Origin of the sequence: Neisseria sicca VK64 (assembly GCF_000260655.1) — a bacterium.
GTDB classification, from domain to species: Bacteria; Pseudomonadota; Gammaproteobacteria; order Burkholderiales; family Neisseriaceae; genus Neisseria; species Neisseria sicca_B.
On the sequence record NZ_AJMT01000136.1, the window covers coordinates 1 to 51,271 of the forward strand.

At 51.0% G+C, this 51,271-nt stretch carries 49 protein-coding genes; 35 read left to right on the forward strand and 14 right to left on the reverse strand.

The genetic code is table 11. From position 1 onward, the window contains the following. On the reverse strand, positions 1–339 hold a 339-nt coding region (locus HMPREF1051_RS07995), incomplete at its 3' end, for an ABC transporter permease (RefSeq protein WP_003767001.1). Between the two features lie 224 nt (positions 340–563). Between HMPREF1051_RS07995 and HMPREF1051_RS08000 the strand changes: the two genes are divergently transcribed. Continuing rightward, the gene (locus HMPREF1051_RS08000) at positions 564–851 is read left to right on the forward strand and encodes a hypothetical protein (RefSeq protein WP_003760695.1); all 288 of its coding nucleotides are present in this window, start codon (positions 564–566) and stop codon (positions 849–851) included. A gap of 55 nt (positions 852–906) precedes the next feature. Here the strand turns inward: HMPREF1051_RS08000 and recR are convergent, their stop codons facing one another. The 3 genes from recR to HMPREF1051_RS08015 form a co-directional block, all read right to left on the reverse strand. Continuing rightward, positions 907–1,512, reverse strand: coding sequence for a recombination mediator RecR (gene recR / locus HMPREF1051_RS08005; RefSeq protein ID WP_003760697.1), 606 nt, complete (start codon positions 1,510–1,512; stop codon positions 907–909). Positions 1,513–1,863: 351 nt separating this feature from the next. Next, positions 1,864–3,714 (reverse strand): SurA N-terminal domain-containing protein, encoded by a 1,851-nt coding sequence (locus HMPREF1051_RS08010; RefSeq protein ID WP_003766954.1) that lies wholly within the window; start codon positions 3,712–3,714, stop codon positions 1,864–1,866. Positions 3,715–3,839: 125 nt separating this feature from the next. Continuing rightward, positions 3,840–4,190 carry an ArsC family reductase gene (locus HMPREF1051_RS08015; RefSeq protein ID WP_003766906.1) on the reverse strand — a complete coding sequence of 117 codons (351 nt, stop codon included), beginning with the start codon at positions 4,188–4,190 and terminating at the stop codon, positions 3,840–3,842. A 196-nt stretch (positions 4,191–4,386) separates the two neighbouring features. Between HMPREF1051_RS08015 and HMPREF1051_RS08020 the strand changes: the two genes are divergently transcribed. After that, the gene (locus HMPREF1051_RS08020; protein ID WP_003766924.1) at positions 4,387–5,241 is read left to right on the forward strand and encodes a YgfZ/GcvT domain-containing protein; all 855 of its coding nucleotides are present in this window, start codon (positions 4,387–4,389) and stop codon (positions 5,239–5,241) included. A 203-nt stretch (positions 5,242–5,444) separates the two neighbouring features. Here HMPREF1051_RS08020 and HMPREF1051_RS08025 read toward each other — a convergent pair whose 3' ends face one another. The 3 genes from HMPREF1051_RS08025 to yddG all read right to left on the reverse strand — a co-directional run bounded on the left by HMPREF1051_RS08025 (position 5,445) and on the right by yddG (position 8,607). Beyond that, positions 5,445–6,788: an aldehyde dehydrogenase family protein gene (locus HMPREF1051_RS08025; protein WP_003766959.1), complete on the reverse strand. Its 1,344-nt coding sequence runs from the start codon at positions 6,786–6,788 to the stop codon at positions 5,445–5,447. Positions 6,789–7,087: 299 nt separating this feature from the next. Next, complete coding sequence (locus HMPREF1051_RS08030) at positions 7,088–7,561, reverse strand: hypothetical protein (RefSeq protein ID WP_036492552.1); 474 nt, start codon at positions 7,559–7,561, stop codon at positions 7,088–7,090. Positions 7,562–7,683: 122 nt separating this feature from the next. Beyond that, complete coding sequence (gene yddG / locus HMPREF1051_RS08035) at positions 7,684–8,607, reverse strand: aromatic amino acid DMT transporter YddG (RefSeq protein ID WP_036492555.1); 924 nt, start codon at positions 8,605–8,607, stop codon at positions 7,684–7,686. Between the two features lie 299 nt (positions 8,608–8,906). Here yddG and HMPREF1051_RS08040 point away from each other — a divergent pair, with 299 nt between their 5' ends. The 24 genes from HMPREF1051_RS08040 to ilvD all read left to right on the forward strand — a co-directional run bounded on the left by HMPREF1051_RS08040 (position 8,907) and on the right by ilvD (position 37,387). Next, positions 8,907–10,682, forward strand: a complete 1,776-nt coding sequence (locus HMPREF1051_RS08040) for an assimilatory sulfite reductase (NADPH) flavoprotein subunit (RefSeq protein WP_003766997.1) — start codon at positions 8,907–8,909, stop codon at positions 10,680–10,682. Positions 10,683–10,976: 294 nt separating this feature from the next. Continuing rightward, positions 10,977–11,798 carry a hypothetical protein gene (locus HMPREF1051_RS08045; RefSeq protein WP_231286294.1) on the forward strand — a complete coding sequence of 274 codons (822 nt, stop codon included), beginning with the start codon at positions 10,977–10,979 and terminating at the stop codon, positions 11,796–11,798. A gap of 51 nt (positions 11,799–11,849) precedes the next feature. Then, positions 11,850–12,620, forward strand: a complete 771-nt coding sequence (locus HMPREF1051_RS08050; RefSeq protein WP_003766956.1) for a hypothetical protein — start codon at positions 11,850–11,852, stop codon at positions 12,618–12,620. Positions 12,621–12,794: 174 nt separating this feature from the next. After that, positions 12,795–13,586, forward strand: a complete 792-nt coding sequence (nadE, locus tag HMPREF1051_RS08055; protein WP_003766987.1) for an NAD(+) synthase — start codon at positions 12,795–12,797, stop codon at positions 13,584–13,586. A 156-nt stretch (positions 13,587–13,742) separates the two neighbouring features. Then, positions 13,743–15,752: a site-specific recombinase gene (locus HMPREF1051_RS08060; protein WP_036492567.1), complete on the forward strand. Its 2,010-nt coding sequence runs from the start codon at positions 13,743–13,745 to the stop codon at positions 15,750–15,752. A gap of 55 nt (positions 15,753–15,807) precedes the next feature. Next, complete coding sequence (gene mnmC / locus HMPREF1051_RS08065) at positions 15,808–17,424, forward strand: FAD-dependent 5-carboxymethylaminomethyl-2-thiouridine(34) oxidoreductase MnmC (RefSeq protein ID WP_003766943.1); 1,617 nt, start codon at positions 15,808–15,810, stop codon at positions 17,422–17,424. A 312-nt stretch (positions 17,425–17,736) separates the two neighbouring features. After that, complete coding sequence (norM, locus tag HMPREF1051_RS08070; RefSeq protein WP_003766901.1) at positions 17,737–19,116, forward strand: multidrug efflux MATE transporter NorM; 1,380 nt, start codon at positions 17,737–17,739, stop codon at positions 19,114–19,116. Between the two features lie 63 nt (positions 19,117–19,179). Beyond that, positions 19,180–19,953, forward strand: coding sequence for an LEM-3-like GIY-YIG domain-containing protein (locus HMPREF1051_RS08075; RefSeq protein WP_003767002.1), 774 nt, complete (start codon positions 19,180–19,182; stop codon positions 19,951–19,953). Between the two features lie 49 nt (positions 19,954–20,002). Continuing rightward, complete coding sequence (murB, locus tag HMPREF1051_RS08080) at positions 20,003–21,043, forward strand: UDP-N-acetylmuramate dehydrogenase (protein ID WP_003766985.1); 1,041 nt, start codon at positions 20,003–20,005, stop codon at positions 21,041–21,043. An 11-nt stretch (positions 21,044–21,054) separates the two neighbouring features. Continuing rightward, positions 21,055–21,705, forward strand: coding sequence for a TetR/AcrR family transcriptional regulator (locus HMPREF1051_RS08085; RefSeq protein WP_003751497.1), 651 nt, complete (start codon positions 21,055–21,057; stop codon positions 21,703–21,705). 47 nt (positions 21,706–21,752) lie between these two features. Next, positions 21,753–22,562, forward strand: a complete 810-nt coding sequence (locus tag HMPREF1051_RS08090; RefSeq protein WP_003766899.1) for an SDR family oxidoreductase — start codon at positions 21,753–21,755, stop codon at positions 22,560–22,562. Between the two features lie 110 nt (positions 22,563–22,672). Then, on the forward strand, positions 22,673–23,245 hold the full coding sequence (locus HMPREF1051_RS08095) for a ubiquinone biosynthesis accessory factor UbiJ (protein WP_003766964.1): 573 nt from the start codon (positions 22,673–22,675) through the stop codon (positions 23,243–23,245). A 20-nt stretch (positions 23,246–23,265) separates the two neighbouring features. Further along, positions 23,266–24,156, forward strand: a complete 891-nt coding sequence (locus HMPREF1051_RS08100) for an NAD(+) kinase (RefSeq protein WP_003766908.1) — start codon at positions 23,266–23,268, stop codon at positions 24,154–24,156. A 145-nt stretch (positions 24,157–24,301) separates the two neighbouring features. Beyond that, on the forward strand, positions 24,302–24,532 hold the full coding sequence (locus tag HMPREF1051_RS08105) for an NGO_0222 family membrane protein (protein WP_003766981.1): 231 nt from the start codon (positions 24,302–24,304) through the stop codon (positions 24,530–24,532). A 9-nt stretch (positions 24,533–24,541) separates the two neighbouring features. Then, complete coding sequence (gene rdgB, locus HMPREF1051_RS08110; RefSeq protein WP_003766979.1) at positions 24,542–25,135, forward strand: RdgB/HAM1 family non-canonical purine NTP pyrophosphatase; 594 nt, start codon at positions 24,542–24,544, stop codon at positions 25,133–25,135. Between the two features lie 271 nt (positions 25,136–25,406). Then, positions 25,407–28,718 (forward strand): TonB-dependent receptor domain-containing protein, encoded by a 3,312-nt coding sequence (locus tag HMPREF1051_RS08115; RefSeq protein WP_003766952.1) that lies wholly within the window; start codon positions 25,407–25,409, stop codon positions 28,716–28,718. Between the two features lie 210 nt (positions 28,719–28,928). Then, a complete protein-coding gene (locus HMPREF1051_RS08120; RefSeq protein ID WP_003766992.1) occupies positions 28,929–30,122 on the forward strand; it encodes a DUF262 domain-containing protein in 1,194 nt (397 codons plus the stop codon). 12 nt (positions 30,123–30,134) lie between these two features. Beyond that, a complete protein-coding gene (locus tag HMPREF1051_RS08125) occupies positions 30,135–30,662 on the forward strand; it encodes a HEPN domain-containing protein (protein ID WP_003766999.1) in 528 nt (175 codons plus the stop codon). 33 nt (positions 30,663–30,695) lie between these two features. Beyond that, positions 30,696–31,862, forward strand: a complete 1,167-nt coding sequence (hemW, locus tag HMPREF1051_RS08130; RefSeq protein ID WP_231286295.1) for a radical SAM family heme chaperone HemW — start codon at positions 30,696–30,698, stop codon at positions 31,860–31,862. Positions 31,863–32,045: 183 nt separating this feature from the next. Then, positions 32,046–32,624, forward strand: coding sequence for an opacity family porin (locus HMPREF1051_RS08135; RefSeq protein ID WP_003766937.1), 579 nt, complete (start codon positions 32,046–32,048; stop codon positions 32,622–32,624). Between the two features lie 381 nt (positions 32,625–33,005). Continuing rightward, positions 33,006–33,395 carry a RidA family protein gene (locus tag HMPREF1051_RS08140; RefSeq protein WP_003766974.1) on the forward strand — a complete coding sequence of 130 codons (390 nt, stop codon included), beginning with the start codon at positions 33,006–33,008 and terminating at the stop codon, positions 33,393–33,395. A gap of 80 nt (positions 33,396–33,475) precedes the next feature. Then, positions 33,476–34,306, forward strand: a complete 831-nt coding sequence (locus tag HMPREF1051_RS08145; protein ID WP_003766903.1) for a symmetrical bis(5'-nucleosyl)-tetraphosphatase — start codon at positions 33,476–33,478, stop codon at positions 34,304–34,306. Between the two features lie 123 nt (positions 34,307–34,429). Next, positions 34,430–35,248 carry a YwqG family protein gene (locus HMPREF1051_RS08150; protein WP_003766930.1) on the forward strand — a complete coding sequence of 273 codons (819 nt, stop codon included), beginning with the start codon at positions 34,430–34,432 and terminating at the stop codon, positions 35,246–35,248. Positions 35,249–35,527: 279 nt separating this feature from the next. Continuing rightward, positions 35,528–37,387 (forward strand): dihydroxy-acid dehydratase, encoded by a 1,860-nt coding sequence (gene ilvD, locus HMPREF1051_RS08155; protein ID WP_003767004.1) that lies wholly within the window; start codon positions 35,528–35,530, stop codon positions 37,385–37,387. Here the strand turns inward: ilvD and HMPREF1051_RS14470 are convergent. Beyond that, a complete protein-coding gene (locus HMPREF1051_RS14470; protein WP_155815310.1) occupies positions 37,321–37,536 on the reverse strand; it encodes a hypothetical protein in 216 nt (71 codons plus the stop codon). The two genes, ilvD and HMPREF1051_RS14470, sit on opposite strands and share 67 nt — an antisense overlap. 35 nt (positions 37,537–37,571) lie before the next feature. On the opposite strand from HMPREF1051_RS14470, the gene HMPREF1051_RS08160 reads away from it, so the two are divergent. From HMPREF1051_RS08160 to HMPREF1051_RS08170, 3 genes are all read left to right on the forward strand, one after another. Then, positions 37,572–38,363, forward strand: a complete 792-nt coding sequence (locus tag HMPREF1051_RS08160) for a hypothetical protein (RefSeq protein WP_003766923.1) — start codon at positions 37,572–37,574, stop codon at positions 38,361–38,363. An 88-nt stretch (positions 38,364–38,451) separates the two neighbouring features. Next, positions 38,452–39,354, forward strand: a complete 903-nt coding sequence (locus tag HMPREF1051_RS08165; protein WP_003766929.1) for a DUF4299 family protein — start codon at positions 38,452–38,454, stop codon at positions 39,352–39,354. 39 nt (positions 39,355–39,393) lie between these two features. After that, the gene (locus HMPREF1051_RS08170; protein ID WP_003766994.1) at positions 39,394–40,287 is read left to right on the forward strand and encodes a hypothetical protein; all 894 of its coding nucleotides are present in this window, start codon (positions 39,394–39,396) and stop codon (positions 40,285–40,287) included. A gap of 115 nt (positions 40,288–40,402) precedes the next feature. On the opposite strand, the gene HMPREF1051_RS08175 is transcribed toward HMPREF1051_RS08170, so the two are convergent. After that, positions 40,403–40,882 (reverse strand): FKBP-type peptidyl-prolyl cis-trans isomerase, encoded by a 480-nt coding sequence (locus HMPREF1051_RS08175; RefSeq protein WP_003766910.1) that lies wholly within the window; start codon positions 40,880–40,882, stop codon positions 40,403–40,405. Positions 40,883–41,448: 566 nt separating this feature from the next. Here HMPREF1051_RS08175 and HMPREF1051_RS08180 point away from each other — a divergent pair. Together HMPREF1051_RS08180 and HMPREF1051_RS08185 are read left to right on the forward strand one after the other, a co-directional pair. Further along, positions 41,449–41,751: a hypothetical protein gene (locus HMPREF1051_RS08180; protein ID WP_049224223.1), complete on the forward strand. Its 303-nt coding sequence runs from the start codon at positions 41,449–41,451 to the stop codon at positions 41,749–41,751. 134 nt (positions 41,752–41,885) lie between these two features. Next, positions 41,886–43,253 (forward strand): FAD-binding oxidoreductase, encoded by a 1,368-nt coding sequence (locus HMPREF1051_RS08185; protein ID WP_003766984.1) that lies wholly within the window; start codon positions 41,886–41,888, stop codon positions 43,251–43,253. A 131-nt stretch (positions 43,254–43,384) separates the two neighbouring features. Here the strand turns inward: HMPREF1051_RS08185 and HMPREF1051_RS08190 are convergent, their stop codons facing one another. The 4 genes from HMPREF1051_RS08190 to HMPREF1051_RS08205 form a co-directional block, all read right to left on the reverse strand. After that, entirely contained in the window at positions 43,385–44,002 is a 618-nt protein-coding gene (locus HMPREF1051_RS08190) for a Smr/MutS family protein (protein ID WP_141745719.1), read from the reverse strand. Between the two features lie 83 nt (positions 44,003–44,085). Then, positions 44,086–44,568: a GNAT family N-acetyltransferase gene (locus HMPREF1051_RS08195; RefSeq protein ID WP_003756935.1), complete on the reverse strand. Its 483-nt coding sequence runs from the start codon at positions 44,566–44,568 to the stop codon at positions 44,086–44,088. Between the two features lie 106 nt (positions 44,569–44,674). After that, the gene (locus tag HMPREF1051_RS08200; protein ID WP_036492573.1) at positions 44,675–45,811 is read right to left on the reverse strand and encodes a 5-(carboxyamino)imidazole ribonucleotide synthase; all 1,137 of its coding nucleotides are present in this window, start codon (positions 45,809–45,811) and stop codon (positions 44,675–44,677) included. 248 nt (positions 45,812–46,059) lie between these two features. Next, the gene (locus HMPREF1051_RS08205) at positions 46,060–46,995 is read right to left on the reverse strand and encodes a dihydroorotate oxidase (protein WP_003766980.1); all 936 of its coding nucleotides are present in this window, start codon (positions 46,993–46,995) and stop codon (positions 46,060–46,062) included. 337 nt (positions 46,996–47,332) lie between these two features. Here HMPREF1051_RS08205 and crcB point away from each other — a divergent pair, with 337 nt between their 5' ends. Continuing rightward, a complete protein-coding gene (gene crcB / locus HMPREF1051_RS08210) occupies positions 47,333–47,695 on the forward strand; it encodes a fluoride efflux transporter CrcB (RefSeq protein WP_003766919.1) in 363 nt (120 codons plus the stop codon). A 31-nt stretch (positions 47,696–47,726) separates the two neighbouring features. On the opposite strand, the gene HMPREF1051_RS08215 is transcribed toward crcB, so the two are convergent. Next, positions 47,727–48,353, reverse strand: coding sequence for an NAD(P)H-hydrate epimerase (locus HMPREF1051_RS08215; protein ID WP_003766942.1), 627 nt, complete (start codon positions 48,351–48,353; stop codon positions 47,727–47,729). Positions 48,354–48,670: 317 nt separating this feature from the next. Here HMPREF1051_RS08215 and HMPREF1051_RS08220 point away from each other — a divergent pair, with 317 nt between their 5' ends. From HMPREF1051_RS08220 to HMPREF1051_RS13490, 3 genes are all read left to right on the forward strand, one after another. Then, positions 48,671–48,937: a FeoA family protein gene (locus tag HMPREF1051_RS08220; RefSeq protein WP_003742387.1), complete on the forward strand. Its 267-nt coding sequence runs from the start codon at positions 48,671–48,673 to the stop codon at positions 48,935–48,937. A gap of 171 nt (positions 48,938–49,108) precedes the next feature. After that, positions 49,109–50,977 carry a ferrous iron transporter B gene (gene feoB / locus HMPREF1051_RS08225; RefSeq protein WP_003756920.1) on the forward strand — a complete coding sequence of 623 codons (1,869 nt, stop codon included), beginning with the start codon at positions 49,109–49,111 and terminating at the stop codon, positions 50,975–50,977. Continuing rightward, positions 50,974–51,102: a FeoB-associated Cys-rich membrane protein gene (locus tag HMPREF1051_RS13490; RefSeq protein WP_003756918.1), complete on the forward strand. Its 129-nt coding sequence runs from the start codon at positions 50,974–50,976 to the stop codon at positions 51,100–51,102. Before feoB ends, HMPREF1051_RS13490 begins: the two co-directional genes overlap by 4 nt. Positions 51,103–51,271: the final 169 nt, after the last annotated feature.

The following is a 51,271-nucleotide window of genomic DNA, read 5'->3' on the forward strand; positions in this document are numbered from 1 at the left end:
AACACCTTGGACCTCACCCGCATTTGCCAGCAATGCCTGCCCCGAAACATAAGGTGCCGACTGAAGCACCTCTTTGCGTCCTTTAATAATCTCGCGCAGACTCTCCCAGCTTTTACCGTTACCGTTATCGTAATAACCCATTTCGGCATGAGGAGCCACTTTCAAAAGCTGCCCCCGTATGTCTCTCTGAAAGCCCGCCATGACAGACAATACGACAATCAAAGCCATCACACCGAGTGCAATACCCACAATAGAAATGACGGTGATAAACGACATGAAGCCATTGCGTTTTTTTGCCCGCAAATAGCGCAGTCCTATCCAAGTCTCTAAAGAAGCCATTTATATGCCTCATCCGTTTGTCAAAAAACGCCTATTGTACCGTAAAACCGACAGGTCGTCTGAATACGCCGAAACGACCGAGAATAGAGACATCGCAATTTGTAAACCAAAGTCTTCTTATTCAGGGCTACCGTAAAATCGGTCGAAAAACTTGCACAATCATCTATTCGGCCTTATTCTGAAATCGCGGTAAAGTTTACCGCCATCAAAAAGGAAAACCATTAATGAACATCACAAAATTCTTAGCATTATCCGTTGCCGCTGCCGGATTGGCATTCAGTGCAAATGCGTATGCGGCTAAGGAGATTAAAATCAGTTCAAACAATACGTCCTATTCCGCTGCCGACGTGCAAAAACTTGCCGCAACCGCAGTCGGCATGGGTGTTAAAGAACCGGTCAGCCTGACCGCAGGCAGCGGTGTCGTTACCGTGTCCGGCAGCAGCGCCACCAAATGTGCCTTTAAAGTAGGCAGCGGCGACACTCCGCAAATTCAAGGCGTAAGCTGCAAATAACCGGCTTTGTTTGAAATAAGGTCGTCTGAAACGCGTTTTCAGACGACCTTATTGTTTATTCCTTGATTGCGCGCCTTTCATAAACGGCCTGCGCCAAAGTTCCAGCATCGACATATTCCAGCTCCCCACCCAAAGGGATGCCTCTGGCAAGACGGCTGACTTTGTATGGAAGGTTTTTAAACAATTCTGCCAACACATACGCCGTCGCATCTCCTTCGGCAGTAAAGTTTGTTGCAATGATGATTTCTTCGACATCAGCGTTCTGCAACCTTGCCACCAGTTTGTCCAATGCGATGGCGCTCACATCCATCCCTTGCGCGGGACTGATTTGCCCCATCAGCACAAAATACAAACCGTCATGGCAATTGGCAGTTTCCATATTGGAAACATCTGCCGGCATATGGACGATCATCAGGCGGTGTTTGTCGCGCGATTCGTCAGAACAGATATCACACAAACTCCCTTCGCAAAATGTGTTGCACATCCTGCAATGCTGGACTTGCTTTAATGCGTATTGCAAAGCATCAACCAACTCCTGCGCCTGCTCCCGCTTGCTTTGCAGCAATTGATGCGCCATGCGCTGCGCGGATTTCGGACCGACATTGGGTAAAATTTTCAAGGCATTAATCAGCCGCGTAAAAGCATCGGGAGCTTTGCTCATGGTATTCAGACGACCTCTAACCGAAAAACAAGGAAAATCGGGATGTGTATAGTAGTGAAATCACTATATATAGTGGATTAACTAAATCAGGACAAGGCGACGAAGCCGCAGACAGTACAAATAGTACGGAACCGATTCACTTGGTGCTTCAGCACCTTAGAGAATCGTTCTCTTTGAGCTAAGGCGAGGCAACGCCGTACTGGTTTAAAGTTAATCCACTATATATTGATGGGGCAAGAAAGGCTGATTATATAATGAAAACGGTCGGATTTTCTCTGACCGTTTGATTCTGTTTAAGGCAGACGGGCAATCATGTTTGCCATCATTGCCGCCTACCTGTTCATCACCAGCTTACTCTGCTGAATTATCAACTTTTTGCGCACCTTGCTCGCGCTTGATTTCCTTGCTGAAATAACGCAGCAATGCGTCAAAAATGTTGGCAGACTGCTGTTGCGCCAGCATTTGTTTGGCAGCAGGCACTTGGGAAGCGATATTTTCCGGCGCGGCAATATTTTGTACTTCAACAATTACAGGAGCCGGCATGCCTTCCAGCAGCATGGCGTATGCAGGTTTGCCATTTTGCGGACGGGCTTTAATCAGTTCGTTATACGCTTCGGGTGCCATGGTCCGGCGTGCATCTTGCGCACTCAATTTCGATACTTCCGACCATTTCAAGTCAACTGCCTTGCCTGCCTTCAAAGCCTCGATGGCTTCTTTGGCTTTTTTATCGGCCAGTTTTGCGGCTTCACTGCGCAGATAAGCCAAACGCACTTCTTCTTGAACGTCAGCGAAAGGTGCGGTTTTTTCTTCCCTGACTTCTTTGACACGAATAACCCAAACCGTATCTTTGTCCATGGAAATCAAATCGGAATTGTGTTTTTTCTTCAACACATCTTCACTAAACGCAGCATTAATCAATGCATCGGGCAAACCTGCCGCTTTACCGTTGGCTTGAGTCAACCAATCTTGATCCAGGCTTTCCAGTTTCAGATTTGTTTTCTTGGCAACATCCGCCAGGGAAGTTGGCGTATTAAATGCTTCTTCAGAAAGCTTTTCTTTGGCCGAATTGAATTCGGAAGCAGCTTTTTTCAGCTTCAAATCGGCTTCGATACGGGCTTTTTCATGTTCTAAAGACACTTTGTCTTCGATATTCAAAACTTGGACGATATCGTAGCCGACCGGTGTTTGAACCACATCGCTGATTCCGCCTTTAGGCAGCGAGAACGCCACGTTTTCCAAATTCGTACCCAAGCCGCCGTCTTTAGACAGATAGCCTAAGTTGCCGCCTTTGGAAGCAGATGCGGTGTCTTTTGAATATTTCTTCGCCAGATCAGCAAAATCGGCCGGCTTGGCTTTCAGCTCTGCCGCAACTTTGTCTGCTTCGGCTTTGATTGCCGCGCGTACCGTTTCATCGGCATCTTGAGGCACCGGGAAGAAAATGTGGGCAATTTCACGGCGGGGCGAAAGATGGGGCGCCTGCTCGTCAAATGCTTTTTTCACTTCATCTTCGCTGACGGTCTGTTTGTCCGCCAAATCTTTGGCACTCAGGGCGATGTATTCCAATTTCACGCCTTGCGGAATCAGATAATCTTTTTTGTGCGCCTCATAATATGCCTTCAATGCGGCATCATCGACTTTTACTTGAGAAACAAAGGATTCAGGATTGAATGTTACCGAACGGATATCGCGGGTCGCCTGAGTCAGCTTAATCAGCTGCTCTGCTTGCGCATCGCTGATAATCGCACCGTTTTGCACCAAATTGATCAAACTTTGCAACGCATACCGTTCGCGGATGTCGGCGACAAACTGGTCTTCCGTCATATGGCGTTGGCTCAGGAAGTTTGAAAAGATCTGTTGGCTGAATTTACCGTTTTGGTCGTGAAAGTTAGGATCATCCACGATCAGTTGTTTAAGCTGCTCTTGGGAAACTTCCACACCCATCAGCTTGGCACCTTCCTTCAGATAGGCGCGTTGAACCAAAGATTGGAATACGGCTCCCCGCGACGGGCTTTGACCTTGAAGCTGCTCACCTTGCAACTCATTATTCAAAGAATACTCACTGATTTTTTCATCCCCTATTTTGACGATAAAATCAGAGCCGGGCGCAGCAACCGTGCTGACACCGAAGCCGACGAAGGTCAGCGCAATCAGACCCAACAAAATCTGGGCCGGAGTTTTATATTTTTCAACGGTATGGAACATATTATCTGAAGACGTAATGGTTAAAATAGCAAACGCGCATTGTAGCGCGTTTTGCCTTGTTATGCACTCTTGGCAGAACGCTGTCCCTACTTATTTTTCAGACGACCCCATCCTGCCGTATCGTGTTATTTTGAAAAAATTTCTTGGTAGTTTTCTTCGGAAAAGCCGACGAAAAACCGCCCTTCCTTTTCCAAAACCGGCCGCTTGATGATGCTGGGCTGTTCCGCCATCAATCGAATCGCGCCATCGGTAGTAGTCGCAGCTGCTTGGGCTTGCCCATCCAGCTTGCGCCACGTCGTACCGCGTTTGTTCAATAAAACCTCCAGCGGTATCTGCTCCAACCATTTGCTTATCGTGTCAACTTGCGGCGGGCTCTTTTTAAAATCCACAAATTGAAAATCAACACCATGTTCTTCCAACCATTTGCGGGCTTTTTTCACCGTATCGCAATTGGGAATGCCGTATAACTGAATCATCTTGAAATCACTCTCTATCCTAAAGAAAAAGCGCCGTCATTTTAGCCGATTTTCCTTTTAATCAGAACAAAATGGGTCGTCTGAAACCTTTTCAGACGACCTCTGTACGCTTTTCCTATACTCAACGGCTTTTTTCATCAAGCGTTTGTTCTTATAATATCGAACTATTCCATTGCTACCCGACAAAGGATTCCACATGCAAACCCGCCTGCCATTTTTTGGTGTCGTCCGAGTCAGCGGGGAGGACAGAGCCTCCTTTCTTCACGGCCAATTATCCAACGACATCAACCATCTGAACGAAAATACCGCATGTTATGCCACTTACAACACCCCGAAAGGACGCGTGCTGGCAAATATGATTGTCCTCAACCGAGGAGAAGACTTGCTGCTGATTATGGCGCAGGATTTGATCGAAGCCATTGTCAAACGGTTGCGCATGTTTGTCCTGAGAGCCAAAGTCATCTTTGAACCGCTGCCCGATTTTGCCGTCGCAGGCGAGCTGGACGAAACTGCCTCCCCCGCTCCCGCAGGCGAACCTGCCCTATCCTTTCCTGCCCAAGCAGACAATGGGGTATACACCATTACCCTGCCCCATTCAGGTCGTCTGAAAATCGGCGAAGCCGGGCTTCTGCCCGAATATGACGCGGCAGCCGAAAACGCTTGGAATCTGCACGAAATCCGCAGCGGCTACGCATGGATTTCGACGGCGACCAAAGAAACTGCCGTTGCCCAAATGCTCAACCAACACATCATCGGAGGCGTACATTTCAAAAAAGGCTGCTATCCGGGACAGGAAATCATCGCCCGTGCCCAATATCGCGGACAAGTCAAACGCGGACTGGCGGTTTTGCGGGGCGATTCGTTGGAAGCAGCAGGCGTTGCCGTTCAAAACGGAGGCGAAGAAGCTGGACAAATCATCAATACCGCGCTGACCGATACCGGCAGCCTGAGTCTTGCAGTTATCAAATTTTCCGCAGCACACGCCGATTTGACCGATGCCGACGGTAATGATTTAAAACAAGAAACCTTGTTCTTTACAGTGGATGCTTGACGCGCAGCGATCGGTCAATCCTCCATCTTATAGTGGATTAAATTTAAATCAGGACAAGGCGACGAAGCCGCAGACAGTACAGATAGTACGGCAAGGCGAGGCAACGCCGTACTGGTTTAAAGTTAATCCACTATAAAAAGGTCGTCTGAAAACGCAACATAGACAATCCCGGCGTTTTCAGACGACCTTTTTTCAATCCTTCCTTATTTCTGCCAATACGTTTTCACGTTCACAAATTCATACAACCCGAATTCAGACAATTCCCGTCCGTAACCGGAAGCCTTGACGCCGCCAAAGGGAAGGCGCAGGTCGCTGCTGGTGTGGCGGTTGATAAAGACCGAGCCTGCTTGGATTTTTTCGGCAAACGCCCAAGCGCGGCGGGTATCGGCGGTATAGATACTGGCGCCCAGTCCGTAGGGCGTATCGTTGGCAAGGGCAACGGCGTGTTCCTCGTCCTTCGCCCGCAAAATCATGGCAACCGGCCCGAAAACCTCTTCATTCCAAACGCGGCAGTCAGGATTCACTTTGTCCAATACGGTGGCGGGGTAAAACCAGCCCTTTCCTTCGGGAATGAAACCGCCCGTCAGAACCTGCGCACCGTGTGCGACTGCGTCCTGTACCTGAGCGTGTACGTTTGCGCGCAAGTCTTCGCGGTGCAGCGGGGCGAGTGTGGTCGCAGGGTCTTTGGGATCGCCTGTTTGCAATTTGGCGCATTCGGCAAGGAACAGGGGGATGAAGCGCTCGGCAACGGCTTCGGTTACGACGATTCGTTTGGCTGCGTTGCAAGACTGACCCGCGTCACGGAAACGCGAATAACAAGCTTCGACGGCGGCGCGTTCGAGATCCGCATCGGGCATGACAATGAAGGGGTTGCTGCCGCCGAGTTCGAGGACGGTTTTCTTGAGGTGCATTCCCGCATGGGCGGCGAGCAGGCGGCCGGTCTGTGTCGAGCCGGTAAACGCCATCGCATCAGTGTCTTCAATGGCTTTCAACGTATCGTCGTTGTCCAGCCACGCACCAATCAACGGGAGGTCGTCTGAAACCAGTTCCAACAGTGCAGCGCTGACCCTTGCAACGCTGGGTGCAGGTTTGACGGCACAAGCGTTTCCCGCGCACAGGGCAGGAATAGCAAAACGCAAAACCTGCCAGACAGGATAGTTCCACGGCATGACGGCAAGCACAACGCCCAACGGCTCAAAACGCACCTGACTGAGGCTCGCCTGCGTAGCAATGGTCTTATGCGCCAGCAATTCGGGGGCAAGGCGGACGTAATATCGGATGAGCTCGACGGATTTATCCAGTTCGGCACGGCATTCATGCAGGCAGCGTCCGACTTCTTCGCAAACCATTTCCGCAAGCCGCTCCTTGTTTTGCGCCAAACGCTCGGCAAAGGCTTGCAGCAAAGCAGTCCTCCCGGTAACGCCCAACCGCGCAAACGCCTGCTGGCGCAACTTCAACGCTGCCAATTCTTGTGCAAACTCTGCATAACCCTGCGCAGGACGGCGGCAAAGGGTTTCGCCGGTATAGGCGTTGATGCTGTGAAACATGGTTCGGCTCCTTTGTATGTCGGTTTTATTTTAGGTCGTCTGAAAATTAAGACGTTCTTTCAGACGATGTTTGTTCATCAAAGATGGCGCGATTATATAGCAAACTCGGATAAAACATCTCCACACAGTCCTTTCCGGACAGACAACCCAGACTAAAAGGAATTTATGTCATTCGCTAATAACGCTTAAATTTTGCCATTCCCATCCCCTGATTTTGTAGAAACTGCTGAATTTATCGAGGAATCAGCCGTCTTGTTCTGACCACCCAAATGCCGCACCTTCTGAATAACGCGCCTTGATTAAATCCTTTTAATGAAAAAGAAAAGAGAAAGTAATAAAAAGAATACTGCCAACTTTAAACAAAATACTGAGTTAGAAGCTAATATTGCAAGTAAATTCACATCCTTCGTTATTTTTTTGTTTGAATAAAATATATCATTTTTGTAATACGAAACTAAAACGCCATTTAAAAAGTTTGTTTCATTGGGGTTTAATAATAATATTTTTGCATTTGTTATAGGGAATCTTTTATTTATATTTTCCATTTTACATAAATCATCAAGTCCGTAACAAGATAGCCAGTATGATCTTAATCCTGTTTCAAGCTTAATCTTTCTTTCTCCTCTATTAGGGGAGGAAATCAGCATTGTTGCCTCATTGAAAGATTGCTCCTCACCTTTAAAATTCAAGCCATAGGGAGCAATAAAAATACCTGCCAAAAGAATGCAAAACAACGAGAAAAATAAAGAAATAATATAATATTTAAATTTCATGTTTAACCTATATATGAAAAGACATGGTAAATAAAATTTGGCTGAAAATACAATAAAAGGTCGTCTGAAAATATTCAGACGACCTTTTTGATATTTTCAAAAAACCTGATGTAAAGGCCAAACTATTCGACTCGTCTGAAACTGAAGTTCTGCGTCGCAAGCCAGCACACGCCTGAGCCGATGCAGACCATAATCGCGCCCTGCCAAAACTGTACAGACAGGGGCGCATTGAGCAGGACGGAGGAAATGAGAGCAGAAAAAATGGGAATGAAATAGGAAGCGCCTGCCAAAACGGTCATATTGCCGCATGAAATGCCGATGTTCCAAACCGCATAGCCCAATCCCATGCAGGCTGCGGCGGCAACGGCATAAAGTATGGCGCCGGTATCGAAATGAAGGCTGCCGTAGCCGCCTGCGAAATATTTTGCCCACAGGATGCAGGAGACGAGGAGGAAGAAAAAACCGACGGCATTGCCCTGCGCTTTGGTTCTGGCGGTCAGGGTGCAGTATGCCGCCCAAAACAGCGCGTCCAACAATGCCATGATGTAACTGAGCGGATTGGTTCGGACGTTGCCGATAATCTCGGGCAAAGAGAATCCGCTGTCACCGCCTAAAACGGTGGCGATGCCTATAAACGAAAGGGCAAAGCCTATGCCTATCCACCATTTTGCCGGCTGCTTGTTAAACCAAACCGCGCCGATGATGGTAAACGTCGGCCAAAGATAATTGACCATGCCGACTTCGACCGCTTGGCGTGCGTTGTCGGCAAAACCGATGGAAAGAGACAGGCACAATTCGCAGCCGACGAAAAAAATGCTTGCCCAAAAAAGGTAGCTGCGGCTGAACTGCCGCAGATTCGGCAATCCGAAAATAGCCAAGAGCAACAAAGTGGAAAGGCTGTACATCACCGCCGCACCGCCGACCGCCCCCATGTGCAGGCTCAAGGCGCGTATCAACCCGACGACGGAACTCCAAAAGGCCACGGCAAGCAGACCTATGGATGTGGCTTGATTGGGGGTAAATGCGTGTTGGAGCAGACGGTTCATGATGTGTTGTGTTGGAATTTGTTTTATTGTGTAATTTTTTGATATTTTACGCCTCCTGTTTGCATAATCAAGAGGAAAGGTCGTCTGAAAACACGACTCCGTCATCATTTCTTTCTCCCTCTCCCAATCCAGAATATAACGAAATCGCATTAAATTAAAACCAAGCATTCTTTCCGTTTTTCAGACGACCTGTTTACAGTATCGCCACTGTTTTCAGAAAAATCACCATTCAACCAAACAATTAAAGCCGCGCAGGCAAACATTCTGCCTCAAGCAGCCGTCCGCACAAAGGAACCGATATGACCCCAGCCAACCCGCTTCCCACCGAACTTTCCGCACAACTCGCCGCCCTCTCGCCTACACAGCTCGCTTGGCTTTCCGGCTACTGCTGGGCGCAAAGTCAAGGGGCGGCGGGCGGTTTGGGTGTTTCCGCAGCTCCCGCCGTTGCAGCCCCCGCGCGACGCGTGTTGGTCTTATCCGCCTCACAAACGGGCAATGCGCGCGGCGTGGCCGAATCTCTTCACGCCAAACTCAAAAACGTCGGCGTAGAAGCCGTATTGAGCAGCGCGGGGGACTTCAAAAGCAAAACCCTGCCCGATGAAGACATCGTGTTATTGGTAACATCCACGCAAGGCGAGGGCGAGCCGCCCGAAGAAGCCCTGCCGCTGTATAAATTCGTCTTCGGCAAAAAAGCCCCCGATTTGGGCAAACTCACTTTTGCCGTTTTAGGTTTGGGCGATTCTTCCTATCCCAATTTCTGCCAAGCGGGCAAAGACTTTGACGCCAAATTTGCCGAACTGGGCGCACGTCGTCTGAACGACTTGGGCATCTGCGATTTAGATTTCCAAAGCGCCGCTGACGCGTGGATAGAAGCCGTCGTCCCCCAAGTCGCCGAGCTTGCCGCGCAAACCGCCGCAGCATCCGTTGCAACCCCTGTCGCCCCTCAAACCGCAGGTACTGTCTATACCAAAGACAAACCCTATACCGCCACCCTGTCCGTCCGCCAAAAAATCACGTCCCGCTCCGCCGAGAAAGACGTAGAACACATCGAAATCGACCTGTCCGTCTCCGGACTGCACTATCAGGCAGGCGACGCATTAGGCGTACTCCCGCTCAACGCTCCCGCTTTGGTTCAAGAAATCCTTGATTTGCACCAATTAAGCGGCGAAGAAAAAATCCGCCTTTCAGACGACCTCGAAACCGACATCCGCACCGCCCTGACCGAGTCCGCCGACATCACGCAAAACACGCCGGCACTCGTGCAGCAATACGCCGAATTGTCCGGCAGCGAAGAACTCAAAACCACAGCCGCCGACAAAGCCCGATTGGACGCCTACCTCGCCGCCACCCCGCCCGTCGGCGTCTTCGCCGCCCATCCCCATCCGCTGGACGCGCAAACCCTGTTCCAACTGTTCCGCCCCCAAACCCCGCGCCTTTACTCTATCGCCTCCGCGCAAGACGAAGTCGGCGAAGAAGTCCACCTGACCGTCGGCGTCGTCCGCTTCGAACACCACGGCAACACCTACACCGGCGCAGCCTCAGGCTATCTGGGCGAACGTCTTGAAGAAGGCGGCGAAGTACGCGTCTTCGTCGAACCCAATCCCAATTTTCGACTGCCCGCCGACGGCAACACCCCCGTCATCATGATAGGCGCAGGCACAGGCATCGCCCCCTTCCGCGCCTTCATGCAGCAACGCGCCGCCAACGGCGACAACGGCAAAAACTGGCTCATCTTCGGTAACCAACGCCTCGCCGACGACTTCCTGTACCAGCTTGAATGGAGCGATTACCGCAAAGACGGCATCCTCACACGCGCCGACTTGGCATGGAGCAGACAAGGCGAACACAAAGTCTATGTCCAACACAAAATTGCCGAACACGCCGCCGAAGTCTGGAACTGGCTGCAACAAGGCGCACACCTCTACGTCTGTGGCGACGCCACCCGCATGGCACGCGACGTAGAAACCGCCCTGCTCGACGTCATCGAAACCCAAGGCAAACTCAGCCGCGACGATGCCGAAGACTATCTCAACGAAATGCGCGAAGACAAACGCTACCAACGCGACGTTTATTGATACCGCCCCAAACAAAAGGTCGTCTGAAAAGCTCAAATCGGGTTTTCAGACGACCTTTCGCATCATCAAGCCATTTATAGTGGATTAAATTTAAATCAGGACAAGGCGAGGTAACGCCGTCCTGGTTTAAAGTTACCACTATATCTCGCTAAACAAAGCAAACCATTCAGACACACCTTCCACCGCTTATCCCATTTTCTTTACCCATTATCTCAACCCAGCTAACATACAAAATTCATCGTCATTTCCACCCAACATAAAACCCGATTTATTTGTTACAAACCGCATCAGGAGATGATGAACATCGAAAAAGTACAAAGAAGATTATCAATAATGAAGACATTCAATAGAAAGCTGATTGTATTAGCGGGTTTGCTGGTTATAGCGGCATGTACAAATCAATCAAACTTAACCCTGAATGGAAAACAAAATGTCCAAACTGCTAAAACCAAGCAGAAAAATTCACCTCTCCTTCATTTTGAATGCCATCCCTCCGAATATAAATTTAATACACTCCCAGAAATCCCCCCACCTTTACCTAATGTTACAAGTATACCAATCAGTTTAGCGCAACAGAGAAAATCGACTTTTAGAGATGAAGCCAAACGTCTCTCTATCCCTATGAACAAAGAACTGATTGTTCCCAAATTGCAGAAGTTAGGCTTTATAGAAGACAGTAGTAACGAAATCTATGAAAAAAATTTCGGAAAGAAAAATATGTATGATACTGTTGACTATAATGAAAATATTTTTTCTATAACTATCACTTTAAAAGACATTGTCAATCAAGGGTGCCCATATGATATCGATATTTATCATATAAATAATGAGGTAAACGGCGTAGAAATATTGATTGGAAACGATGGATTCATCTTAAAAGACACCACCATTCCCGATTTCGTTATCTCTACCATTAATCATAAACACAAGCCTGAAAACCTGTTTAAAAACCTGTTGGACAAACATATCCAAAACATCGAAGCCTTTAAACAGAAACAGCCGCTTAATGGAGAGCTGATCAGTACGCGTACTGTATACGATGGCATTACCTATGAAATCAACTCATTTGGTGGAGGTAGGAGAACAATACTACAAATCTATCGATATAAAACCTGAAAGAAAGCCCATAACTGATTACAACAAAAACCAAATAAAGAAAGTGAAATCATGGAGATAGTCAATAAAAGGCTGATGGTATTGGCGGGTTTGCTGATTATGGCGGCATGTATCAATCAGCCGAATTTGACGCAAGATAGAATGCAAGATGCAGAAGCCGTTAAAACCGCAGCTACACCGCATTTTGAATGTCATCCTTCCGAGTATAAGTTTAATACGCCTCCTCGGCTCCCGCCTGCAGACCCTGCGGCATACCCGCGATATGAACCTACGCATTTCGAGGCAGTTAAACGCCTGTCTATCCCCATGAACAAAGAACTGATTGTCCCCAAATTGCAAGAGTTAGGCTTTATAGAAAACAGCAATAACGAAATCTTTAAAAGAAATTTCGGGAAGAAAAACATGTATAGCGCCGCTAACTACCTTGCCAATCTTTTTTCTGTAACAATAGTTTTAAAAGACTTTGCCAATCCGGAATGTCCGTATAGTGTCAACATATATCATGTCAATAACAAGGTAGACGGTGTGGATGCTGTGATTGGAAACGATGGACTTATCTTGAAAGACACCACTATCCCCGACTTAATCATTTCTACCATCGACCATAAAAACAAACCGGACAACCTGTTTAAAAACCTGTTGGACAAACATATCCAAAACATCGAAGCCTTTAAACAGAAACAGCCGCTGAATGAAGAGCTGATCAGTACACGCGCCGTGTATGATGGCATTACCTATGAAATCAATTCTTTCAAGGGCGGCAGGTCAACCAATCTGCAAATTTATCGATATAAAGACAAGTCAAACAAAAAATCTCATTAAAACACGGGAGCCAACCGCTCATGACACAGGTCGTCTGAAAACCTCAAACCGACAATATTGCAAACGCGGCAATCGGTTTCGCAATGCCAAAACTGTGTTTTCAGACGACCCGTCCATATGCCGCAGCCTCTCAAAATCGGGTATGATTCCCCCTTTCAAATCAGGAGCCTGACTATGCAGACGCAAGCCGTTATCCGCCATATTGCCGACTGGCTGCAAAACTATGCCGCCGCCGCACACGCCAAAGGGTTTGTCGTCGGCGTTTCCGGCGGTATCGATTCCGCAGTCGTTTCCGCCATCGCGGCACGGACGGGGCTGAAGGTTCTGCTGCTTGAAATGCCCATCCGCCAAAAAGCCGACCAAGTCAGCCGCGCGCAGGAACACATCCGCCGGTTGGAACAGGCGTTTTCCAACGTCAGCGGGATGCGTGTGGATTTGACGCCGACTTTCGATACTTTTGCCGCCGATGTCGAGGTCGATGAAACCGAGTTCCCCGCCAAACAGCTTGCGCTTGCCAACGCCCGCAGCCGCCTGCGGATGCTGACGCTTTATTATTACGGTCAGCTAAACGGTTTGCTGGTTACCGGTACGGGCAACAAAATCGAAGATTTCGGCGTGGGCTTCTTCACCAAATACGGCGACGGCGGCGTGGACATCAGCCCGATTGCCGATTTGACCAAAACGCAGATTTATCAAATTGCCGCCGAACTGGACATCGCCGAGTCCATCCAAAAAGCCGTGCCGACCGACGGGCTTTGGGATACCGAACGCACGGACGAAGAACAGATGGGCGCGAGCTATCCCGAACTCGAATGGGCGATGAGTGTTTACGGTACGCGCCGTCCCGAAGATTTTGAAGGCAGGCAGCGCGAAGTCTTGGAAATCTACACCCGCTTGCACAAAGCCATGCAACACAAAGTCAATCCGATTCCCGTCTGCAACATTCCCGAAGAGATGCTGAAATAAGCGAAAGGTCGTCTGAAAACGGTTTTCAGACGACCTTTTCAAAACAAAGAGGGTTGAAATCGTCAAACATTGCTCCAAAATATCAAATGTGCTTACAGCAGGTTGCATAAATTACCCGAACTTATCAAACCCGCCGTTTTGTGTAAAAATACCGCAATGGAAAAAATTACTCACCAAAATCTACATCCCTTACTTTCCAAAAGCCTGACCGACACCGATTTCGTCCTTATCCTCAACGCCTTAATCAAATTCCTGCGGCGCGGCGGCAAAAAACAGGCGGCAGAACGCTTCGACCTGATTATCGCCACGCTCAAACAAGACGAAGAACTCGGAAAAAACTTCAGTGGCCGCTTCTACCACTGGCTTTCGCAAGTCCACATCTATCCCGCGCTGATCAAACTCGGCATCTTCTCGCGCCACAGCTTTACCCGCGAGATGGGCATACGCATATACGAACGCTTCAGCCCGTCCTACAAAGACTTTGCCAACCTGCGCGAAGTGTTCCTCTACCTTTTCCACTCCGAAAACGACGACAAATGGCTGCAAACCCTCAGCATCCGCCAATGGTTGAGCCTGTACGACCTGATCCGCACCAGCGCCGATCCCGCCTTGCTGCAAAACGCCTGCCGCCAGTTGGTTGACGCCCGCCTGCGTGCCATCGAAATGCTGGCCATTTGGATTGCCTCCGAAGCCATCGAACCCGACCTCATCCGCATCGCCCCGCGCCTGCTCGAAGCCGATTCGCCCTTCGTCGCCCTTCAGCGCGAAACCGCCAAACTGGTCGAACACTACCGCAACGACACCACCCCTTACGACACCGCCCACCTTGAAGTCATGTTCGACCAATGTTGCAGCCAGATCGACTATTTGCGCCGAAAAGGGACGGGCGCAGGTTCAGGCTCGTCCGTCAAAGTCGCCCACCTGCTCGAACGGCTCCAGCAGACCGTAGATCGCCTGAAACTGCTCACCGACATCCAAACCGATGCCGGCAACCGCAACCGCCTGACCATAACCCTGATGAATTCCCTCATCTACGCCGCGGTCGAGCAATACAGTACCCGCCACCTGCGCCGCAGCAGCATACGCATGCTCGCCCGCAGCATTACCGAAAACAAAAGCCACCACGGCGAGCATTACATCACCCGCAACCGCAAAGAATATTTCAAAATGTTCTACTCCGCGGCGGGTGGCGGCGTCATCATCGCCCTGATGGCATTGCACAAAATCCACATCGGCACACTCGGCTTCAGCCCCTTCGTTACCTCCTTGCTGTCAGGGCTCAACTACGGCATAGGCTTCATGCTCATCCATATGCTGCACTGCACCGTCGCCACCAAACAGCCCGCCATGACCGCCGCCAGCTTCGCCGAACAAGTCGATCTCAACGAAGGCGGCAAGGCAGTGGACAACAAGCTCGCCAAGCTCCTCATCGACGTATGCCGCTCCCAAAGCGTCGCCGTCTTCGGCAACGTTTCCATCGCTATCCTTTTGGCGTGTGCCATATCGTTCGGCTATGCCCATCTGCACCAACAGCCCATACTCGATGCCCACACCACCGCCTACCAGTTCAAATCCATAGACATCATCAATCATCCGACCCTATGGTATGCCGCTATTGCAGGCTTGTGGCTGTTCTGTTCCGGCATCATCGCAGGTTTCTTCGACAACCGCGCCGACTACCTCAACCTGCGCCAACGCCTGCCCTTCAACCCCTTGCTGCGCAAAATCATGCGCCCCAAACCCCGCCGCGTCCTTGCCGCCTACATTCACAAACACTACGGCTCACTGGTCGGCAACTTCATCTTCGGGATGCTCTTGGGCATGACCGGCTACTTCGGACACCTCCTCGGCCTACCGCTGGACATCCGCCATGTCGCCTTCTCCTCCGCCAACCTCGGCTATGCCGCCATCAGTGGCAACATCGGCTTTGGCACATTCCTGCTCGGCATTTGCAGCGTCCTCGCCATCGGCTTGGTCAACCTCATCGTCAGCTTCACCCTCGCCCTCTTCGTCGCCCTGCGTTCGCGCGGCACGAAAATCGGCAGCGTCGGCAATTTGTGCAAAAGCTTCTGGCAGCAGATTAAAGCCAACCCGCTGATCTTGTTTTTCCCGGTTACGCCGGTTCAGACCAAAGAGCCGGTCAAAGAGCAGGGAGAAAAGCATTAAGGCAAGCCGACAGACGGCGCTTCAGTAATCAACCTCTTTTTCAGACGACCCCGCTATGCCCATCCTTGCTTGGAACACCCCGCCCGCCCCCTCCGAACTTGCCCGCGTGATCGAAACCCGTCCCACGCCACTGCATCTGGTTGCCTGTCTGAGCGAAAACCGCATGCCCGATTTTCCTTTGTCCGATGCCCCGACCGAGTTGGAAGATCGTCTGAAAACCCGCCTCGACCAAGCCGTGAAATGCCTTCAGTTCAACAGCGTCAACTTTCTGGAAAACCTGTTGCCCGACGTACATCTCTGGCTTGTCCCGCCACACTGCGCCGACAGCCTGCACGAACATTTCGACCGTATCGAATGGCAGACCGAAGTCGTACCGCAAGCCGCCCCCAAGCCTGTCAAACCTTGGTTCAGACGACCTCAAGCCACCACTCCGCCCGAACACGCGCTGATTATCGGCGCGGGCATAGCCGGCGCCGCGACCGCGCGCAAACTGGCGGAACACGGCGTGCGCGTTACCGTTTTGGAGGCGGGCAAAGCGGCGCAAGGCGGCAGCGGCAACCGCCAAGGGCTGCTCTACGCCAAAATCTCGCCGCACGACACCGAGCAGACCGAACTGCTGCTGGCGGGCTACGGCTACACCCGCCGCCTGCTGCAAGACCTGTTGCCCGATTCAGACGCATGGGGCGGCGACGGCGTGTTGCACCTCAATTTCGACGAAGCCGAACGCAAACGCAATCAGGCATTGGGTTTGCAACAGCATCACGCCCACCTTTACCGCAGCGTGTCCGCCGACGAAGCCGCGCAAATTGCAGGCATAGACGTATTTTCAGACGGCCTTTACTGGCCGCAGGGCGTATGGCTGAACCCGCCCGCCGTCGTCCGCGCCTTACTGGATCATCCGCTGATTGCATTGCACGAAGACACGCCCTTATCCTCCGCCGAATACGACGGCGCAAACTGGACGGCACACACGCCACACGGCAGCTTCAGCTCAACCCACATCATCTACTGCATGGGCGCGCACAGCCCGAACGCCGCCGATGCCAACGTCTCCGCCCTGCCGTTCCGCCAAATCCGCGGGCAAACCGGCGTAGCGGCGGCAAGCGGTTTTTCCACACGTCTGCGCTGCGCCTTATCCGGCGAAAGCTACATAAGCCCGAGCTGGCAAGGGCAACACTGTTACGGCGCAACCTTCGTCCTCAACAGCGACGACGACGCTTGGCACCCGCACGAAGAAGCCGCCAACCGCGCCGCCCTGCAACAGCTCAACCCGCCATTGGCGCAATCATTGTTTGAGCAAAACCCGCTTCTCTCGGTTTCAGACGACTCCTTTGCACAACCGCAAGGACACGCCGCCCTGCGCTGCGACAGCCCCGACCACCTACCCGTCGTCGGCGCGCTCGGCGACATCGCTGCCATACAGACCGCCTACGCCAAACTCGCGTTGGACAAAAATTACCGCCTCGACAACGTCCCCTGCCCCTACCTGCCGAACGCCTACATCAACACCGCCCACGGCACGCGCGGACTCGCCACCGCCCCTGTCTGCGCCGCCGCCATTGCCGCCGACATCCTCGGCATGCCCCAGCCGCTGTCCCAACGCCTGCGCACCGCCCTGCATCCAAACCGCACCATCATCCGCGCCATCATGCGGCAGCAGCCTTTGCTTTGATGCGTAGGAGGTCGTCTGAAAAGCTGCCGGAGCACGCTGTCAATCGACCTCCGTTTCCACTATAATGTCGCATCCCATGCCCATACGGAACAGGCCGTCTGTTTTCAGACGACCTGTTTCTTTTATAGTGGATTAAATTTAAATCAGGACAAGGCGACGAAGCCGCAGACAGTACAGATAGTACGGAACCGATTCACTTGGTGCTTCAGCACCTTAGAGAATCGTTCTCTTTGAGCTAAGGCAAGGCAACGCCGTACTGGTTTAAAGTTAATCCACTATATTTCCGCTTTTTTTAAATTCCTACAAACACTTATGCTGCTCGACCTCAACCGCTTTTCCTTTTCCGTCTTCCTGAAAGAAGTCCGCCTGCTGGCCGCCCTTGCCCTGCCCATGCTGCTGGCGCAGGTCGCGCAGGTGGGCATCGGTTTCGTCGATACCGTGATGGCGGGCGATGCGAGTACGGAGGACTTGGCGGCGGTGGCGTTGGGCAGCAGCGCGTTTGCCACGGTTTATATTACGTTTATGGGCATTATGGCGGCGCTGAACCCGATGATTGCCCAGCTTTACGGCGCGGGTAAAACCGACGAAGTAGGCGAAACGGGGCGGCAGGGGATTTGGTTCGGGCTGTTTTTGGGGATTTTCGGCATGGTATTGATGTGGACGGCGATTACGCCGTTCCGCAACTGGCTGACCTTGAGCGATTATGTGGAAGGCACGATGGCGCAGTATATGTTGTTCACCAGTCTGGCGATGCCGGCGGCAATGGTGCACCGCGCCTTACACGCCTACGCTTCCAGCCTGAACCGCCCGCGCCTGATTATGTTGGTCAGCTTCGCGGCGTTTGTGTTGAACGTGCCGCTGAACTATATTTTTGTTTACGGCAAATTCGGTATGCCCGCTTTGGGCGGCGCGGGCTGCGGGTTGGCAACGATGGCGGTGTTCTGGTTCAGCGCGCTGGCGTTGTGGATTTATATCGCTAAGGAAAAATTCTTCCGCCCATTCGGACTGACGGCAAAATTCGGCAAACCGGATTGGGCGGTGTTCAAACAGATTTGGAAAATCGGCGCGCCCATCGGGCTGTCTTATTTTTTGGAAGCCAGCGCGTTTTCGTTTATCGTATTTTTGATTGCGCCTTTCGGCGAGGCTTATGTGGCGGCGCAGCAGGTCGGCATCAGTTTGTCGGGGATTCTCTATATGATTCCGCAAAGCGTCGGCTCGGCGGGGACGGTGCGCATCGGTTTTTCTCTGGGGCGGCGCGAATTTTCGCGGGCGCGTTATATTTCGGGCGTATCGCTGGTGTCGGGCTGGGCGCTCGCCGTGATTACCGTGCTTTCCTTGGTATTATTCCGTTCCCCGCTGGCAAGCATGTACAACAAGGATCCGGCGGTTTTAAGCATCGCCGCCACCGTCCTGCTGTTCGCCGGCTTATTCCAACCGGCAGACTTCACTCAATGCATCGCGTCCTACGCCCTGCGCGGCTACAAAGTCACCAAGGTGCCGATGTTCATCCACGCTGCCGCCTTCTGGGGCTGCGGCCTGCTGCCGGGCTACCTGCTCGCCTACCGTTTCGATATGGGCATTTACGGCTTCTGGACGGCATTGATTGCCTCGCTCACCATCGCCGCCGTCGCCTTGGTGTGGTGCTTGGAATTGTGCAGCAGGGAGATGGTCAGATCGCATAAGGTCGTCTGAAATTTCTTTCAGACGACCTCCATTGATGTTTTATTTACGGCTTATTCACTTTTAAGGAAAAAAATGTTTTCAACTTCCATTATAGAAAAACTTGCTTACTATGTTTATTGCTTGATTGACCCTAGAGACGGCAATATTTTCTATGTAGGTAAAGGCGTGGGCAATCGCGTTTTCCATCATGCCTTAGGTTCATTACAAGAAACAGAAACGCCAAGTGATAAAATTGCCTTGATTAGGGAAATACATAAAAGCGGAAACCAGCCCGTGTATTACATTCTGCGGCACAACATCCAAACAGACAAACAGGCTTTTGAATATGAAGCGATGGCAATAGACCTACTCTCCCTAGTCAAGCCGAGCCAGCAGCCGCTGACTAATATTCAAGGGGGCACGCATTCTTCAGAAGTAGGATTAATGAGTTTGTCGGAATTAAAACGAAAGTATGATGCTCAAGAATTAAAAACTGATAAACCCATTGTTTTAATTACGATTAATAACGAATACGAGAAACTGAAAAAAGGTATTAGATCCGGGAATATTCCTGAAACCAATAGGGATAAGGAAATTTACGAACGCACACGGAAATATTGGAAAATCGGAAGCCGACGTGAAAAAGCAAAATATGCAGTTGCAGTCTATCGCGGCTGGACATTGGCAGTGTATGAAATCGAAAGATGGATTTCTGCCGACGATATTATTCAAGGCCGTTGGATGTTTGAAGGCAAGCCGTTACCAGATGACTCCGACATTTATAAAGAAATCGTGAATAAGCTGACCTATTCTTCCCAAGAAAACTATAAAGCGCCCCAAAACCCCATTACCTATCGTAATTGTTAAATAGTTAGTTTTCAGACGACCTGAATCCTCCATAAAATCACAAATCATCATGCAACCCATCCAATACCAAACCGACCTTACCCCCTACAACACCTTCGGCCTTCGCGCCCAAGCCCAAGCCTTTATCGCGCTCGAACACGCCGATGAATTGCGCGACATCGTCCGACTGCCCGAGTTCGACCGCGATACCGTTTTATGGCTCGGCAGCGGCAGCAATATCCTTTTGATGCAGGATTACGCCGGACTGGTCGTACATATGGAAAACAAAGGCATACGCGAGATTGCGCGTTCAGACGGCCTCGTTTACATCGAAGCGCAGGCGGGCGAAATCTGGCACGATTTTGTCCTGCACACCGTCGCGCTGGGTTTGAACGGTCTGGAAAACCTGAGCCTGATTCCGGGTACGGTCGGCGCGTCGCCCGTGCAGAACATCGGTGCATACGGCGTGGAAGCGAAAGATGTGATTCACAGCGTGCGCTGCTTCGATTTGGATACGGAAACCTTTGTCGAGCTTGCCAATGCCGATTGCCGCTTCGCCTACCGCGAAAGCCTGTTCAAGCAGGAAGGCAGAGGGCGTTATGTGATTGTTTCGGTCGTATTCGCCCTGAAAGAGCGTTTCGAGCCGAATTTGGGTTACGGCGATTTGGCGGCCGCCGTTGCCGAACGGAGCGCGGACAGGGCGCCGACGGCGAAAGACGTTTCCGATGCAGTGTGTGCAATCCGCAACAGTAAACTGCCTAATCCTAACGTACTTGGTAATGTCGGCAGTTTCTTTAAAAACCCCGTCGTCAGCGCGGAAAAAGCTGCGTCCCTGTTGCAACAGCATCCGGATATGCCGCGCTATCCGCAGCCCGACGGTTCGGTCAAACTCGCCGCCGGCTGGCTGATCGACCAATGCCGTCTGAAAGGCTTCCAAATCGGCGGCGCGGCGGTACACGACAGGCAGGCTTTGGTTTTGGTGAACAAAAACAATGCTTCTTCAGACGACGTCCGGCAACTGGCGCAACATGTCTGCGATACAGTATTTACTCGATTTCAGGTAGAATTACACGCCGAACCCAATTGGCTGCCCGCTTCGTTCAGCCTATAAATCCAAGGAGTATGCCCGTGACCCGCATTGCAAAAACCAATACTTACACCCGCATCATCGACGCCAGCCTGACGCTCTTCAACGAGGAAGGTGAGCGCAACATCAGTACCAACCATATTGCGGCGCATTTGGGCATCAGTCCGGGCAATCTCTATTACCACTTCCGCAACAAAGACGAAATCATCGTCCAACTATTCAAACGTTACAGCGAAGCCCTGCTGGCATACCTGAATGAAGCCGTGTTGCCGTCCGATGTGGAAGACTCCATCAACTATATGGCAGGTATTTACGACGTCATGTGGGAATACCGCTTCCTCTTCAGCGATGTGAACACCCTGCTTGCGCGCAGTGCTGAACTATTGGGCGAACACAATACCTTCACCCAAGCCAAAGTCTCCCCGCTCTTGGTCAACCTGCTCACCCAGCTCAACGGTCTGAACATCATCCAAGCCGACCAAACCGCCATGAACGACCTTGCCGTCAATATGTGGATGGTCACGAAATACTGGTTCGACTTCGACAGCTCCTTACGCGGGCGTACCAAGCTGACCGAAGACTCCAAAGCACGCGGCATCCGCCGTACCTTAAGCCTCCTGCGTCCCTACCTCTTGCCGGAACACCGCGAGGAATACGACCGGAAAATAGGCGGTGCGCAGTCATAATTTCCATGCCGTCTGAGCCTATTTCCAGACGGCATTCATCTATAAACATGATACATACCCCTCCTTCCGCCTCCCCCGACGCATCTATCTTAGGCCTAGGCTACCTCGGCCGTCCTTTGGCGCAGAAACTTTACGAAAACGGCAGCCGCGTTGCCGCTATCAAACGCAGCCTGACTTCGGACGATATTAATCTGCCCATACACCTCGACACCCTCGACCTCAATCAAGACAGCGTATTTCAAAGCGCGAACCTTGCCCGCGATACAAGCTTTTGGCGGCACCACGCCGACAAACCCGTTTGGTTCTGCCTATTGCCGCCATCCTCGCTGACGCATTACGCCGATACCGTCAAACAATGGGCAGAACTTGCCCGAGCGTGCAATGTGCAGCATCTGATTTTCACGAGCAGCACCAGCGTTTACGGCGATAAAGCGCGCGAATGCGACGAAACTGCCACACCCGACCCGCAAACCGAGTCTGCCCGTCAAATCCTCGCCGCCGAGCAATACCTGCTCGACAGCGGCGTGCCGAACATCGACATCCTGCGGCTGAGCGGGCTTTATTGCGCCGAACGCCACCCCGTCAGCCGCCTTGTTCAAAAGCAAAACATCCCCGGCGGCAACCGGCCCGTCAATATCGTCCACCGCGACATCGCCGTCGAAACCCTGTTTCAGACGACCCTCCATCCAAACGGCAAACGCATCCGCAACATCGTCGAACCGCGCCACCCGACCCGCCGCGATTTCTACACCGTAGAAGCCGCCAAACTCGGCCTCCCGCCGCCCGATTTCGCTCCCGACGGCACCGTCGGCGGCAAAATTGTAAATACCGTTTCCGCCGACGGATTAAGCCTGTAAAATTGGCGCTCCGCAACCGTTTCAGACGACCTTTCGGCAGCGGCAAAACCAAAACCAAAAAACACAGTCTTACTTAACAACCCCAAGCCCGAAAGTATCGAGAACACCCTATGTCCGCCCTATTTCCCGTTATCAACCACCTGATACAGCAAAATCCGGAACATCAACAAGACCTGTCCCGCCTGTCAGGCAAAACCCTGAGCCTCAACCTCGCCGGATTCGGACTGACCGGACGCATCAATCACGACGGCTTCCTCGAAACCGCCGACCAACCCGCCGACACCCTCATCACCTTCCACCAAAGCGCCATCCGCAAAATCCTGACCGGACAAGAACCTGGTGTCGGCGACATCAGCCTCGAAGGCGACCTCATGCTCGGCATGACCGTCCTGCCCATACTCGGCAGCCTGCGCTACTACGCATCAGACGACCTCGCCCGCATCTTCGGCGACTCACTCGCAGGCAGCATCAGCGAACGCGCCGCAAACATCGGGCAAACCGTCAAAAAAATCGGACAAAGCATAGCCGAGCAAATCAGCGATTTTTCCCGCGAACCCGAATCCCCCGTTATCGACGCTACCACCCTGTCCGCCTGGATGGAAGAAGTGGACAAACTGCGCGACGACGTCGCCCGCCTCAACGAACGCCTCGACCGGCTCGAACGCGACATCTGGATAGACTAATTTTCAGACGACCCATGCCTATGAACAGCCCGTTTCACAACATCGGTATCGTAACCCGCCCCAATACCCCCGAAATCCAAAACACCGCCCACACCCTCATCCACTTCCTGCAGGGACACGGCTTTACCGTCTATCTGGACGAAATCGGCATAGAAGAACGCTGCATCTATGTTCAAGATACCGTCGGCTGCCACATCGTCAGCAAATCCGACTTGGGCAAACACTGCGACCTCGTCATCGTCCTCGGCGGCGACGGCACATTCCTCTCCGTCGCCCGCGAAATCGCCCCCCGCGCCGTACCCGTTATCGGCATCAACCAAGGGCATTTAGGCTTCCTCACCCAAATCCCCCGCGAAAACATGACCGGAGAGCTGCTGCCCGTCCTCGAAGGCAAATACCTGCCCGAAGAGCGCATCCTCATCGAAGCCGCCCTCGTCCGCGACGGACAAACCTTTCACCGCGCCCTTGCCCTCAACGACGCCGTCCTCTCGCGCGGCGGTGCCGGACAAATGATAGAGTTCGAAGTCTTCATCAACCAAGAATTCGTCTATACCCAACGCTCCGACGGCCTCATCGTCTCCACCCCCACCGGCTCCACCGCCTACTCCCTTGCCGCCGGCGGCCCCATCATGCAGGCAGGATTGCACGCCTTCACCCTCGTGCCCATCTGCCCCCAATCCATGACCAACCGCCCCATCGCCATCCCCGACACCTCCGAAATCGAAATCCTCGTTACCCAAAGCGGCGACGCCCGCGTGCATTTCGACGGACAATCCTTCATCGACGTACAAAACCTCGACCGCATCATCATCCGCCGCTACCACAATCCCCTGCGCATCCTCCATCCCACCGACTACCAATACTTCCGAACCCTGCGTCAAAAACTGCATTGGGGCGAACAGCTCGTATAAACACAAAAGGTCGTCTGAAACCCGATTGCCCAGTTTTCAGACGACCTCATCCCTTCCCCCATTCCCAAACCAACGCCATCCCTATCTAACAACAAACAGACAACCCAAACCACGCATCCGCCCTTTATCACAAACGTCCCCAATCATGAACCGACAAAAAACCTACCTCCTGCTGACCGCCCTTTTCACCCTGATTTTCATCGCACTCATCATGCTCGGCGGCTACCTGCTTTCCATCCAAAGCAAACAATTCGCCGTCGCCGCCTTCCTGTTCGCCTTCGGCGCCGTCTTCGCCCAAATCGGCAGCCTCGCCCTCTACATCCGCCATAAGGCCCGCGCCCAAATTATGCGCGAGCAACAAACCGAATCCCGTTAAGGAAAACCCATGTTCGACAAAATCGTCCTCGCCAGCGGCAATGCAGGCAAACTCAAAGAATTTTCCCGCCTCTTCGCCGATTTGAACATCGAAATCCTGCCGCAATCGCAGTTCGACACACCCGAATGCCCCGAGCCGTACCACACCTTCGTCGAAAACGCGCTTGCCAAAGCCCGCCACGCCGCCAAACACAGCGGCTTGCCCGCCCTCGCCGACGACTCCGGCATCTGCACCTCCGCATTAAACGGCGCACCCGGCGTCCTCTCCGCCCGCTATGCCGGAGCAAACCCCAAATCCGATGCCGCCAACAACAAGCGCCTTTCAAACGACCTCGCTGACAAAGCCGACAAAAGCTGCTACTACGTCTGCGTCCTCGTCCTCGTCCGCCACGAAAACGACCCGCAGCCCATCATCGCCGAAGGCATCTGGCGCGGACAATGGCAGGCAGAAGCCGCAGGAACCCACGGTTTCGGCTATGACCCGCATTTCTACCTGCCCGAACACAACTGCACCGCCGCCGAGCTTGATCCCGAAATCAAAAACGCCGAAAGCCACAGGGGGCAGGCGTTGCGGGAATTGTTGAAAAAAATCGAAGCCCTCTAAACAACAAAAACGTCGTCTGAAAACCCACCATGCCGTTTTCAGACGACGTTTTCCATCCCGTTTATCCGTAAAACGCACCACCAAAGGAACAAAACTTATAAAATTTTTTCAAAAACTTATAATATCCAAAAAACAGCAAATATCCTTACTCAAAAATCCCCATCATAAAAACATAAAACACATTCTGCAAACCACTCCTTGAAGTATTGATTACTGTCCGCCTCTGATGGACAGCCTGTTAGTTATAAAGACAATACCCAGGAGTCATCACATGAGAAACTACCCCTTCAAAACCATCGTCGCCTGCCTCAGTATTTTGTGGCACAGCCCGCACCTGTGGGCAGCAGATGCGGTTACACCCGACACCGCCGTCCTCGACACTATCGAAGTCCACGGCAAACGCCTGACCAAAGACCAAAAAGGCGAAGCGCAGCAATACAGCAAAAACGTCTCCAACGCCTACCTCGGCAAAGAATACCTCGAACGCTACCGCCCCGATGCCGCCGGCGACATCCTCAAGGGGCTTAACGGCGTGTACAACATGAATACGCGCAATGCGGGCAGCGCGATTACACCCAGCATCCGCGGCATCGCAGGAAAAGGCCGTATCCCCGTTACCATTGACGGAACGGAGCAGACCGTCGACGTATGGATGAACAATTATGGCGTTGCTGACAGAAACTATGTCGATCCCGCCCTGTTCCGCAGTATTGCGGTAGAAAAAGGGCCGTCGATGACCCGAGGTGTCAAATCAGGGGTGGGCGGTTCGGTCGCCATTCAAACCATCGAACCTGAAGACATTGTTCCCGAAGGGAAAAAATGGGGTATTCAGATAAAAGGCAGTTTTTCGGGCAATACGGCCAAGCCCCGCGTTGATAATTTGCAATACCTCGGTGTGGAAGACTACCGCACCATTCCGGGCAGGCCGACGGCAGACGGGGCGGCGGGCGCGGTTGCCGGAACGTTGGAACCTTATCAGGCACTCGATTTCCAAGAGAAAAACCCGCCGCGCAGCCGCAGCAGCAAAATCGGCAATTTCAGAGACGACCGCTCAGGCATGGTTTCGGCGGCGTTTAAAACCGATATTTCAGACGGCCTGATTGCTTACAGTGACCGCAAAAAAGGCAATTACTTCAGCGGCAAACGCGGGGCGGGCGGCTATCTGAACAATCCGGAATACGACCCCGACAATGCGGATTTCGGCAATACGGGCGCGACCATGATACCGAACATGGCGAAGCTCTACCGCCCCGGCGAAGAAGTGTTCAATAGCAATGTGGCAAGCAAAAGCCTGCTGCTGAAAAACAACTGGTATCTGCCCAACAATCAGAAAATCAGCCTCGGCCATATGCGCACCCACGTCCGTTTCGGCGAAAACAACCCCTTTTACAACGCCATACTGCTGGGCTTCAGCAACGAGTTCAACTTCACCGGCAGGCCGCCGCTGGTCATACCTGCGCAAACACTCAATTCCACCATTGACACCAAAAGCCATAAAATCGGCTACGAATGGAAACCCGAAGGCAGCCGCTGGATAGACTTGCAGGCCAATATCTGGCGTACAAAAACCACCAGCTCACGCCACCAGAGCGGCGGGCCGGATTTGGCCGTTACCTACGGCGATCAGGAATACGACAAGTGGGCCAACTGCTTTGTCCACAATAAAATTCCCAACGAATTTATCGGCAGGCACATCAGCGAAGGCATAGGCTGCCGCGAGCTGGTTGCCGAAGGGTTGGTTCCTGCCGAAGAGCCGAAAGATCCGCCTCCTGTACCCGGTGCATACCGCGTCAAATCAGGCGTAGAACAACGTACCCGCGCCACCCGTACCGGCGCCGACATCAGCAACCGTATGCGCCTGACCGACAAGCTCGCCATGACCCTCTCCGCCAACGTCCAATATGAAAAACTGGACGAATCCAACCGAATCACCAACAACGACAAAGATATCTTCGACATCATCGGTGCCGCCACAGCCGCCACAGCCGTTGCCGGCCCGAGGGCGGGACGCCGCCACGAATGGGGCGCGGGAGTCGCTTTCGACTGGCAGGCAACCGACCGCCTGAACATTCAGGCAGGCATACGCTACGACAAATTCTGGGCTTACGACGATGCCTTGGCAAAAGCAAGGCGGGCGAGGAAAGATCCGTTTTATTCCGTCGATTTGCAAGGAGGGAAAAGCTCGGACGGCTATATACTCGGCAGCTATATCCCCTATTACGAACTGATTGCAAATAAAGAAGAAGCGGACGATGTGCGGAAAATCCTGAGAACAGAAGATGTTGACGAGTCAAATCGTCTGATAAACGAATTCCGCAACAAATACGGTTATGACTATAACGATAAAGGATATTCGATTAACGGAGAAAGGCAGACCGGCGAAGTCATCTATGCCAACGCAAACGGCGACAATCCACAGGTAGATAACCCGTCCTTCAACCACGACGAAGCCGTTTACCGGCAGAAAGAAGTCTATACGCCCTATATCGACGGCAAATATCAAGGGCCGGTTTTCGCACAAGGGCAATTTAACGAAAAAGTAAACAATCCGCAGGGATTGCAAGGCAGCTATTTCAAATATTTAACCAATGCAGCAATAGATGATGTTAAAACACCCTATCTGCAAAAAAAAGAGCGGGCGACTACGATGGGCAGTACCGGCGGCCACCGCCTCTATAAAAAACCCGCCAACGAAGACGAAGTATGGCCCATGCCCAAACACCTGAAAGCCAGCGCATGGTCGCCCGTTATCGCCGTCAGCTACGATTTGACCGACAACAGCCGCCTGTTCGCCCGTTTCGCGCAGGCGACCCGCTTCCCCAGCATTTACGAAGCAACCACCACCAACGTCAACCTGCTGGAAGCCTACAATACCGAATTCAATCTGAAGCCCGAACGCAGCACCAACTGGGAAGCAGGCTATTCCTTCAATTTCGCCCCCTACTGGCAACGGCTGAAACACGGCAACATCCGCCTGACCTACTACAACAACATCATCAAAAACGCCATCGACATTACCGAAAACAAAAACCTGACCCAATACGACAAGAAACAGACCAGCGGCATCGAGCTGCAAAGCCGTATCGACAGCGGCAAATGGTTTGCCTCGTTCGGCGCGAACTACCGCTTAAAGCAGCGCACCTGCGACAAATCGACCGCCTTCAACTACGATGTCTATAACAACCGTATCCCCGAATGTATCGACGGCGGCTTCGGCGCCACCCGTTTCTATCAAACCATGCAGCCGAAATACTCGCTCAACCTCGATGTTGGCACCCGCCGCTTCAACAACAGGCTGGAACTGGGTATGCGCGGCATCTACCACAGCACCGTCGATACCGGCCAGCAGGACGAACTGGCGCGTCAAGGTTTAGCGCGGATTATGCAGGCATCGGGCCGCCCCTACCACTGGCGTTCCGCCTTGGTATGGGACGCTTACGGACGCTACAACTTCAGCAAAAACCTGAGCATGAACTTCAGCGTCAGCAACCTCACCAACCGCTACTACCTCGACCCGATGTCCAACGTCCCCATCCCCGCACCGGGACGGGCGGTTACCGTTGGGTTTACAGGCAAATTCTGACGGGGCAATGCTTGAGAGGTCGTCTGAAAATTTCAGACGACCTCTCCGACAAAAGCTGTTATGATGCCTGCGTTCCCGCCTGCCACGTAAACGACCCGCAACCCATGATTGCCAAAAGCCTCAGGGGGCAGGCGTTACGGGAATTGTTGCAAAAAATAAATATTTCATAATAAAATCAGTTATATTTCTACATACTTTAAGGTTAGCAATATGGAAACTTATGAAAAAATTAACTCATTACAGATTGATGATTATGCAGAAAATGAATGTGAAAATTTAGATATAGATGAATATGATATTACAGCAACTCCCAATGATTTTAATGTTATGACATTAAATAGTTTTATTGAATCAGGAGCTGTCATCATACCTGGATTTCAAAGAAATTTTGTTTGGGATATCGGTAGGTCATCTAAATTAATTGAATCATTATTATTAGGCCTTCCAGTACCCCAATTATTTCTATATGAACAAGAAAGAAATAAATTTTTAGTTATCGATGGGCAACAACGATTAATGTCAATATATTACTTTATGAAAAAACGTTTTCCTAAAAAAGAAAAACGCTCTGCTTTACGTAATATTTTTGATAGAGAAGGAAAAATTCCTGAAGAAGTATTGCATGATGATGAATATTTTACTCCTTTCAACCTTAAATTACCTAGTCAACTATCTGACAAAAAAAATAAATTTCATGGAATGAACTACTCAACTCTTGGGGAATTTAAACTACAATTAGATTTACGACCAATCAGAAATATTATAGTAAAACAAAATGCGCCATCTAATGATAATTCTTCAATGTTTGAAGTTTTTAATAGATTGAATACTGGCGGAATGAATTTGAAAGCACAAGAAATCCGTACCAGTATGTATCACTCAGATTTTTACAAGATGCTTTTCAAGATAAATAACAATTCTAACTGGAGGAATTTATTGGGTTCACCAGAACCTGATTTACATATGAAAGATATAGAAATTCTTCTACGATCTTTTGCTATGCTTATTGATAGTGAAAACTATCGACCATCAATGACTAGGTTTTTAAACCAATTTTCGGAAAAATGTTCTAAATATTCAAATGAATATAATAAATACTTATTAGATTTATTTAACTCTTTTATAACCGCCTGCCGGGATCTCGACCCTAAGATTTTTAGAAGTAGATCAAGAGGAAATTTATTCAATGTCGGCATATTTGAGGCTGTTTTTTATGCCGTAGCTAAAAAGTTTTTCTCCCCTGATGAAAATAAATTAATTGAAGGCTTTATCGAAGAAAATAGTATCAAAAAATTAGCTGAGGATGAAGAATTCTCTGAGGCTCTACTAAAAGGTACTGCTCATGCTACCAAAGTAGCTAAAAGACTAGAAAAAGCTAAACAGATTATTTCATTAAAAGTATAGGAACCTTCTATCATGAAGGATATTATTGATAGAATATACGAAGATCACAAAGAACTCAAAAAATTTCTTGAAGACAATAAGGAAATATCTTTATCAGTTTCTACTGATGAAATCTATCGTAAAACCCTATTGCTGGCCATTTCAAGTTATTTTGAAGATCGAATTACCAATTGTGTTCTTGAATATGTACAAGAACAAACTCATGAAAAACATATCATTTCTGAGCTAGTAAGAAATAAATTTATTAGTAGACAGTATCATACATGGTTTAGGTGGGAAGAGAAAAATATCAATTCTTTTTTAAGAATCTTTGGAGAGTCTTTTAAAAAATATGCTACTGGAAAAATTAAAGATGAAGACCTAGAAGAATCAATAAAAAAATTTCTTGAACTTGGTTTAGATAGAAACCGCTTAGTTCATCAAAATTTTGCAGCATTTTCACTTGAAAAAACTTCAGATGAACTCTATTCTAGCTACAAAGAAGCAATTAAAATTATTGATAGACTACCTAAATTATTTAGAGAATTTAACCATATTTGAGAACACAAAAAATCTAACAACGTGAAACATAATATTACCTTTCGGCATCCCGGACAACTCACCGCCCTGCCGCCCCTGTCACTCTACATCCACATCCCGTGGTGCATCAAAAAATGCCCGTATTGCGACTTCAATTCCCACAGCCTGAAAAACGGATTGCCCGAAGCCGCCTATATCGACGCGCTGCTGACCGATTTGCAGCTCGAATTGCCCAATATTTGGGGCAGACCGGTGGAAACGATATTTTTCGGCGGCGGTACGCCCAGCCTGTTTCAGGCGGAATCGATTGACCGTTTGTTGAGCGGCGTGCGTTCGCTGTTGCGCTTGCAGCCGGAAGCGGAAATTACTTTGGAAGCCAATCCGGGTACGTTTGAAATCGAGAAGTTTCAAGGATTTAAAGACGCAGGCATTACGCGGCTTTCTATTGGCGTACAAAGTTTCAACGACGATATGCTTACACGACTTGGGCGCGTCCACAACGGCAAGGAAGCCTTAACCGCCATAGCTACTGCCTTGAAATTATTTGATAAAGTCAATATCGACTTGATGTACGCCCTGCCGAACCAGACCGTTCAGACGGCCTTAAACGACGTACAAACCGCCATCACTACGGGGGCGACCCACATCAGCGCATATCATCTGACGATGGAGCCGAACACGCCGTTCGGTCATACGCCGCCGAAAGGTTTGCCGCAAGACGAAGCCGCCCTCGACATCGAAGACGCGGTACACGGCGCGCTGGAAGGCGCGGGCTTTATCCACTACGAAACATCGGCTTTTGCGAAACCCGCCATGCAGTGCCGCCACAATTTGAACTACTGGCAGTTCGGCGATTATTTGGGCATAGGAGCGGGCGCGCACGGCAAAATCTCCTACCCAGACCGCATCGAGCGCACCGTCCGCCGCCGCCATCCCAACGACTACCTCGCCTTAATGCAAAGTCAGCCGAGTGAAGCTGTTGAACGCAAAACCGTCGCCGCCGAAGATTTGCCGTTCGAATTCATGATGAACGCCCTGCGCCTGACCGACGGCGTACCCGCCGCGATGTTGCAGGAGCGCACAGGCGTACCCGCCGCCAAAATCATGGCGCAAATCGAAACGGCAAGACAAAAAGGTTTGTTGGCAACCGATCCGACCGTGTTCCGCCCGACCGAACGGGGACGGTTGTTTTTAAACGATTTGTTGCAATGCTTTTTGTAGGATTGGATTTTTTCAGACGACCTTGATACGCCAAACCGTAACATCCGCAGGCTGCTGTCAAAAAGCATGACGGACAGTTTTCATGTTGTTTGTTTTATCATAATAAAATACAATTGGGATAACCGTCGGCCTTGAATAAATACTCGGCGGTGATACCCCTTATTCCGTTACAAGGAAACAAACATGAAAAAAATTCTGACTACCCTGATTGCCCTCTCCATCTCAACCGTTGCGCTGGCAGATGACAGCCGTGGTTTCTATATTCAAGGCGATCTTGGCCACTCAACCCTTAAAACCAACGATGAAGGTGGCAAGACCAGTAGCAAAGGCTTCAGCCCGCGCCTGTCTGCCGGATATGATTTCGGTGATTTCCGTGTCGCTGCCGATTACACCCACTATAAAACTTTAAAAGACCATGAACAGGGTCGGAATTACACACTCGACTCAAAAATCAAACTCCAAAGCGTTGGCGTTTCCGCCATTTATGATTTCAACTTAAATTCCCCGGTCAAACCTTATGTCGGTGCACGCGTAGGCATCAACCGCTTTTCTTATGACGACGATTACCGCAGTGTGAATTTCCATGAGACTGAATCCATTCGCAAAACTAAAACCGGCGTAGGCGTATTGGCAGGCGTAGGCTATGACATTACCGAAAACGTCGCTTTGGACGCCGGCTACCGCTACAACCACTTGGGCAAATTCGACGGCTTGAAAGTACACGCTCACGAATTTTCCACCGGTGTCCGCGTAAAATTCTAATTCCCGCACACCTCCATAACGAAACCGCCCGAAGCGTCCAAACTTCGGGCGGTTTTCGCAAACAATTGAAGTACATACGATATATAGTGGATTAACTAAATCAGGACAAGGCGACGAAGCCGCAGACAGTACAGATAGTACGGAACCGATTCACTTGGTGCTTCAGCACCTTAGAGAATCGTTCTCTTTGAGCTAAGGCGAGGCAACGCCGTACTGGTTTAAAGTTAATCCACTATAATTCTATTCTCATTCAAATTTATTTCACCAAAGGTCGTCTGAAAATATCCATACCCTACACAATCACTCGGTTTTATACGATAATCGACACCGTTTTCATCAAAGCTTCCATCTTTCAGACGACCCCGATAACAGGAGAAAATCATGTCCAAAACCATCATCCACACTGACAAAGCCCCCGCCGCCATCGGCGCATACAGCCAAGCCGTGCGCGCGGGCGACACCGTTTACATGAGCGGTCAAATCCCCCTCGATCCCGCCACCATGACCGTTGTCGGCAACGGCGACTTCCGCACCGAAGCCCGCCAAGTCTTTAAAAACCTGCAAGCCGTTGCCGAAGCCGCAGGCGGCACGCTGGGCGACATCGTCAAACTCAACGCCTACCTGACCGACCTCGCCAACTTCGCCGTCTTCAACGAAGTCATGGCAGAGTTCATCCAAGAACCCTTCCCCGCCCGCGCCGCCGTCGGTGTCGCCTCCCTGCCCAAAGGCGTGCAGGTCGAAGCCGAAGCCGTGCTGGTACTGAACGCATAAGACACGCAACCCGTTTTCAGACGACCTCCCACAAGCCAAAGGTCGTCTGAAACACCACACACTATCGGACAATAACAACAATGGCACACTACGCAATCGGCGATATTCAAGGCTGCTTCGACGAACTCACCCTTTTGCTCGACAAAATCAACTTCAACCACGGCACAGACACCCTCTGGCTCGTCGGCGACATCGTCAACCGCGGCCCCAAATCCCTCGAAGTCCTCCAATTCTGTATGGAACACGAAAGCAGCATCCGCATGGTTCTCGGCAACCACGACCTGCACCTGCTCGCCGTCGGCTACGGCGAAGGCACCGTCAAGCGCAGCGACACCATCACCCCCATCCTCCAACACCCCGACAGCAAAAAAATGCTCGATTGGCTGCGCTTCCAGCCCCTGCTGATCAAAGGCGTGCGCCATGTTATGGTTCACGCCGGCATCCTGCCCCAATGGACCATCGCCCGCGCCGAACTGCTCGCCAGCGAAACCGAAGCCGAGTTGCGCGGCAAAAAATACAAAAAGTTTTTCTCCAAAATGTACGGCAACAAACCCGCCGAATGGCGCGACGACCTGACCGGCTACGACCGCCTGCGCATGATTCTCAACGTCTTCACCCGAATGCGCGCGCTGACGCTGAAAAACGAACTCGACTACGACTACAAATCCACCCTCAAAAAAATGCCCCCGAACCTTCGCCCTTGGTTCAAAGCCCCCGACAGGCAAAACCTCAGCCACACCATCGTCTTCGGACACTGGTCTTCACTGGGCTTTATAAACACCGACAACATCCTCTCCCTCGACACCGGTGCGCTTTGGGGCGGCGAACTGACCGCCATCAACCTTGCCGACCACAGCATCACCCAAGTCCCATCCCTTGGCGGTTTGGACTGGAAAACGGCTTTGAAATGAGCCATGAAAACCAGAAAAGTATAATTTTTTAGGTCGTCTGAAAATTGATTTCGGTTTGACAATAATGTGGTTTCAGACAACCTTTATATCGTTAATTCACTGAAAAATTAAAAGGAAAATGAAATGATAAACTGGGAAAATCCGCTCATCGCCCCCTACCGGCAGCAGCTTTTGTCTACTGAAAAACCCGTTGTCCGCATCAAGCTGTCACCTGCAAACAAAAGCAGCCTGCGCCGCTGGGACAGCAAAGTCGGAGGCGCTCCCTATTTGCCGCTCGGTGCCGAATATCCACACACGGCAAATGGTGATCCGCTCACGCTGTTGGCACAAATCAACTTCGCCCAAACACCACCGCTGGAGAATTTTCCCCGACAAGGTCTGTTGCAGTTTTTCATCCACAGTGACGATTTATACGGCTGCGATCTGGATAATCTGCTCAACAATGACGGCTTCCGCGTAATTTATCATGCCGACGTAGTGGAAGACGACAGCCTCCAGCAGTCGGATTATCCGCATTACTACGGCGAAGAATTCGGCCTGCCGCATAATCCCGAACAGTCCTTTGCCATGTCGTTCGAACAGGGAACGCAGCTTGTCAGTTGCAGCGACTACCGTTTCGCACAAATTTTGGAAAGGTATGAAGGCGGTAAGAACGAAAATTTCTGGCAGATTCACAGCAATGAAGATTTGGAATATGAAGTCATGGAAAGCTTCAGTGGTGGCCACCAGATAGGCGGTTACCCTGATTTCACCCAAAATGACCCACGCGAAGAGCACGATGAATTGAAAGACTATATCCTGCTGTTCCAACTGCAAAGTGAATGGGAGGACGGGATAGAAATCATATGGGGAGACCTGGGTGTGGGCGGTTTCTTCATTCACCCCGACGATTTAGCCAAACTAGATTTTTCCAAAGTAGCATATAGCTGGGATTGTAGCTAGTTACCCGCTATCTCAAGCTGCGTAGGGATGAATTGTACGAACCGGATAAGTTCGATTAATAAATCCCCCCCCTACCATCAAGGTCGTCTGAAAAACAGTTTTCGCAAAGTCGAAACCTTGTTTCAGACGACCTTTCGTTTGCCTTAAAGCATTTCTTATTATGCGGTATTTCATATAAAATACCGGTCTAAAGGCCGTCTGAAACAAAGGTTGCTCATGTCGATACCTTTATTTCAGACGGCTCGTCTTTCAAAATACCACCCCTCTGAGGAATACCCCATGCCAGAATACCGCTCCAAAACCTCCACCCACGGCCGCAATATGGCGGGCGCACGCGCATTGTGGCGCGCCACCGGCGTGATGGAAACCGACTTCGGCAAGCCCATCATCGCCGTTGCCAACTCGTTCACCCAATTCGTGCCCGGCCATGTCCACCTGCACAACATGGGCCAACTGGTTGCCCGCGAAATCGAAAAAGCGGGCGCAATCGCTAAAGAATTCAACACCATCGCCATCGACGACGGCATCGCCATGGGACACAGCGGTATGCTGTACTCCCTGCCCAGCCGCGATCTGATTGCCGACTCCATCGAATACATGGTGAACGCCCACTGCGCCGACGCGCTGGTGTGCATTTCCAACTGCGACAAAATCACTCCGGGAATGCTGATTGCCGCCATGCGCCTGAACATCCCGACCATCTTCGTTTCCGGCGGCCCGATGGAAGCGGGCAAGGTCATCGGCGTGGCCAACATCCAACCCGAACGCCGCTTGGACTTGATTGACGCCATGATTGAATCGGCGGACGACAATGTCAGCAACCAACAGGTCGAAGAAGTCGAACAAAACGCCTGCCCGACCTGCGGCTCCTGCTCCGGCATGTTCACCGCCAACTCCATGAATTGCCTGACCGAAGCGCTCGGCCTATCCCTGCCCGGCAACGGCTCGTATCTCGCCACCCACGCCGGCCGCAAAGAATTGTTCCTCGAAGCCGGCCGCATGATTGTCGAAATCACCAAACGCTATTACGAGCAAAACGACGAAACCGTGCTGCCGCGCAGCATCGCCACCAAAAAAGCGTTTGAAAACGCCATGACCATGGACATCGCCATGGGCGGCTCCACCAACACCATCCTGCATTTGCTCGCCGTCGCCAACGAAGCGGGCGTGGATTTCAAAATGGCCGACATCGACCGCTTAAGCCGCGTTGTCCCCTGCATCTGCAAAACCGCGCCCAACAACCACGACTACTACATGGAAGACGTACACCGCGCCGGTGGCATCTTCGCCATCCTGAAAGAACTGGACAAAGCGGGCAAACTGCACACCGACGTGTACACCATCCACGCGCCGACGCTGAAAGACGCAATTGAACAATGGGACGTGACCAATCCTGAAAACACCCACGCCATCGAACGCTTCAAAGCCGCCCCCGGCGGCGTGCGCACCACCCAAGCGTTCTCGCAAAACCGCATGTGGAAAACCCTCGACCTCGACCGCGAAAAAGGCTGCATCCGCAACGTCGAACACGCCTATTCGCAAGACGGCGGTTTGGCGGTCTTGTTCGGCAACATTGCCGAACGTGGCTGCGTGGTAAAAACCGCAGGCGTGGACGAGAGCATCCTCAAATTTACCGGCCGCGCCCGCGTGTTTGAAAGCCAGGAAGCCGCCGTCGAAGGCATTTTGGGCAACCAAATCGTTGCCGGCGACATCGTCATCATCCGCTACGAAGGCCCGAAAGGCGGCCCGGGCATGCAGGAAATGCTGTATCCGACTTCCTACCTGAAATCCAAAGGCTTGGGCAAAGCCTGCGCCTTGCTGACCGACGGACGCTTCTCCGGCGGCACATCAGGTCTCTCCATCGGCCACGCTTCACCCGAAGCGGCGGAAGGCGGCGCTATCGGCTTGGTGCACGAAGGCGACACGATTGAAATCGACATCCCCAACCGCAGCATCAACCTGAAAGTATCCGACGAAGAACTCGCAAAACGCCGCGCCGAAATGGAAGCACGCGGCAGCAAAGCGTGGAAACCGGAAACCCGCGACCGCTACGTCTCCGCCGCCCTGCGCGCCTACGGCGCAATGGCGACTTCCGCCGACAAAGGCGCGGTGCGCGACGTATCGCAAATCGAGCGGTAAAACAGTACGGCAATAAAGGTTTCAGACGACCATACGGTATCGTAGGTCGTCTGAAAACCGAAAAGCAGCCTGCACACCGCCTTCCCGAATCCAATCCACGCAAATAAATATTCAGGCAGCTTTAAAACGCGGATTCTCTTAAACCCCAATACCCGATTTTTTACCTTGAAACGGAAACCGCCCCATGCACAAAACGATTTTACCTATCCTGTTGGCATTCTTCGAATTGGTGGCAAGCCGATTCGTGGTGGCCGACGTAAACATACTGCGCCAACAGCACGCACAGGAAATGAACCGTATAGGGTACTGCATGCAGGTATATGGCAACGCTACGTGTACCAACTATTTGCCAAGCAGCTCGTCATACGGTAGACCGTCATACGACAGCCCGTCAGACAGCAGCTCATACACACCCCTCTCACCCGAAGAACTCGCTAAAATCAACAACTGGCTTCGTTTGAACGAAGCACGGACCCCCAAACACTGCACCCCTGTTGCAGACCGCATGCAACGCTGCTGGGAAGGCAATTACCACCCGATGCCGACCGACTCGAAGCACCCCACGATCAGACCACTAGTCAAACTTTACACCCTTGATGCCAACGGCAACATACAGGGACACGAACTGGAATATTCCAGACAGACCAACAAACTGCTATGGACGACCTTTTATCGGGACGGCAAACCCAACCCCAAAGACTCGGCCGCATACAACTTCTACGACGCGCCCGTAGGCCAAGTCAGCATTACCAAAATAAGTCGCTCCGGCGGATGGTCGGGAAAGCAACGGATAACGGAAACGGCTGCGTCCCAAGTGCAAGGCCTAAGCGAACTCGGCCTGAAAAGCATGAACCTGCGCGATACGATGCACCCCGACGATTACAGACAGCTCCTCAAAGCGGAACAGCATATCCGGCAGTTGGAGGATGAATTTAAACGCAAAGGAATAGAGACATCCACTGATGAGTCCGTCTGAAAACTCAAAACAGCCTGAATCAATTTCATTGTGCAGGCTGCCTACAAATAACGGCTAAATACCGCCAAAATTTGGAAAGGATATTCCGATGAGCATTTCTTTCTACATCAAAAATCCCAAAAAGCTATTTAGCCGCTTGCCCGTATTAACAGTGCAGGAATGTTTCCAGCTTTCATCGCAGCCGCTAGCACAATTTTCATTTGATGAACACGATGAAGATTTTGATTTACAGCAATTTCAAGCCATGCCGTTATCCGACTTCGAATGTCTGCTGCTTGGTGTGAACGAAAAAAGCGGTAGGGGATTTGAATTATCCTTTGATGAAGACACACAGGAATACGCTGTGCGGCAATTCACGCCCAGCACTTTGGAAGACTGGCAAATCGCCCTGCAATATCTCGCCGATTTAGCCCGCGCGCTCAAACAACCGATTACCTGCGAAACCGGTGAAACCTTCACTGCCGACACCATCCAAACCTTCGATTTCAAACCAGACATACAGGCCGGTATATCCATGGTGCCTTTTGAAGATAAAGACGAAATACAAAACTATAAATTCTACGGTGTTACCCGCCCTGTGGCACTGAACAAAGCGATTCGCGACAAAATTCTAGCCGACAACGACCCACTCGCAGCCTTCAGCCGCCTGATGCGTGAAACCCAATGGCTGGATGCCTATTCCGCTCATCCAATGATTGGGAAAAATAGTGACACGGGAGAGCTCGTCGGCTTTTATGTCTTAAGCCCTGAACTGCCGACTATCCTGCCCTACCAACCCGAAATAGAATACGGCACGGATCTCGATATTTCCAACAACGATATCAGCAGCTGGAGATTGATTTTTACCAACGATGACGATTCACCTACCGAGCTGCCCTACGAAACCTTTATCGCACGGCTGCCTGAAGAAAAATACCGCTTTATTGACGCAGCGTATATTCTGCTGGAAGCATTCACGAAAGACGAATTGGCTCAGCTTGCCATCGAATAATGCTCAGACAGCCACCATTTATAAAATGAGGCAATCAAAATGACGGTCAACAAGTTTCAGATTATCCCTTTTAAAGGCGTGGATTTAGGCGACATATTTTTTGAGCTTGGTAACACCAATGAACAAATCATCGCCGAATTTGGAGAGGCCAGCGAAGTGGTGCAAGACAACCTTTTGAATATTACTACCGAATACAGATTTGCTTGTGAATTAAAATATAGAGCAGATAAACTTGTTGCCATCATTTGCAACAAACATACCAACCCCATGCTTGGCGGCGTAAACGTCTTTACAGCCGAAGACCTAGAAGAAATCAAGCAGCAGAATGATTTTATTGAAGAAAAATCGTATATTACCTTTCCTGAACTCGGTATCTGCATTGGTGGCATGAGTCAAAAACGCATACCGGAGGGCAAAGCCGTTATCGTTTTTTCCAAGGAAGAAACCAAGTTGATAGATTTTTGGCAAAATAAAGTCAAACAGAAACCTTCGGAAGCAGAACCTCATGAAGTAAAAATCTCATCCTTTGAAGGCGTAGAAACAAACGGTAAATTTTTCAAACTCGGCAATACCATGCAACAAATCATTGCCGAATTCGGCAAAGCAGAAAGAGTTTTGCAACACAATATTTTAGGGAGCATTTTTGAAACACGAGGTTCATGCGAATTGCACTATAAGGAAAACAGGCTGGTTGCCGTCACTTGCAATCAATACACATATCCTATTTTCAACGGCTTGAATCTCTTTGAAACTGAGAGCATAGAAAAACTAAAAAACGAACATCATTTTCTCGAAGGAAAACATTACCTCACCTTTCCAAGCCTAGGAATCTGCATCGGCGGCATGTCCCAAAAAAGAATACCTGAAGGTAAATTGGCTCTGGTTTTTACCCGGAGTGAAACCGACATATATGAATTTTATGCCGAAGATTAATCCATTAAGTGAAGCCATACCACAGCAATATTCTTAACAAAATACAAAAAGGTCGTCTGAAAACAGAAACCCAATCCTGTTTTCAGAAGACCTTTTGCATTGCAGACTAACTCAATTAGTGATGATGACCGTGCGGGCCGTGAACGTGGCCGTGTGCGATTTCCTCTTCAGTCGCATCGCGTACGCCGTCAACTGTCGCTTTGAACAAGATTTTCATACCGGCAAGCGGATGGTTGCCGTCTACTACGGCTTTTCCGTCCGCCACGTCGGTTACGCGGTAAATCAAGACATCGCCGGTTTCAGGATCATCGGCTTCAAACATCATGCCGACTTCCACTTCAACCGGAAACACGCTGACATCTTCGATACGCACCAGGCTGGGATCTTGCTCGCCGAAAGCATCATCGGGTGACAGCGCGACTTCAACGGTATCACCGACGTTTTTCTCATGCAAAGCTTCTTCCACCAAAGGGAAAATGCCGTCATATCCGCCATGCAGATAGACGATGGGTTCTTCGGTTTTGTCCAGCAGTTGGTTGTCCGCATCGTACATTTCATAGTGAAGCGAAACCACAGAATTTTTTTCAATAGCCATTTTTTATCCTTTATCATGACCGTTTATCAAAACAGGTTTTCTTTATTGACAACCCTCTGCCAACAAATCTAAAGCATTCTAACACACCGCCGTCATGCACGGAGATTTATCGCAAAATTATCAAAACTAACAATTATAAATTTATATGCACAATATTTAACATATTGCGCGCAAAAGCGTAAATTTTGATAATCTTTATATTTGTGTAACTTTTTTACAACTTTTTGCTTTTATGCGCAACAACTGCCCGAATTTCATTTAAACCGATTGAAAACAAAGGCCCATAGCGCATTCTTCAAATGTAAACGCATGAAATAAATAAATTTTACTATACAATTTATTTCAAATGTACATTGAATAACAGCCAATGCGGACTAGTTTTACCCCCGTCTTTCGTCCATTTCAGATTGATTAAAAATTACTAATTCGTCCGTATCGTTGCACCGAAGCACCCTGTGGGGCATAATGCAGGAAATTCAGCAATGAATTTTTACTCTAAATGAAACGACTTATATGTCGTTTTGTTGTTTTGTTCTACTTAAATCGATTTAAAGAAGGTTCTCAAAATGAAAAAATCTCTGATTGCTGCTGCTCTGTTATCTTTGGCTTTGGCTGCTTGTAACAAAGGCGCTGATACTGCTGCTCCTACCGCTTCCGGTGCTTCTGAAACTGCTGCTTCTGCCGCTTCTTCTGCAACTGGTGCTGCTTCTGCCGCTTCCTCTGCAACTGAAGCTGCTTCTGCAGCTAACACCGCTGCTTCTGCAGCTAATACCGCTGCTTCTGCAGCTAATACCGCTGCTTCTGCTGCAACCGGTGCTGCCTCTGCTGCCAGCTCAGCTGCTGCTTCTGCCGCTTCTGCTGCAAAATAATATTTTTACAGTTAAAAAAGCAGGATACGGATTGTATCCTGCTTTTTTGTTTTTCAGACGACCTTTACCGTTTTTCGCTTCCCTTATCCGCTATATAATCTTCCGTACACACACAAACCATCCTGCTGCCCGTTATGCCCAATCTGTACGACCGTTTTCTTGAATTCCTTTCCCCCGCCGAAATCCTCGAAGCCACTCCGGCTCTATTGAACGACCAGCGCCGCCGCTTTGTTTCCGAACCGGACATCATCTTGCAACCGCATTCCATAGAAAATATACAAGAAATCATGCGGTTTTGTTTTGAACACCGTATCCCCGTTACCCCACAGGGCGGCAATACCGGTTTGTGCGGCGCGGCGGTAGCTTCCGGCGGCGTACTGCTCAACCTTTCCAAAATCAATCGCATCCGCGAAATCAACCTTGCCGACAACAGCATCACCGTCGAAGCAGGCGTAATCCTGCAGAACGTCCAAAAAGCGGCATCCGAAGCGGGCAGACTGTTTCCCCTCAGCCTTGCCAGCGAAGGCTCGTGCGAAATCGGCGGCAATATCGCCTGCAACGCCGGCGGATTAAACGTTTTACGCTACGGTAGTATGCGCGACTTGGTATTGGGTTTGGAAGTTGTCCTACCTAATGGCGAACTTGTTTCCCATCTCCAACCGTTGCACAAAAATACCACCGGCTATGACCTGCGCCACCTCTTTATCGGCAGCGAAGGTACGCTCGGCATTATCACCGCCGCCACGCTCAAACTCTTCGCCCGTCCGCAAACCATAGCGACCGCGTGGGTAGGTTTGGATGACATCGAATCTGCCGTACAGCTTTTAACAGCCGTACAAGGGCATTTTGCCGAACGCCTCACCAGTTTCGAGCTGATCAGCCGCTACGCCTTGGCATTGTCTGCCGAGTTCAGTCATCTCAAACAGCCGACCGATGCAAACTGGCACGTCCTGCTCGAACTGACCGACTCCGTTCCCGATGCCGCGCTCGACGAAAAACTTGCCGAGTTTCTCTATCAAAACGGCCAAGAAAACAGCATCATCGCGCAATCCGAACAAGAGCGCCTCGATCTGTGGACGCTGCGTGAAAACATTTCCGCCTCCCAGCGCAAGCTCGGCACCAGCATCAAACACGACATCGCTGTCCCGATTGCCCAAGTCGCCGCCTTTGTCCGTCAATGCGCCCCCGCCTTAGAAGCCCGTTTCCCCGGCATACAAATTGTCTGCTTCGGACATTTGGGTGACGGCAGCCTGCATTACAACACCTTCCTGCCCGACGTTTTAAGCAATGATGCTTACCGCTACGAAGATGCCGTGAACAGCATCGTCTATGAACACATCCTCGCCTGCCACGGTACCATCGCGGCGGAACACGGCATCGGCACCATCAAGAAACACTGGCTCCCCAGCGTCCGTACCCCGTCCGAAATCGCCTTGATGCGCGCCATCAAAGCCCAGCTTGACCCGCACGGCATCATGAATCCGGGCAAGCTCCTGCCGTAAGCAATATTTCAGTATTTGCCAAAATCGAAAAGGTCGTCTGAAAACCTAATCTCAGTTTCAGACGACCTTTGTCATGGTTCGCAGATTGCACTCAAGGCAACATTGCCTCAGCCCAATCAATCCAGCACAAACTATTCTTCTTCCCTGCGCCTGCGCTTCAACAAAATGCGTACAGCGCCGTCATTGCCTTCCCTCGGCTCGATATAAGCCAATACATCGGGGTGCTGCATCAACCAGCGGCGCGTCATGTTTTTTAAAACGGGTTTGTAGCCTGACGAGCCCAAACCGCTGCCGTGGATGATTTCGGCGCATACGCCACGCTTTTGGGTAAATTCGATAAATTCGTTTAAAACCTGTTGCGCCTCTTCCTGCGTGTAGCCGTGCAAATCGACATCGGCGACTACGGGATAATGCCCGTTGCGCAGACGCTGCAAGTCGTTTTTCCCTTGTCCGTTTTTACTGAACGAAGCGGGCGGTTCATCCCAAGAAGCGCCGCTGCCGACATAAAAATAATCTTCGGCTGCCAAACTTTCCTGCTCTTTCGGACGGGGTTTGATGGGCGTTTTATCGCGCGGTGCTTCATAGCGCGGCGCGGTTTTCAGCGGCGTTACTGCGCCTACGGCTTTAGCGAAATCGATATTCTCTTCCTCGCGCTTCTTCGCCAAGGCTTGCTCCTGCGCCCGCGCTTCGGCTTCTTTTTTGGCTTGCTTGCCTAATGCTTTCAAGGCGGATTGAAAATCTGTTTTCATCATGGGGATATTTTGAGGTTGAACATGAAAAACACATTTTCAGACGACCTCGGCGCTCCGTGTACAGGTCGTCTGAAAACGGCTTATAGATATTTGCGCATCAGTTCGCACTTGACCTTGACGTCTTTGTTCAACTGCAATACGGCGGAACCCAAAGATTCGTAGTGGTTCAAGCGGTAGAAAGGAACGGAATTGAGCGAGGCGTACAGTTTCAAAAAGCTCAAACCCGCCTGATGGGCAAGTTCTTCGGCACGGCGCAGCAAGGCTGTACCCAAGCCGTGATTATGGACGAAGGGATGGACATACAACGCGTCCAATTGGGCTTCTTTGAAGTCCACTTGGAAAAAACCCTGTATGGTCCCCCTGTATTCCACCACCCAAAAGGCTTTGCCGGGATCGGAAATGGTTTCGAGGTAGCTGTCGATATCGAGCAGGGCTTCCCACGCATGCAATACTTTATCGTCGTAACTGCGGATGCAGGTATATTGGACGGCGTGCAGATGGGCATTGTGTATGGCTTGGCAGTCTTGCGCGACTGCGGGACGGAGTATGGTCAGAAGGCTCATGGCAAGATGTGTTGTAAGATGTATTGTAATGCGTGTTCAGACGACGTTTTCTTCATAAACAGACAGGGGGCCGTCTGAACGCTGTTTCCGATATTATATTTTATATTCAAAGGCTTTGATGTAATTTTCCTGCTGCTTCAAAAGCAGTGTCGGCATCGGCGGACAAGACGGTGAAATGCCCCATTTTGCGCCCTTTCCGCGCGGCTTTTTTGCCGTACAGGTGCAGGTGTGCATTCGGATGGCTTTGCAACGGCAGCCAATTTGGTTCGCCGCCGTCTTCCTGCCAGACGTCGCCCAAAATATTCGCCATGCAGCATGAAGAAAGCAACTTGGTGTCGGCGGGCGGCAGATTGCACATAATGCGTACCTGCTGCTGGAACTGGTCTGCGGCGCAGGCATCTATCGTATGGTGGCCGGAATTGTGCGGGCGCGGGGCGATTTCGTTGACGACCAATTCATGCGTGTCGCCGACGACGAACATTTCCACCGCCAACACGCCAACATAATCCAATTCGTCCGCCAAGCGTTGCGCCATCTGCCGCGCCTGTTGCTGCACATCGGCACTCAGTCGCGCGGGGACGATGGAATAAGCCAAGATACCGTTTTCGTGGATATTTTCGGCGGGGTCGAAGGTTTGAACGTTTTCATGGTTCAGACGACATACGATAACGGAAATCTCGCCACGCAAATCCACCATTTTTTCTAAAACGCAATCCACACTGCCGTGTTCGGCAAACGCGGCTTTGAGTTCGTCCACCGTTTTGACGCGGATTTGACCTTTGCCGTCGTAGCCCAACGTAGCCGTTTTCAGGATGCCGGGCAAAAATTGCGCGCTTGCTTCGCTGATGTCGTCTGAACGGCAAACCGCTTGATACGGCGCGGTTTGCAATCCTGCTTTGCGTATCCACGCTTTTTCCTGAATACGGTTTTGCGCGATGGCGACGCAGTCGCCGCTGGGGGAAACGTTGGTATGTTTTGCCAGAAAGCGCATCGCGTCGGCATTGACGTTTTCAAATTCAGTGGTAACTGCCGCGCATTTTGCCAACTCGTCCAAGGCGGCTTGATCGTCAAACGGCGCGCACAAATGGCGGTCGGCAAATTCCGCCGCCGGCGCGTTCGGATCGGGGTCGAGTACGGTTACTTTGTAGCCCATGGTTTTGGCGGCAACGGTAAACATTCTGCCTAATTGTCCGCCGCCGAGGATGCCGAGCATGGCGGGCGGGAGGATGGCGGATGAGTTCATCAGCATTTTGCGGTTCCACTAAAATTTTCCCGAAATTGTAACAAACCTGCTTATAGAGATAAATGTTAAAACGCCTTTTACACGCTATTTCGATGCCTGCCGTATGAGCAAAATGACAACAATCAAAACGTCCTCCCCCGATATCCGAATTTTCCAAAGAAACCTATCGGCAGCAGTTTTGTAATAAAAGGTCGTCTGAAACCGTATGATGGTTTTCAGACGACCTTTTCCCCTTCATCTGAGCAGACTTACCCCAGATATTTCAGTTTGCCTTTGAAATCTTCCAGCTTCTCATAGCCTTTTTTCGCCATGATGGCTTTCAAACCAAGCGAGACGCGTTCGAAAACTTCGACACCTTGCTGATGCAGCGCCGTGCCGATTTGCACCATGCTCGCGCCGCACAAGATATGTTCGAACGCATCGCGACCGGTATAAACGCCGCCTGTGCCGATGATTTGGATGGACGGATTCAATCTTTGGTAGAACGCGTGGACGTTGGCAAGCGCGGTCGGTTTGATGTATTCGCCGCCTATGCCGCCAAAGCCGTTTTTAGGCCGGATCACAACGGATTCGTCCTCGATATACATGCCGTTGCCGATGGAATTGACGCAGTTGACGAATTTCAGCGGATGGCGGTTGAACACTTCCGCCGCTTGGTCGAAATGGACGATGTCGAAATACGGCGGCAGTTTGATGCCCAAAGGCTTGTCGAAATAGCCGAAGGCTTCGCCCAAAATCCGCTCGGTCGTTTCAAAATCGTAGGCGATTTGCGGCTTGCCGGGGACGTTCGGGCAGGAAAGGTTGAGTTCGGTAATGCCTTTAAAACCGCTGTTTTGCACCTTTTTCAACAGCGTGTGTGTTTCATCGGGCGACATACCGACCAGCGAGAGGAAAAATGTCCGTTCGGGCTGCGATTCTTGAAGGCTCAGCAAATAATCCAGATAGTAATCAATGCCTTGATTCGGCAAACCCATGGAATTGATGCTGCCCAGCGGTACATCGCGGTAACGTGGCTCTGGATTGCCCACCCGTGCTTCCAGCGTCGCCGTTTTGGTGACGAAGCTGCCCGCGGCGGATTGTCTGACTTCTTCCAATTCTTCCACGGTCATACACGCCACACCAGCGGCGTTCATCAGACAGTTGTCAAAAGAAAAACCGGCGATTTGCGTTCTCAATGACGGCATATCCTGCTCCTTTCCCTTGGAAAATCAATTTGTTTGCGAAGCGTAACACGAATAGGCGGCAAAATTTTTAACAAACATCAAATGACAGACAATGTAGGGAAATGTTGTTTTATAGTGGATTAACTTTAAACCAGTACGGCGTTGCCTCACCTTGTCCTGATTTAAATTTAATCCGCTATATATGATGAAGGAAAGGCGAAAAAAGGTCGTCTGAAAGCATGGTTTCAACAAAGTGAAAACCTAAAATGCTTTTCAGACGACCTTTGTTTGCCTGTTCAAAATACGGTTAAAATCCCCAACCCTACCCTTTTGATTTTTCTTGTCTCCGGATTTCAATATGTTTCAAAACGTCATGGCGATTGCGTTTGGCGCGGCTTTGGGCGCATTGTCCCGCTGGTTGCTCGTTCTCGCCTTTGCCGCACTCTCCGTCCCGTTTTCGGCAGGCACGCTTGCCGCCAACTGGATCGGCGCGTTCTTAATCGGCATCTGCGCCGAATGGCTGGATAATCCGCAATGGAAGCTTTTACTGATTACCGGTTTTCTCGGCAGCCTGACGACATTTTCCAGTTTTTCATTGGAAATGGTCACCCTGATGCAGGCGCAACGCTGGGCGACGGCGTTTTCAGCGGTCTGCCTGCATGTTTTCGGCTCGTTCCTGCTGACGGCATTGGGCATTTACTTGGCGCAAAACTGGAAATAGCCGCGAACATCGTCATCTCAATAAAATATTCTCACTCTATCCCAATATCCAAACACACGGTTTCGCCGCAATATGCTTTGCCTGCGTCAGTCATATGCGCGGGTTTGTAGGCGGCGAAGGCGTAAGTCAGGTCGGCGCGGAAGGTGTCTTTGTCTGCTTCGCCGGTGTCGCAGTTCAGCCCGGTCGGGACGTCTAACGCAATTTTGAAGCCGTCGGCTTGATTCAGCAGGCGGCAGACGGCGGTAGCTGTTTCGGGCAATGCGCCGCTGAAACCTGTCCCGAAAATGCCTTCGATAACGAGGTCGTAACCTGTTTTCAGACGACCTTCCAGTTCATCGGGGCGGATAAAGCTGACGCCGTCCGAATGATTCAAACGCTCGCGGTTCAACTGCGCCAGCGGCGACAGTTTGTCTCCCAAGACGAAAACAACATCTACCTGCCAATCCCGCTCCGACAACACGCGCGCGATAACCAAACCGTCGCCGCCGTTGTTGCCCTTGCCGCAAACGATTAACGCGCATCCTGCTTTGGGGAAACGGCGCAGCAAATCCGCGGCGGCGGCTTGTCCCGCGTTTTCCATCAGTTGCTCGAAAGTCGTGCCTTTATCGACTGCCATTTGTTCGTGTTCGCGCATTTCTGCGGCGGTGTAGATTTTCATCATTCGCTCCTTTTCTCTTTACTGCCTATCAAACATCCAAATGCAAACCTTATCAATAGCCCTGCCCGACTTTCCCGTCAAATCATTCGCTTTTTTTGATTTGCCGCAAGAGGTCGTCTGAAAATCAGGAACTTGGTGGCTTTGTATTTGATTTTTATGTTAACAAGATTTATTATCAAAATTAAACAAAGTGATAAACAATCAAAACTACTTCTTTTGCGGGGACGGGCGTTGGGATATGCCTCTGGCTACCCTGTGTCTGATTCGTCTTTACTTGCCGTCTCTTTTTTCAATCGACAACGAAAGTAAAACACACTATGTCTGCCATACCTTTGTCAAAACTCAGTAAAGGCGCAGTCGCGCACATCGACTCCATCGTCCCCAATTCGACTTTCGGCGAACTCGACCCGCTGGTTACACGCCGCCTTGCCGACTTGGGCTTTTCAAGTGGAATGCCGTTGCAAGTGATTGCCGTCGGCGGATTCGGACGCGGCCCGTTTGCCGTACGTTTGGGCAACCAGTCGCAATTCTCGTTACGGCAGGAAGAGGCGGGAAAAATTATGTGCCATGTGATTGACGGCTGACCGCCGTACACGCAGGCAGGCTTCTATTTTGAAAATGCGGCATAGGCGGATTTAATCTGACCGCCCCATCCTTTTCAGACGACCTAGGTCGTCTGAAAACACAATTTCAAAACCTTTCCCCCAAATCCCACTCCAAACTTATCAAACAATCAAAAAAGGAGAGTTCAATTCATGGAACTAAGCTATTTTGCCTTGATTGGCGCGCCAAACTGCGGCAAAACCGTTTTATTCAACGGTTTGACCGGCGCACATGCCAAGGTTGCCAATTATCCGGGCGTAACGGTCGATAAGCGCGAGGGTGCCTTCCTCGACGATGCGGCCGTCCGCATTATCGACCTGCCGGGCACATACAGCTTACGCACGACCAGCCCCGACGAAGCGGTGGCGAAAGATGTCGCCGTAGGCAAGCTGGGCATTCCGCCCGACGCCATCATCGCCGTTGCCGACGCGACCAACCTGCGTATGACCCTGCGCATGATTTTGGAACTGAAAACGCTGGGACTGCCTATGGTGGTGTCGCTGAACATGAGCGACGTTGCCCGCAGAAGGGGTTTGAATATTGATGCCGCCAAACTGAGCGAGTTGTTGGATGCACCTGTTTTGGAAACAGTCGCAGTGAGCGCGTCGGGCGTACAGGCGGTACGCGAAGCCGTGGCGAAGCTGCCGCGCAAACGCTCTTTCCCCGCCAACCCCGCTTCTGCCGAACGCACGCTCGAGGCGCTGGAGAGCGACAAACTTTATCAAGAAGTCGAATCGATTTTGGCACAAGTGGTACGCACCCAGATGACGCTGCCCGCATGGCACAAAAAACTCGACGACATCGTGCTGCACCCCGTCTGGGGCATAATTATGCTGCTGGTCATCCTGTTTATGGTGTTCCAAGCGGTTTACACATGGGCGGCGCCGATTATGGACGCCATCGAAGGCGGCTTTACCGCGCTGGGCGAATGGATAGGCGCCAACATGGAGCCGGGCATCCTCAGCGACTTGCTCGTCAACGGCGTCATTGCCGGTATGGGCAGCGTGTTGGTGTTCGTGCCGCAGATTACGATTTTGTTCGCCTTCATCCTGCTTTTGGAAGACTCAGGCTACCTGCCGCGTGCGGCTTTCCTGCTGGATAACGTGATGGCGAAAAGCGGCCTGTCCGGACGCTCATTCATCCCGCTCCTGTCGAGTTTCGCCTGTGCCGTTCCCGCCGTTATGTCGGCGCGTACGATTAATGACCCGCGCGAACGCCTCGTTACCATCGCCGTCGCCCCGCTGCTGACCTGCTCCGCGCGGCTGCCCGTTTACGCGCTGATTATCGCCGCCGTCATTCCTAATCGCACCGTAGGCGGGATTTTCAACCTGCAAGGACTGACGCTGTTCATCCTCTATCTCGCAGGCATCCTGTCTGCCGCCTTGGCAGCGTATATCATGAAACGCTTGGCGCGTATGAAAGGCAACGTGCAGCAATTCCCGCTCTTGATGGAGCTGCCGACTTTCCGCACGCCCAACTTCAAACACATCATGACCAGCCTGTGGGACAGGGTAAAAGCCTTCCTCAAACGCGCCGGTACGATTATCTTCGCCCTTGCCGTAGTTTTGTGGGGCTTGGTAAGCTGGCCGCAACCGCCCGCAGGTGCAACAGGCGCGGCAATCGACTACAGCTTGGCGGGTATGCTCGGCCACGCTATCCAACCATTGTTCGCCCCGCTGGGCTTCACTTGGGAAATGTGTATCGCCATGATTCCAGGCATTGCCGCGCGTGAAGTCGTTGTTGCCGCACTGGGTACGGTCTATGCCGTCAGCGCGTCGTCTGAAGACGCCGTACAAAACGCGCTGATTCCGATCGTACACAACAACTGGGGTTTGCCAACCGCCTTCGCCTTCCTGGCTTGGTATGTGTATGCTCCGATGTGTGCCGCGACTTTAACCGTAATTAAACGCGAAACCAAATCCACGAAAAATATGCTTATGATTACAGGCTATTTGTTCCTGATGGCTTATTTTGCCGCATTTGTGGTTTACCAAATTTCTTCAAGGATACTATCGTCATGACTCAATATATTATCGTCGGCTTGATTATGCTCACTTGCATATTCTTCCTCTTGCGAAAATTCGTATTCAAACCGAAAAAACGCGATTGCAGCAGCGGCTGCGGCAAATGCGGCGGTTGCGGTTAAATATGGATAGCTAGGAAGCAGAAAGGTCGTCTGAAATGGTTTCAGACGACCTTTTGTATAGTGGATTAAAATTGCAATGATACGGCGTTGCCAACGCCCTTATGTACTACCCGTACACGGCGGGCGTTGCCGCCTTGTCTCATTTTTATTTTAATCCACTATAACTTTA

What these genes read in the sequence shown, in the direction of transcription:
- HMPREF1051_RS08000 (WP_003760695.1), top strand. Translation starts at nt 564, where the DNA reads ATGAACATCACAAAATTCTTAGCATTATCCGTTGCCGCTGCCGGATTG.
- recR (WP_003760697.1), bottom strand. Translation starts at nt 1,512, where the DNA reads ATGAGCAAAGCTCCCGATGCTTTTACGCGGCTGATTAATGCCTTGAAA.
- HMPREF1051_RS08010 (WP_003766954.1), bottom strand. Translation starts at nt 3,714, where the DNA reads ATGTTCCATACCGTTGAAAAATATAAAACTCCGGCCCAGATTTTGTTG.
- HMPREF1051_RS08015 (WP_003766906.1), bottom strand. Translation starts at nt 4,190, where the DNA reads ATGATTCAGTTATACGGCATTCCCAATTGCGATACGGTGAAAAAAGCC.
- HMPREF1051_RS08020 (WP_003766924.1), top strand. Translation starts at nt 4,387, where the DNA reads ATGCAAACCCGCCTGCCATTTTTTGGTGTCGTCCGAGTCAGCGGGGAG.
- HMPREF1051_RS08025 (WP_003766959.1), bottom strand. Translation starts at nt 6,788, where the DNA reads ATGTTTCACAGCATCAACGCCTATACCGGCGAAACCCTTTGCCGCCGT.
- HMPREF1051_RS08030 (WP_036492552.1), bottom strand. Translation starts at nt 7,561, where the DNA reads ATGAAATTTAAATATTATATTATTTCTTTATTTTTCTCGTTGTTTTGC.
- yddG (WP_036492555.1), bottom strand. Translation starts at nt 8,607, where the DNA reads ATGAACCGTCTGCTCCAACACGCATTTACCCCCAATCAAGCCACATCC.
- HMPREF1051_RS08040 (WP_003766997.1), top strand. Translation starts at nt 8,907, where the DNA reads ATGACCCCAGCCAACCCGCTTCCCACCGAACTTTCCGCACAACTCGCC.
- HMPREF1051_RS08045 (WP_231286294.1), top strand. Translation starts at nt 10,977, where the DNA reads ATGATGAACATCGAAAAAGTACAAAGAAGATTATCAATAATGAAGACA.
- HMPREF1051_RS08050 (WP_003766956.1), top strand. Translation starts at nt 11,850, where the DNA reads ATGGAGATAGTCAATAAAAGGCTGATGGTATTGGCGGGTTTGCTGATT.
- nadE (WP_003766987.1), top strand. Translation starts at nt 12,795, where the DNA reads ATGCAGACGCAAGCCGTTATCCGCCATATTGCCGACTGGCTGCAAAAC.
- HMPREF1051_RS08060 (WP_036492567.1), top strand. Translation starts at nt 13,743, where the DNA reads ATGGAAAAAATTACTCACCAAAATCTACATCCCTTACTTTCCAAAAGC.
- mnmC (WP_003766943.1), top strand. Translation starts at nt 15,808, where the DNA reads ATGCCCATCCTTGCTTGGAACACCCCGCCCGCCCCCTCCGAACTTGCC.
- norM (WP_003766901.1), top strand. Translation starts at nt 17,737, where the DNA reads ATGCTGCTCGACCTCAACCGCTTTTCCTTTTCCGTCTTCCTGAAAGAA.
- HMPREF1051_RS08075 (WP_003767002.1), top strand. Translation starts at nt 19,180, where the DNA reads ATGTTTTCAACTTCCATTATAGAAAAACTTGCTTACTATGTTTATTGC.
- murB (WP_003766985.1), top strand. Translation starts at nt 20,003, where the DNA reads ATGCAACCCATCCAATACCAAACCGACCTTACCCCCTACAACACCTTC.
- HMPREF1051_RS08085 (WP_003751497.1), top strand. Translation starts at nt 21,055, where the DNA reads ATGCCCGTGACCCGCATTGCAAAAACCAATACTTACACCCGCATCATC.
- HMPREF1051_RS08090 (WP_003766899.1), top strand. Translation starts at nt 21,753, where the DNA reads ATGATACATACCCCTCCTTCCGCCTCCCCCGACGCATCTATCTTAGGC.
- HMPREF1051_RS08095 (WP_003766964.1), top strand. Translation starts at nt 22,673, where the DNA reads ATGTCCGCCCTATTTCCCGTTATCAACCACCTGATACAGCAAAATCCG.
- HMPREF1051_RS08100 (WP_003766908.1), top strand. Translation starts at nt 23,266, where the DNA reads ATGAACAGCCCGTTTCACAACATCGGTATCGTAACCCGCCCCAATACC.
- HMPREF1051_RS08105 (WP_003766981.1), top strand. Translation starts at nt 24,302, where the DNA reads ATGAACCGACAAAAAACCTACCTCCTGCTGACCGCCCTTTTCACCCTG.
- rdgB (WP_003766979.1), top strand. Translation starts at nt 24,542, where the DNA reads ATGTTCGACAAAATCGTCCTCGCCAGCGGCAATGCAGGCAAACTCAAA.
- HMPREF1051_RS08115 (WP_003766952.1), top strand. Translation starts at nt 25,407, where the DNA reads ATGAGAAACTACCCCTTCAAAACCATCGTCGCCTGCCTCAGTATTTTG.
- HMPREF1051_RS08120 (WP_003766992.1), top strand. Translation starts at nt 28,929, where the DNA reads ATGGAAACTTATGAAAAAATTAACTCATTACAGATTGATGATTATGCA.
- HMPREF1051_RS08125 (WP_003766999.1), top strand. Translation starts at nt 30,135, where the DNA reads ATGAAGGATATTATTGATAGAATATACGAAGATCACAAAGAACTCAAA.
- HMPREF1051_RS08135 (WP_003766937.1), top strand. Translation starts at nt 32,046, where the DNA reads ATGAAAAAAATTCTGACTACCCTGATTGCCCTCTCCATCTCAACCGTT.
- HMPREF1051_RS08140 (WP_003766974.1), top strand. Translation starts at nt 33,006, where the DNA reads ATGTCCAAAACCATCATCCACACTGACAAAGCCCCCGCCGCCATCGGC.
- HMPREF1051_RS08145 (WP_003766903.1), top strand. Translation starts at nt 33,476, where the DNA reads ATGGCACACTACGCAATCGGCGATATTCAAGGCTGCTTCGACGAACTC.
- HMPREF1051_RS08150 (WP_003766930.1), top strand. Translation starts at nt 34,430, where the DNA reads ATGATAAACTGGGAAAATCCGCTCATCGCCCCCTACCGGCAGCAGCTT.
- ilvD (WP_003767004.1), top strand. Translation starts at nt 35,528, where the DNA reads ATGCCAGAATACCGCTCCAAAACCTCCACCCACGGCCGCAATATGGCG.
- HMPREF1051_RS08160 (WP_003766923.1), top strand. Translation starts at nt 37,572, where the DNA reads ATGCACAAAACGATTTTACCTATCCTGTTGGCATTCTTCGAATTGGTG.
- HMPREF1051_RS08165 (WP_003766929.1), top strand. Translation starts at nt 38,452, where the DNA reads ATGAGCATTTCTTTCTACATCAAAAATCCCAAAAAGCTATTTAGCCGC.
- HMPREF1051_RS08170 (WP_003766994.1), top strand. Translation starts at nt 39,394, where the DNA reads ATGACGGTCAACAAGTTTCAGATTATCCCTTTTAAAGGCGTGGATTTA.
- HMPREF1051_RS08175 (WP_003766910.1), bottom strand. Translation starts at nt 40,882, where the DNA reads ATGGCTATTGAAAAAAATTCTGTGGTTTCGCTTCACTATGAAATGTAC.
- HMPREF1051_RS08180 (WP_049224223.1), top strand. Translation starts at nt 41,449, where the DNA reads ATGAAAAAATCTCTGATTGCTGCTGCTCTGTTATCTTTGGCTTTGGCT.
- HMPREF1051_RS08185 (WP_003766984.1), top strand. Translation starts at nt 41,886, where the DNA reads ATGCCCAATCTGTACGACCGTTTTCTTGAATTCCTTTCCCCCGCCGAA.
- HMPREF1051_RS08190 (WP_141745719.1), bottom strand. Translation starts at nt 44,002, where the DNA reads ATGAAAACAGATTTTCAATCCGCCTTGAAAGCATTAGGCAAGCAAGCC.
- HMPREF1051_RS08195 (WP_003756935.1), bottom strand. Translation starts at nt 44,568, where the DNA reads ATGAGCCTTCTGACCATACTCCGTCCCGCAGTCGCGCAAGACTGCCAA.
- HMPREF1051_RS08200 (WP_036492573.1), bottom strand. Translation starts at nt 45,811, where the DNA reads ATGAACTCATCCGCCATCCTCCCGCCCGCCATGCTCGGCATCCTCGGC.
- HMPREF1051_RS08205 (WP_003766980.1), bottom strand. Translation starts at nt 46,995, where the DNA reads ATGCCGTCATTGAGAACGCAAATCGCCGGTTTTTCTTTTGACAACTGT.
- crcB (WP_003766919.1), top strand. Translation starts at nt 47,333, where the DNA reads ATGTTTCAAAACGTCATGGCGATTGCGTTTGGCGCGGCTTTGGGCGCA.
- HMPREF1051_RS08215 (WP_003766942.1), bottom strand. Translation starts at nt 48,353, where the DNA reads ATGAAAATCTACACCGCCGCAGAAATGCGCGAACACGAACAAATGGCA.
- HMPREF1051_RS08220 (WP_003742387.1), top strand. Translation starts at nt 48,671, where the DNA reads ATGTCTGCCATACCTTTGTCAAAACTCAGTAAAGGCGCAGTCGCGCAC.
- feoB (WP_003756920.1), top strand. Translation starts at nt 49,109, where the DNA reads ATGGAACTAAGCTATTTTGCCTTGATTGGCGCGCCAAACTGCGGCAAA.
- HMPREF1051_RS13490 (WP_003756918.1), top strand. Translation starts at nt 50,974, where the DNA reads ATGACTCAATATATTATCGTCGGCTTGATTATGCTCACTTGCATATTC.